At 40.4% G+C, this 40,490-nt stretch carries 32 protein-coding genes and 2 pseudogenes (1 of these 34 cut by a window edge); 21 read left to right on the top strand and 13 right to left on the bottom strand.

Annotation, left to right across the window (positions count from 1 at the left end; translation table 11 throughout):
• Positions 1-242: pseudogene (locus HJP15_RS16745) on the bottom strand (signal recognition particle-docking protein FtsY); the annotation flags it as partial.
• Between the two features lie 212 nt (positions 243-454).
• Between HJP15_RS16745 and rsmD the strand changes: the two are divergent.
• The 13 genes from rsmD to HJP15_RS16680 all read left to right on the top strand — a co-directional run bounded on the left by rsmD (position 455) and on the right by HJP15_RS16680 (position 16,113).
• On the top strand, positions 455-1,054 hold the full coding sequence (gene rsmD, locus HJP15_RS16740) for a 16S rRNA (guanine(966)-N(2))-methyltransferase RsmD (protein ID WP_054203057.1): 600 nt from the start codon (positions 455-457) through the stop codon (positions 1,052-1,054).
• Positions 1,055-1,217: 163 nt separating this feature from the next.
• Positions 1,218-1,433 (top strand): 30S ribosomal protein S21, encoded by a 216-nt coding sequence (gene rpsU / locus HJP15_RS16735; RefSeq protein ID WP_002957797.1) that lies wholly within the window; start codon positions 1,218-1,220, stop codon positions 1,431-1,433.
• 20 nt (positions 1,434-1,453) lie between these two features.
• Positions 1,454-1,900, top strand: a complete 447-nt coding sequence (locus HJP15_RS16730) for a GatB/YqeY domain-containing protein (RefSeq protein ID WP_054203056.1) — start codon at positions 1,454-1,456, stop codon at positions 1,898-1,900.
• A gap of 162 nt (positions 1,901-2,062) precedes the next feature.
• A complete protein-coding gene (gene dnaG / locus HJP15_RS16725) occupies positions 2,063-3,814 on the top strand; it encodes a DNA primase (RefSeq protein WP_054203055.1) in 1,752 nt (583 codons plus the stop codon).
• Positions 3,815-3,938: 124 nt separating this feature from the next.
• Positions 3,939-5,777 carry an RNA polymerase sigma factor RpoD gene (rpoD, locus tag HJP15_RS16720; protein WP_054203054.1) on the top strand — a complete coding sequence of 613 codons (1,839 nt, stop codon included), beginning with the start codon at positions 3,939-3,941 and terminating at the stop codon, positions 5,775-5,777.
• 74 nt (positions 5,778-5,851) lie between these two features.
• Positions 5,852-6,733, top strand: coding sequence for a 50S ribosomal protein L11 methyltransferase (gene prmA, locus HJP15_RS16715; protein ID WP_054203053.1), 882 nt, complete (start codon positions 5,852-5,854; stop codon positions 6,731-6,733).
• Positions 6,734-7,016: 283 nt separating this feature from the next.
• On the top strand, positions 7,017-7,988 hold the full coding sequence (gene dusB, locus HJP15_RS16710; protein WP_170174191.1) for a tRNA dihydrouridine synthase DusB: 972 nt from the start codon (positions 7,017-7,019) through the stop codon (positions 7,986-7,988).
• Positions 7,989-8,008: 20 nt separating this feature from the next.
• Positions 8,009-8,299, top strand: coding sequence for a DNA-binding transcriptional regulator Fis (fis, locus tag HJP15_RS16705; RefSeq protein ID WP_002957804.1), 291 nt, complete (start codon positions 8,009-8,011; stop codon positions 8,297-8,299).
• Positions 8,300-8,490: 191 nt separating this feature from the next.
• On the top strand, positions 8,491-10,077 hold the full coding sequence (purH, locus tag HJP15_RS16700; RefSeq protein ID WP_054203051.1) for a bifunctional phosphoribosylaminoimidazolecarboxamide formyltransferase/IMP cyclohydrolase: 1,587 nt from the start codon (positions 8,491-8,493) through the stop codon (positions 10,075-10,077).
• Between the two features lie 107 nt (positions 10,078-10,184).
• Positions 10,185-11,003 (top strand): class I SAM-dependent methyltransferase, encoded by an 819-nt coding sequence (locus HJP15_RS16695; RefSeq protein WP_054203050.1) that lies wholly within the window; start codon positions 10,185-10,187, stop codon positions 11,001-11,003.
• Positions 11,004-11,017: 14 nt separating this feature from the next.
• Positions 11,018-12,307: a phosphoribosylamine--glycine ligase gene (gene purD, locus HJP15_RS16690; RefSeq protein ID WP_170174186.1), complete on the top strand. Its 1,290-nt coding sequence runs from the start codon at positions 11,018-11,020 to the stop codon at positions 12,305-12,307.
• Between the two features lie 107 nt (positions 12,308-12,414).
• Entirely contained in the window at positions 12,415-14,925 is a 2,511-nt protein-coding gene (locus tag HJP15_RS16685; RefSeq protein ID WP_170174185.1) for an EAL domain-containing protein, read from the top strand.
• 378 nt (positions 14,926-15,303) lie between these two features.
• Positions 15,304-16,113 carry a DUF2797 domain-containing protein gene (locus HJP15_RS16680; RefSeq protein WP_054203047.1) on the top strand — a complete coding sequence of 270 codons (810 nt, stop codon included), beginning with the start codon at positions 15,304-15,306 and terminating at the stop codon, positions 16,111-16,113.
• On the opposite strand, the gene HJP15_RS16675 is transcribed toward HJP15_RS16680, so the two are convergent.
• The gene (locus HJP15_RS16675) at positions 16,100-18,604 is read right to left on the bottom strand and encodes an EAL domain-containing protein (RefSeq protein WP_170174190.1); all 2,505 of its coding nucleotides are present in this window, start codon (positions 18,602-18,604) and stop codon (positions 16,100-16,102) included. The genes HJP15_RS16680 and HJP15_RS16675 overlap by 14 nt on opposite strands.
• An 80-nt stretch (positions 18,605-18,684) precedes the next feature.
• On the opposite strand from HJP15_RS16675, the gene HJP15_RS16670 reads away from it, so the two are divergent.
• On the top strand, positions 18,685-18,975 hold the full coding sequence (locus tag HJP15_RS16670; protein ID WP_054203045.1) for a DUF4144 family protein: 291 nt from the start codon (positions 18,685-18,687) through the stop codon (positions 18,973-18,975).
• Here the strand turns inward: HJP15_RS16670 and HJP15_RS16665 are convergent.
• The 6 genes from HJP15_RS16665 to HJP15_RS16640 form a co-directional block, all read right to left on the bottom strand.
• A complete protein-coding gene (locus HJP15_RS16665) occupies positions 18,958-19,878 on the bottom strand; it encodes a histone deacetylase family protein (RefSeq protein ID WP_170174184.1) in 921 nt (306 codons plus the stop codon). The two genes, HJP15_RS16670 and HJP15_RS16665, sit on opposite strands and share 18 nt — an antisense overlap.
• A gap of 100 nt (positions 19,879-19,978) precedes the next feature.
• Positions 19,979-21,526, bottom strand: coding sequence for a serine hydrolase (locus HJP15_RS16660; protein WP_170174183.1), 1,548 nt, complete (start codon positions 21,524-21,526; stop codon positions 19,979-19,981).
• A 22-nt stretch (positions 21,527-21,548) separates the two neighbouring features.
• Positions 21,549-22,043, bottom strand: coding sequence for a gamma-glutamylcyclotransferase family protein (locus HJP15_RS16655; protein ID WP_170174182.1), 495 nt, complete (start codon positions 22,041-22,043; stop codon positions 21,549-21,551).
• Between the two features lie 39 nt (positions 22,044-22,082).
• Positions 22,083-22,706: a LysE family translocator gene (locus HJP15_RS16650; RefSeq protein WP_054203041.1), complete on the bottom strand. Its 624-nt coding sequence runs from the start codon at positions 22,704-22,706 to the stop codon at positions 22,083-22,085.
• 5 nt (positions 22,707-22,711) lie between these two features.
• Entirely contained in the window at positions 22,712-23,494 is a 783-nt protein-coding gene (locus HJP15_RS16645) for a hypothetical protein (RefSeq protein WP_054203040.1), read from the bottom strand.
• Positions 23,495-23,509: 15 nt separating this feature from the next.
• A complete protein-coding gene (locus tag HJP15_RS16640) occupies positions 23,510-23,980 on the bottom strand; it encodes a CreA family protein (RefSeq protein ID WP_054203039.1) in 471 nt (156 codons plus the stop codon).
• A 464-nt stretch (positions 23,981-24,444) separates the two neighbouring features.
• Between HJP15_RS16640 and HJP15_RS16635 the strand changes: the two genes are divergently transcribed.
• Complete coding sequence (locus HJP15_RS16635) at positions 24,445-24,777, top strand: 5-carboxymethyl-2-hydroxymuconate Delta-isomerase (RefSeq protein WP_054203038.1); 333 nt, start codon at positions 24,445-24,447, stop codon at positions 24,775-24,777.
• Between the two features lie 23 nt (positions 24,778-24,800).
• Here the strand turns inward: HJP15_RS16635 and HJP15_RS16630 are convergent, their stop codons facing one another.
• Together HJP15_RS16630 and zapE are read right to left on the bottom strand one after the other, a co-directional pair.
• Complete coding sequence (locus tag HJP15_RS16630) at positions 24,801-26,921, bottom strand: winged helix-turn-helix domain-containing protein (protein WP_342884239.1); 2,121 nt, start codon at positions 26,919-26,921, stop codon at positions 24,801-24,803.
• Positions 26,922-27,425: 504 nt separating this feature from the next.
• On the bottom strand, positions 27,426-28,547 hold the full coding sequence (gene zapE / locus HJP15_RS16625) for a cell division protein ZapE (RefSeq protein WP_170174180.1): 1,122 nt from the start codon (positions 28,545-28,547) through the stop codon (positions 27,426-27,428).
• Between the two features lie 58 nt (positions 28,548-28,605).
• Here zapE and rsuA point away from each other — a divergent pair, with 58 nt between their 5' ends.
• A complete protein-coding gene (gene rsuA / locus HJP15_RS16620; RefSeq protein ID WP_054203035.1) occupies positions 28,606-29,304 on the top strand; it encodes a 16S rRNA pseudouridine(516) synthase RsuA in 699 nt (232 codons plus the stop codon).
• A 125-nt stretch (positions 29,305-29,429) separates the two neighbouring features.
• Positions 29,430-31,058, top strand: coding sequence for a methyl-accepting chemotaxis protein (locus HJP15_RS16615; protein WP_170174179.1), 1,629 nt, complete (start codon positions 29,430-29,432; stop codon positions 31,056-31,058).
• 74 nt (positions 31,059-31,132) lie between these two features.
• On the opposite strand, the gene HJP15_RS16610 is transcribed toward HJP15_RS16615, so the two are convergent.
• Both HJP15_RS16610 and HJP15_RS16605 read right to left on the bottom strand, forming a co-directional pair.
• Positions 31,133-31,906, bottom strand: a complete 774-nt coding sequence (locus HJP15_RS16610) for a YggN family protein (protein ID WP_054455901.1) — start codon at positions 31,904-31,906, stop codon at positions 31,133-31,135.
• A 134-nt stretch (positions 31,907-32,040) separates the two neighbouring features.
• On the bottom strand, positions 32,041-34,470 hold the full coding sequence (locus tag HJP15_RS16605; RefSeq protein WP_170174178.1) for a zinc-dependent metalloprotease: 2,430 nt from the start codon (positions 34,468-34,470) through the stop codon (positions 32,041-32,043).
• Positions 34,471-34,632: 162 nt separating this feature from the next.
• Between HJP15_RS16605 and HJP15_RS16600 the strand changes: the two genes are divergently transcribed.
• The gene (locus HJP15_RS16600) at positions 34,633-35,601 is read left to right on the top strand and encodes a class 1 fructose-bisphosphatase (RefSeq protein WP_054203031.1); all 969 of its coding nucleotides are present in this window, start codon (positions 34,633-34,635) and stop codon (positions 35,599-35,601) included.
• Between the two features lie 193 nt (positions 35,602-35,794).
• Here the strand turns inward: HJP15_RS16600 and HJP15_RS16595 are convergent, their stop codons facing one another.
• Complete coding sequence (locus tag HJP15_RS16595) at positions 35,795-36,121, bottom strand: hypothetical protein (RefSeq protein ID WP_170174177.1); 327 nt, start codon at positions 36,119-36,121, stop codon at positions 35,795-35,797.
• Positions 36,122-36,177: 56 nt separating this feature from the next.
• Between HJP15_RS16595 and HJP15_RS16590 the strand changes: the two genes are divergently transcribed.
• The 3 genes and pseudogenes from HJP15_RS16590 to HJP15_RS16580 all read left to right on the top strand — a co-directional run.
• Positions 36,178-36,534 (top strand): DUF5522 domain-containing protein, encoded by a 357-nt coding sequence (locus HJP15_RS16590; RefSeq protein WP_054203029.1) that lies wholly within the window; start codon positions 36,178-36,180, stop codon positions 36,532-36,534.
• A 170-nt stretch (positions 36,535-36,704) separates the two neighbouring features.
• Positions 36,705-39,136, top strand: a pseudogene (locus HJP15_RS16585) (TonB-dependent receptor).
• Positions 39,137-39,200: 64 nt separating this feature from the next.
• A protein-coding gene (locus HJP15_RS16580) for a tetratricopeptide repeat-containing sulfotransferase family protein (protein WP_249365885.1) crosses the window boundary here: on the top strand, positions 39,201-40,490 show its 5' portion. 231 nt of this gene lie beyond the right edge of the window; the window shows 1,290 of its 1,521 coding nt (coding positions 1-1,290); the start codon lies at positions 39,201-39,203; its stop codon lies beyond the right edge, outside the window.

Genomic DNA, 40,490 nt, shown 5'->3' with positions numbered 1-40,490 from the left:
TCAAGACGCTCTGCTTCAATACGTTCTTGCTCTACACGTTCGGCTTCTGCCTGCTGCTCTGCTGCAATACGCTCTTGTTCTACACGCTCAGCCTCTAGGCGCTCTGCTGTAATACGTTCTTGCTCTAAACGCTCAGCTTCTGCTTGTTGGTTATTAGCCTCTTCGGCTGCTTGTTCTACTTGCTGGTTTTTATCTGACTTACCAAAACCTAACCAAGACAGGAATTTATTTTTTTTTGCCATACTTGCTAATAACCACTTATAAAAATCTGATAAACTAACGGAAATAATTTGCGTACTGACGGTATTGTATTAATACCAAACTGCCAATAACCACAATATATTGTCTAAGATGCTCATAGTAACACTTTTAGCGCAGTTGAAAAATGACACGCTACTATATGATTACAATATTATCTGAGCTAAGTTCTAGATACCATTTTTTAGTGAGCTAAATGAGAAATAAATCATCACAAAAACAGATAAATAACAAAGTAAATGATGGTGTCATCAGAATCATCAGTGGGCAATTTCGTGGCCGCAAGCTACCAGTAAAAGATGTACAAGGGCTTCGTCCAACCACAGATCGCATAAAAGAAACTGTATTTAACTGGTTAATGCAAGATATTCACGGTGCAAATGTGCTTGATTGTTTTGCCGGTTCTGGTGGGTTAGGGTTCGAAGCATTGTCGCGTTTTGCCAACTCAGCTGTATTTTTAGAGAGGGATAAACTTGCTTCAGCACAATTAAAAGCCAATACTGAGACATTAAAGCTCACAAATGCGCAGATAAATTGTACTGATAGTTTAGTGTATTTGAGCCAAAATACGTTACAACAGCAGTTCGATTTAGTCTTTGTTGACCCGCCGTTTCGTCAGAATCTGGCAAAAAAATGCTGTGATTTACTGAGTGAAAATGAGTGGCTAAGTAAAAATGCACTCATTTATGTTGAAGTCGAAAACGAACTTAGCCCTTTACAAACACCAAGCAATTGGCTGTTATTAAAAGAGAAAGTTGCTGGGCAAGTATTATGTAGGCTCTATCAATTACAGTAAAATTAATAACATAGAAATATTTTCAGTTTCCTGTCGGGACAGTCAATATTTATCCTTTACATGTGGTGTGGCTTCGGATTACAATACCGCACCATTTTTGAACCACTTGATCATTGTCTGATCAACTTGAGCAACGCTCATTATTTAGGTAGGTGAATTTTTAATGCCAGTAATTAAAGTAAGAGAGAACGAACCGTTTGACGTAGCACTTCGTCGCTTCAAGCGTTCATGTGAAAAAGCAGGTATCCTTTCAGAAGTTCGTCGTCGCGAGCACTATGAAAAGCCAACAGCTGAGCGTAAGCGTAAAAAAGCTGCTGCAGTTAAGCGTCACATGAAGAAGCTTTCTCGCGATAACGCACGTCGCGTTAAATTATATTGATCCGTATTGGTCTTGTATAAATGAGCCTTTTAATAAAGCTAAAAGATGCACAAAAAGATGCGATGCGAGCGAAAGACAAACAACGTCTTAACCCAATTCGTATGGTACTTGCTGCTATCAAACAGCGTGAAATTGACGAGCAAATAACACTTGATGATGACGGTATTACCGCAGTCTTAGTGAAGCTTGTTAAACAGCGCCGTGATTCTTATACCCAGTACACTGATGCTGGTCGAGAAGATTTAGCCGAAATTGAAGCCAATGAGATTACGGCACTTGAAGAATTCTTACCTCAACAATTGAGTGAAGATGAAATCATTGCCCTCATTGATGCGGCTATTGCTGATACTAACGCAGCAGGTATGCAAGATATGGGTAAAGTAATGGGTATAATCAAAAGCAAAGCTGAAGGTCGCGCCGATTTAGGTAAGATTTCTGGTTTAATTAAGCAACGATTAACTGCCTAATACACCCACATACAGACGTATGATTTAAGCAAACCGAGCCATGTGCTCGGTTTCTTCGTTTTTAGCTTTTATAAAAATAGCGTTTGTGTTCAAATCTAAATTTGTCGAACGAAAGTTAATTCGTTCACCTTTTTCTATTTATTTCAGGACTACACTTTACTAATGGCCGGAAAGATCCCACGAAATTTTATTGACGATTTACTCGCTAGAACCGATATCGTTGAGCTAATTGACTCTAAAGTAGGTCTTAAAAAAGCCGGTAAAGATTACCAAGCCTGTTGCCCTTTCCATAATGAAAAGTCACCTTCATTTACAGTGTCGCAGGATAAACAGTTTTATCATTGCTTTGGCTGTGGCGCAAATGGCAACGCTATTTCATTTGTAATGGAATACGACAAACTTGAATTTGTTGATGCTATTGAAGAGCTCGCTAGCCTGATGAATCTTGATGTTCCTCGCGAACAAGGCACAAGCAGTGGTCCTGAACGTACGGCGGAACAAAAACGCTCAGACTATGATTTAATGCTTCATGCCGCACGTTTTTATCAACATCAATTAAAACACCATAGTAACTCAGCAACAGTCATTGATTACGTAAAAGGCCGAGGCTTAACTGGCGAAACAGTTAAAAAGTTTATGATTGGCTATGCCCCCAGTGAATGGGAAGGCTTGTGCCAACAACTTGGTCGTAATAAAGAACAAAAAGAGCAACTCGTTGAGCTAAAGCTGGCCTCTGAGAAAACACCAGGTCGTCAATTTGATTTTTTCCGTGACCGCTTAATGTTTCCTATCCGCGATAAACGTGGTCGGGTTATCGCGTTTGGTGGACGTGTCATGCAAGCAGATCAAGGGCCAAAATATTTAAATTCACCAGAGACTCGTATTTTCCATAAAGGCTTTGAACTATATGGTTTATATGAGGCAAAACAAGCCCATAAAAAACTCGACCATGTACTCATTGTTGAAGGTTATATGGATGTAGTGGCATTGAGTGAGCAAGGTATTGAGTATGCAGTCGCAGCCCTAGGTACTGCGACTACAGCTGAGCACATGCATACTTTATTTAGAACTACAGACAAAGTAATTTGTTGTTACGATGGTGACCGTGCAGGGCGTGACGCGGCGTGGCGTGCGTTAGAAAATGCCCTCCCCTACCTAAGTGATGGTAAAGCATTACAGTTTGTATTTTTACCCGATGGCGAAGATCCTGATTCCTTAGTCCAACAAGAGGGCAAAGAAGCCTTTGAAGTTCGCTTAGCTCAAGCTGATGATTTTACTAAAGTACTGTTTAATAAGCTAAGCCTAGAAATTGACTTAACCACTGACGCTGGTAAAGCAAAACTACTCAGTGCAGTGCTGCCATTGGTCGAAAAAATACCCAGTGAGTTTTATCAAGAGAACCTATTAGAGCACTTAGGCCGATTAATTGGCCGCACCAAAGAGCAATTAAATAACCGTTTAAAAACACCAAAGCAACAGCATTCAATTGAACGTAAGTTTAAAATTACGCCTATGCGCCGCGCTATTGGCTTATTAGTCCAGCACCCGCAACTTGCATCAACAGTGCCTTATTTACCTGATTTGGCACAGATGAATATTGCCGGAATTGCGCTACTAATTCGTTTGCAGCATGACGCATTACAAAAGGCCCCCCTTACTACGGCACAATTGCTTGAATCATTTCGTGAAGCTCCAGAGTATGAAGCATTAATCAAGCTCGCAACGTGGCAACATGAGATAAATGAAGATCGTTTAGAAGATGAATTTAAAAATACTTTCAAATTTATTGAAGATCAGTGTTTAAATTATCGTCTCGAAACCCTATTAATAAAGGACAAGACTCAAGGCTTAAATAGCGATGAGCGGCTTGAATGTCACTTATTGACTCAAGCATTAAAAGGGACTAACAACTAGTCAAAAACGATTTTTGCTGTTATACTGTGCTATTCACTGCGTCAAATTATACTTAGCTTGGCTTATTAAATAAGCAAGCTGGCGCCTGTTGTATCAACTTATCAGAGTGGAAGAAAAAATCTCTATGGATCCAACTCCTCAGTCACAATTAAAACTTCTGATTCAAAAAGGTAAAGAGCAAGGTTATTTAACTTTTGCAGAAGTTAATGATCACCTTCCACAAGATATTATCGATTCAGATCAAGTAGAAGATATCATTAGTATGATCAATGATATGGGTATTAAGGTTAGTGAAAACGCACCTGATGCCGATGAATTGATGATGCAAGAAACGACAACAGATGAAGACGCTGCTGAAGCGGCTGCTGCTGCGCTTGCCACTGTAGATAAAGAGATCGGCCGTACAACGGATCCGGTACGTATGTACATGCGTGAAATGGGAACAGTTGAACTGTTAACCCGTGAAGGCGAAATCGTTATTGCCAAGCGTATTGAAGAAGGGATCAACCAGGTTCAAATCTCGGTTGCAGAATACCCTGAAGCAATTACTTATCTTCTTGAACAGTGGGACAAGTTTGAAGCCGAAGAAATGCGCCTAAGCGACATTATCTCTGGTTTCTTTGACCCAAATGAAGATGAAGCGCCTATATCTGCGACTCATATCGGTTCTGAATTAAGCGAAAAAGAGCTTGATGATGAAGACGATGATGATAAAGACGATGATGAAGACGAAGAAGAAGTCGATACCGGCCCAGATCCTGAAGAGGCCCGCGTTCACTTTGAAAATCTTCGCGATCTTTACAATAAAGCACGTGAAACCTTCGATAAGAAAGGCCGTTCACATCCTGATTCTCAGGCTGCTATTTTTGAAATCGGCGAATTATTCCGAACGTTCAAATTAATACCTAAACAGTTTGATCGCATGGTAAATAACATGCGTGAAATGATGGATCGCGTTCGTATTCAAGAACGTATCGTCATGAAGCAAGCTGTACAAATTGCCAAATTACCAAAGAAAACATTCGTTAAGCATTTTGCTAATAACGAAACAGATGCATCGTGGATTGATTTAGAAATCGCTGCCAACGAAAAGCACTCTGCAAAACTTGAAGAAGTGAAGCCTGAGATAATTCGCTGTATCAATAAACTACGTGTGATCGAAGAAAGCACGGGTTTAAATATCGAGCGAATTAAAGACATCAACCGTCGTATGAGTATTGGTGAAGCGAAAGCCCGCCGTGCGAAAAAAGAAATGGTTGAAGCGAATTTACGTCTTGTAATCTCAATTGCAAAAAAATACACCAACCGTGGTTTACAATTCTTGGACTTGATTCAAGAAGGTAACATTGGTTTGATGAAGGCTGTTGATAAGTTTGAATATCGCCGTGGTTATAAGTTCTCAACTTATGCTACGTGGTGGATCCGTCAAGCAATCACCCGCTCTATTGCTGACCAAGCACGTACAATCCGTATTCCTGTGCATATGATCGAAACGATTAATAAACTTAATCGTATTTCACGTCAAATGTTACAAGAAATGGGTCGTGAGCCAAATCCAGAAGAATTAGCTGAACGCATGATGATGCCTGAGGATAAAATCCGTAAGGTACTTAAAATTGCAAAAGAGCCAATTTCAATGGAAACGCCAATTGGTGATGATGAAGATTCGCACTTAGGTGACTTTATCGAAGATACTACTATTGATTCGCCTATCGACTCAGCGACAATGGAAAGCCTTCGTGGTGCAACGAACGATGTACTAGCCGGCCTTACCGCCCGCGAAGCAAAAGTATTACGTATGCGTTTTGGTATTGATATGAACACCGACCATACTCTAGAAGAAGTAGGCAAGCAATTTGACGTTACCCGTGAGCGTATTCGTCAAATCGAAGCGAAGGCACTGCGTAAATTACGCCATCCTTCTCGCTCTGACTTACTGAAAAGCTTCTTAGATGCTAAATAATTAGTAGCTAAAAATACAGATTAAAATTTAAAAGGCCGCTGTAGCGGCCTTTTTTCTATTTACAGGAAAGAATCATGGCTTGGATCCAAATCCGTATCAATGCCAATGCTGCAACAGCTGATGCAGTAAGTGACTTATTAATGGAAGCAGGCAGTGCGTCTGTTACCTTTATTGATGCTAAAGACACCCCTATTTACGAACCAAAAATCGGCACTGTTGTATTCTGGGCCGATACCACTGTAATTGGTTTATTCGAAGCGACTCACGATATGAATGCGGTGATTGCATTATTAAAACGCCATGACGAAATAAACGACTCGTTAGTTTATAAAATTGAGCAGCTTGAAGACAAAGACTGGGAACGTGAATGGATGGATAACTTCCACCCAATCCAATTTGGTGAAAAGCTATGGATCTGCCCAAGCTGGCGTGATATTCCTGATCCAGACGCTGTAAACGTTCTATTAGACCCAGGTCTTGCATTTGGTACTGGAACCCATGCTACAACCGCTTTATGCTTAAAATGGCTTGAAAGCCAAGACTTAACAGGTAAAACCGTCGTCGACTTTGGTTGTGGCTCAGGCATTTTAGGTATTGCAGCGATAAAGCTGGGTGCAGAGCGCATGATTGGTATTGATATCGACCCACAAGCGCTCGAAGCAAGCCTTGATAATGCACAGCGCAATGGCGTTGCTGACAAACTCGAAGTTTACCTACCAGAAAATCAGCCTGAATTTACAGCAGATATAGTAGTAGCAAATATTTTAGCCGCACCACTGCGTGAACTACACAGTGTGATTTTAGGCTTGTTAAAACCAGGTGGTAAAATTGCGATGTCAGGTATCTTAGAAGAACAGGCACAGTCAGTTGCTGATGTTTATGCACCTTTTTTAGCGCTTGATGAAATAGCCGTTGAAGGTGAGTGGACTCGTGTAAGTGGTATTAAAAAAGCTTAATTTGAAGCAATCACTCCATTTAGAGCATTAACCCAAAACCACCATCTAAAGCCTGTAATTAACAGGCTTTACCTATTATTTACACAACCCTGAACAGAATGATTTTCTTGCAGTAAATTAGTTTTGTATGAAATTCAGACAAATAAAGCCATTCGTCAAACTGTTATCAAATGTCAATACACAAAAGTCAAAAAAAAGTCACTTTTGTTCAATTTATAGCCTTTGATTTTTGCTAAAAAAACCGTAAACTTAGCGCCCCTTGAAAAGAGGCCTATTGAATACAGTGCGTATCGGATCATATCAGTTAGAGAACAATGTAATTGTAGCGCCAATGGCGGGAATTACAGACAGACCATTTAGACAACTTTGTCGCCGCTTAGGTGCGGGACTAGCTGTGTCTGAAATGCTATCGTCAAATCCTTTGGTATGGAAAACCGAAAAATCGATGAACCGTATGGATCATAGCGGTGAATCGGGAATACGTGCAGTGCAAATCGCAGGAGCTGATCCTGAGCTAATGGCTCAGGCTGCACAATTCAATGTAAGTAATGGTGCACAGATCATAGATATTAATATGGGGTGCCCAGCTAAGAAAGTGAACAAGAAACTCGCAGGCTCAGCGCTATTACAGTTTCCTGATTTAGTGGAAGAGATTATTGATGCGGTGGTTAGCGCTGTTGATGTACCTGTAACACTGAAAATCCGTACAGGATGGGATCAGAGCAACCGTAACGGTGTAGAGATTGCGAGAATAGCTGAACGTTATGGCATAGCTTCATTGGCCGTACATGGGCGTACACGCGCATGTATGTACAAAGGTGAAGCTGAATACGCTACTATTAGGGATATAAAACGTTCAGTGTCGATACCTGTGGTTGCTAATGGTGATATTACATCACCTGAAAAGGCAAAGCAGGTTTTAGACTATACGGGTGCAGATGCCATTATGATTGGTCGAGCCGCCCAAGGTCGCCCTTGGATATTTAGGGAGATAGACCACTATTTGCGAACTGGTAAACACTTACCAGTACCTCCAATTGAGGAAGTACGCGGTATTTTGATGGAACACTTAGTGAACCTTCATGCGTTTTACGGGGAACCAATGGGAGCGCGTATCGCTCGAAAACATGTATCTTGGTATTTGCAAACCCATGACAGTGATGGTCAGTTTAGGCGAGTATTTAATGTCCTCGAGAATCCACAGGCACAAATCGAGGCTTTAGAGCAATACTTTATAACACTAGCAGCTAACTAAGAAAGAAAGAGATATAAACAATGTTCGAACAAAACGTGACTTCTCCATTTATCACTAACCCTCATGTTCAGTCACACGAGAAACCGCAGCCATTGCGTGATGCAGTGAAAAAAGCTGTTCATCATTATTTAAAACAGCTTAACGGTCAAGATGTGCAAGACGTTTACGACCTTGTTCTTTCAGAGCTAGAAGCGCCATTACTTGAAGAAGTAATGACTTACACACGTGGTAACCAAACACGTGCGGCAATCTTATTAGGTATCAACCGCGGTACTTTACGTAAGAAACTAAAGAAATACGGCATGAACTAATACATATGCTGTGATATATCACAGCATATGTTCAAAAAAGCACCTTAGGGTGCTTTTTTTATATCTTTAAAAATCCTCAAAAAAGCACCTAATTGCATAATCCTCATTCTTTAAACATCGTTTTTTAAGCGGTATTCAGTTAAAATAGTGCCTTTCTAAGCTAGCTCAAACACTGAGGTAATCAAACTACAATGGATACACATCGTCCAATTCGTCGCGCACTACTAAGTGTGTCAGATAAAACCGGTATTGTTGAATTTGCTCGCGCTCTTGAATCACAAGGCGTAGACATCTTATCAACTGGCGGTACTTGTAAATTACTTGCTGATAATGGCATTAAAGTCACTGAAGTATCTGACCACACAGGTCACCCTGAGATCATGGATGGTCGCGTTAAAACTCTTCATCCAAAAATTCATGGCGGCATCTTAGCGCGTCGTGGTCAAGATGAAAGCGTAATGACTGAGAACAATATCTCAGCTATCGATATCGTTGTAGTTAACTTATACCCCTTTGCGAATACTGTCGCTCAAGAAAACTGCAGCCTTGAAGATGCCATTGAGAACATTGATATCGGTGGACCAACAATGGTTCGTGCCGCGGCTAAAAACCATAAAGACGTGACTATCGTAGTAAACGCGAAAGATTACGACCGTGTGATCAATGAAATGCAAAGCAATAATGGTTCAACAACGTATAAAACACGCTTTGATCTTGCCATTGCCGCTTACGAGCACACTGCACAGTACGATGGTATGATCGCTAACTACTTTGGTAAAATGGTTCCTGATTATACTGAGGAAGCAGCAGAGGAAACTAAATTCCCACGCACTATCAATATGCAGTTCACTAAAAAACAAGATATGCGCTACGGTGAAAACTCACACCAAGACGCCGCTTTTTATGTTGAAAACGATGTGCAAGAAGCATCAGTAGCAACGGCGATTCAATTACAAGGTAAAGCGCTTTCGTTCAACAACATCGCCGATACAGACTCTGCGCTTGAATGTGTGAAAGAATTTGATGTACCAGCCTGTGTTATCGTAAAACATGCAAACCCGTGTGGCGTATCAATCGGTGAAAACATCCTTGAAGCTTACGATCGTGCGTTTAAAACAGATCCTACTTCAGCATTTGGTGGCATTATTGCCTTTAACCAAGAGCTTGATGCAGACACCGCAGAAGCGATTGTTTCACGTCAGTTTGTTGAAGTAATTATTGCACCTAAAGTGTCTGAAGCCGCAGCGCAAATTATTTCAGCTAAACAAAATGTACGCTTACTTGAGTGCGGTCAATGGTCGGGTAAAGCAACCGGTCACGATATTAAACGTGTTAACGGCGGCGTACTAATTCAAGACCGTGATTTAGGTATGGTTACGCAAGGCGACTTAAAAGTTGTGTCAAAGCGCCAGCCTACTGAGCAAGAGCTCAAAGACTTATTATTTTGCTGGAAAGTGGCTAAGTTTGTTAAATCAAACGCGATTGTTTATGCCCGCGACGGCATGACTATTGGTGTAGGTGCAGGTCAAATGAGCCGCGTTTACTCAGCTAAAATTGCCGGCATTAAAGCCGCTGATGAAAACCTTGAAGTAAAAGGTTCTGTTATGGCATCAGATGCATTCTTCCCATTTCGTGATGGTATTGATGCTGCAGCAGAGGCTGGTATTACAGCTGTTATCCAACCAGGTGGTTCAATGCGCGATGAAGAAGTTATCGCTGCAGCTGACGAAGCTGGTATGGCAATGGTGTTTACTGGCATGCGTCACTTCCGCCATTAATCACACAAAGAGCTAACTGCATAAGTTAGCTCTTTTTGTTTGCACCAAATTCACGTATTCTGCCTATTCTATAACCTCTATAAAATTATAATATGAAGGAACAGACGATGAAACTTGCACTAAAAACGCTACTTGTTGCCACCCTTACGATCAGCTCAACAATGGCCTTGGCTCATAACCATGCCAGTGAATCAGCATTAAGTCATGCTGTTAAATCAAGTGAGCGCAGCTCTGAGCGTGATCAATATCGCCATCCTGTAGAAACACTGGAGTTTTTTGGTTTCAAACCAACAATGACAGTCGTTGAGATTGCACCTGGCGGCGGCTGGTACAGTGAAATTTTAGCGCCAGCACTGAAAGAGCAAGGTACCTATTACGCTGCACATTTCCCTGCTGATTCATCGGTTGGTTACTACCAACGTTCACTCGCGGGCTTTAAAAAGAAAGTAGCCGAAGATGAGCGATTCAGTAAAGTAAAAATCACTGAGTTTGCCCCTACTACTCACTTAGACATTGCCCCAGCAGATAGTGCCGATATGGTATTAACTTTTCGTAATGTTCATAACTGGTATATGGGTAAAGATAAAGACGGCGCAGTAAGTGCATTTCAATCTTTCTATAAAGCTCTAAAACCAGGTGGTACATTAGGCGTAGTTGAACACCGCTTACCTGAAGATCGCGCTGATGAAATGCAAAAATCATCAGGTTATATGAAGCAAAGTTATGTTATTGAAATCGCTAAAAAAGCCGGTTTTGAACTGGTAGCAGACAGTGATATTAATGCAAACCCTCTTGATACAGCTGATCACCCTAAAGGTGTATGGACACTACCACCAAGCTTACGTCTAGGCGAGCAAGATGCCGCCAAGTATAAAGCCATTGGTGAAAGTGACCGCATGACGCTGAAATTTAAAAAACCGCTTTAAATAGGATATTCGCCATGAATGTATTAGTCATTGGCAGCGGCGGCCGCGAACACGCACTTGCGTTTAAGGCTGCTCAAAACACCAAAGTAAACACTGTATTTGTTGCCCCTGGTAACGCTGGTACTGCTCTTGAGCCAAAGCTTGAGAATGTAGCTATTAAAGTAGAAGATTTAGATGGCCTACTCGCCTTTGCACAACAAAATAACGTTGAGCTTACGATTGTTGGCCCTGAAATTCCTCTAGTACTGGGTGTTGTTGATAAATTTAGAGAGCACGGCTTAGCTATTTTTGGCCCAACGGCAGGCGCTGCACAGCTTGAAGGCTCTAAATCATTCACAAAAGACTTTTTAGCACGTCACAAGATCCCAACGGGTGATTATCAAACCTTCGAACAAATAGACCCTGCTCTTGCATACTTAAGAGAAAAAGGCGCGCCAATTGTAATTAAAGCTGACGGCCTTGCTGCAGGTAAGGGCGTAATTGTTGCCATGACTGAAGTTGAAGCTGAAGATGCAATCCGCGACATGCTTGCGGGGAATGCTTTTGGCGAGGCTGGCAGTCGCGTAGTGATTGAAGAGTTCTTAGACGGCGAAGAAGCGTCATTTATTGTTATGGTTGATGGCAAAAACGTATTACCGTTTGCTACCAGCCAAGATCATAAACGTGCTTACAATGGCGATGCTGGTCCTAATACCGGCGGTATGGGTGCATATTCACCTGCACCTGTCGTTACTGACGAAATCCACCAGCGCATTATGAACGAAGTGATCACTCCAACGGTAGAAGGAATGGCAAGCGAAGGCCATCCGTACACTGGCTTTTTATATGCAGGATTGATGATCGACAGCTCTGGTACGCCTAAAGTTATCGAGTATAACTGTCGCTTTGGTGACCCTGAAACACAACCAATGATGTTACGTTTACAATCAGATCTCGTTGAGTTGATTGAAGCTGCGAACCGTGTTGAGCTTGATAAGACCACCATTGAGTTTGACCCTCGCGCTGCTGTAGGTGTTGTTCTTACTGCCAAAGGTTACCCTGATAACTACCCGAAAGGTGATGTAATCAATGGTCTTAAAGTTAGCTACCCTGCTGATGAAAAAGTATTTCATGCTGGGACTAAACAAGACGGTGACAACGTAGTGACTGCCGGTGGCCGTGTGCTGTGTGCAACGGCACTTGGAAATACAGTTACACAAGCACAACAACGTGCATATCAACTGATTGATGAAATCAGCTGGGAAGGCATGGAATATCGTACTGACATTGCTTATCGTGCAATTGCCCGCGAAACTCAAAGCTAGGGAGATCTAAAATAGGTCTAACCAGTTTGTTTAAAAAAAAAGCGCGGTTTACTGCGCTTTTTTTAATGCTACACTAAAAATACAAAAACCTTCTAAGAACCGAACAATTGAAACATCATTCTCTTAGCTATCACTTTATTGCCATTTTTATATTGTTCGTGCTACTTTTTGTTATAGGTAATTACGCATCCCATCTAGCAACTCCCACTAAATACACAATAGATAAAACCACTGCCATTTATTTAAAATATGCTTACTTCATTGATCCCACTAAAAAACATTCTTTAGAGCAAGTAATAACTCAGCCTGATGCGATGATTTATAAACCTTTTAATGAGATCGATTGGAACTTCGAAAGCCGTAATTACTGGTTAATTATCGAGTTAGATAATCGTAGTACCAGCAAAGAGAAAATTGTTGCTCACTTTGATAACCCCATGGTTGATCAGCTAAACGTTTACCATTTAGATAAACACAATAATATTATTCACCAAACTACATTAGGTGATACCGAGCTTGGACTGAGTTTACTTCAATACAGCGTACCCCATATTCGCCTATCACTACCGGCGCAAAGCAAGCAAAAGCTAGTTTTAAAAATTGATACGACGGGAATAAGTAAAACCCCCGTAAATTTATATGGTGAAGCAGAGTTTCAGGAGTTAACTCGCTCACAAACTGCGATATGGGGAATTTTTGTTGGTGTTTTGATTATGGCGGCACTGTACAACCTTGTTTTATTTTTTGGTATTCGTGATCGCGTTTACCTTGTCTATATTGGTTACATTATTAGCGCAATAATCTTAATGGGTGCCGTACTAGGTTTTGGCTTTTATTTATGGCCACTTTCTTGGCAGTTGTTTTTTCACAAATATATTGTTGTTAGCAACTACGCCATTGCTTTTTTCACACTTTCATTTTGTACCATGTTTTTACGCTACCACAAAGAGCAATGCTGGCGTTATAAGCTAAGTTTACTCCTGCTGGGCTTGATGGCTATTTTAGCTGTAAGCTGCTTTTTTATTATTGAAAGCATTGCAGCCCCTGTGTTCTTTGGTATTTTAGTCTTACTGTATATCGTATGTATTATTTTGATTTATAAAAAGCTACGCAGTGGTTTTCGTTGGGCTAAATTTTATGTTATTTCTTGGATCCCACTAATTATTGGTGCAGCAATCCAACCATTAGAGTTAACAGGTGTATTGCCCTATAGCTTTGCAACGCGCCATGCTTTTTTAGCGGCTATTTTATGTGAAGTAATACTCATGGCAATGGCGTTAGCAGATCGTGTCCGCTATCAACGTGAGCGAGCGCTGTATCATGCAACCCATACTCAACAAACAAAACTACTTAATAGTGCAATGTTAAAGCAAGCTTATATGAACCTTGAGCAAGAACAACGACCAAACACGATCTGTTTAATTAAACTGCGCTATTTTAATTCTCTTAATACTATTTTAAGCCCATCTCAAGCGAACGGGCTAATTATCCACGTTGCAAAAGCACTCGAGCTTCAGTTAAGTAATGAGCGTCAGTTTATTAACCTAGATTTTAATTTAGATAGCAGCTCTAAAATTGTCGATCTTGGCACGGGTATATTTGCGTGTATCTCAACAAAAACACAAAGTGGAGAAAGCCTCTCTCTTTGTTTAAATAAAACCGTAAAAAGCTTACCAAAGCAATATGAGGTTCAAGGATTAAATTTACAACTTAAATACGCTGTAGGGATCAGTTTTTCAAAAACGAACGGCAATTTTGAAGCTAGTTTACAACGCGGCTACCTGACTTTAAAACAAGCTAGAAATAGCACCAGCAATATCAGCAACTCACAACAAAATACACACATCACGATGGATATAGGGCTTGCTGCAAAACTACAACAAGCAATTAAAAGCAATCAATTAGCAATGTACCATCAACCACAAATAAACGTGCGTACCAATCAAGTTATTGGTAGTGAAGTACTGCTGCGCTGGCCAACGCCTGAGCATCAACATATTAATATAGAAGAACTCATTTTATTAGCTGAACGAACCGGACTTATTAATGAGCTTACTTTATGGGTGATAGAACAAGCGTGTCAGGATATTGTAGAACTAAATAAGCATGGCTTTAATGAGCACACTGTTAGTGTAAACTTAAGCGCTAAAAACTTAAGTATTAATAAACTCGCCGAAAAAATTGAAAACGCTTTATTAACGTATAACATACCTGCTAAACAGCTTAAATTTGAGTTAACCGAAACGGCACTCGTTGAGAATCAACAACAAATGAAAAGTTTTATGGAGCAGCTAAAAAAGCTCGGTGTTCACGTCATCCTTGATGATTTTGGTACTGGATACTCTTCACTAAATTATTTAGTTAATTACACCTTTTCAAACTTAAAAATTGATAAATCATTTGTATTGGATCTCACAACGAATCAATCCCATCAAGTGATTGTCAAAACCGCAATTGATATGGCGCACAATCTAGGGCTAAGTGTTACGGTAGAAGGCGTTGAAGATAAAGGAACCCATCAATTACTAATTGAAATGGGTGCTAATAATACCCAAGGTTACTATTATTCCAAAGCCATACCCATCACAGATTATTTGCAGTGGCTTAGGGCATGTTGACCTTTCGTGATTAATTTTGCAGCAGTATGTTTGGTATTTAGGCAAGGCAGCGCCTATGCAGTGTGGTTGTTCCCCATAAATAGGCGATAACGCAGTATAAATGCCAAACATGCGCTGCCCAAAGGGTTCTTCCTAGGGGCGATTAACTCTTTGTTACTCGGTTTTTACTTATTCTCACATGGATGTGAGCCAGTAGAATAACGCAGGAGCAGTTATCGAGCCCACTCTATTCCAAACCTCGCGCCGCGATTAAATCGCCCCTGAATTGAACAAATTTCAATCCACAAAGATCAACACGCCCTTGTCATTCACATTAAATAATCAGTCAGTGCAATTACATGTTAAAATCCCCTTTTTCACATCTTTAGGGGCGTAAAGATGCAAGGCACAATTAAAAAATTAAAATCATCGCTAACTCAGCCGATCCAATATCATCTGCCAATTGGTGATGAGTTAGTTGATCTCAATGCTTATATTGGCAAACAATTAACACTGACTTTTAACGGTTCAATTTTATGTTCGAGTTGTGGTAAAAAAACCAAAAAAAGTTACTCTCAAGGACACTGTTTCGTGTGTATGCGCAAGCTTGCTAGCTGCGATATGTGCATTATGAAACCTGAAACCTGTCATTTTGATCAAGGCACCTGTCGTGAGCCACAGTGGGGTGAAGAAAATTGCATGATCCCCCACTATGTTTACCTCGCGAATACATCGGGTTTAAAAGTCGGCATAACCCGCCACACGCAAATTCCAACCCGCTGGATTGATCAAGGGGCAACCCAAGCACTGCCTATTTTTAAAGTGCAAACACGCTTACAATCTGGTTTAGTCGAAGTCGCGTTAGCACAGTTTATTGCTGATAAAACAAATTGGCGCAACATGCTCAAAGGGCAAAATGATGTACTCGACTTAAAAGCAGCCGCCGCTGAGCTTATTCCGCAAATTGCAGATAAACTCAATGAACTGGCTGAGCTATTTGGCGCAACAGCCATTGAGCAACTCAATGAGGACGTTGTTGATTTACAGTTCCCTGTTACAGAGTACCCAACCAAGATTAGCTCCTTTAATTTCGATAAAGAGCCCGTTGTCAGTGGTATTTTAAATGGCATCAAAGGGCAGTATTTAATCTTTGATACAGGCGTAATAAACATCCGTAAGTTCACCTCTTACGATGTTACGCTGGGGTAAGCTGGGCATAAAACTCAAACCATTGCCGCTGTGCTAAAGGGCGGCAATAATAATAACCTTGTATTACATCACAACCTAAACTTTGCAAATAATTATACTGCGTTTGCTTTTCTACTCCTTCCGCTACAACGCATAGATTTAAGCTCGTAGCCATCGCTATAATAGCAGCCACGACTTCACTGTTGCCATACTCATCAGGTATTTTGGCAATAAAGCTGGCATCTATTTTTAAGGTATCTATTGGAAGTTTAGTTAAGTAACTCAGTGCCGAATACCCTGTACCAAAATCATCAAGCGCAATGTGCACGTCCATTTTTTTTAGCTGCTGCAATTGTTTTTTCGCCTGACTAAAGGAACTTATAAAACTACTTTCAGTTAACTCTATTTCAAGACAGTCCCCAGACAAATTATAACGCTTTAGCATCTGCTCAACACTTTTTGATAACTTGCCTTGGCTCAAATGACACGCAGAAACGTTGACTGCAAGCCGCCCTGCTTTTATACCTTTTTGCTGCCACAATGCCAGTTGCATGCCGGCATTATTTAGCACCCACAAATCAAGTTTTACAATTAAGCCTAACTCTTCCGCTAATGGGATAAATTGTGCGGGAGAAATCATCCCTAATGTAGGATCATACCAACGAAGTAATGCTTCAACGCCTTTTATTGTTTGTGTTTTTAAACATTGCTTAGGTTGAAAGTATAACTCAAATTCGTCATTCTCTAGCGCATGCTGAAAACGACTCATCATGGCTAAACGCTCTAAAGAACGCGCATTCATTGATGACTTAAACAGCTGAAAAGAGTTACGCCCTATTTCTTTAGAGCGATACATTGCGATGTCTGCATGTTTTAAAAGGGTCTCACTATCGAGTCCATCCTCCGGATAAATTGCTGCGCCAATTGAAGCGGTTGCGCCCACCTCCAATCCTTCCAGCTGAAAAGGGATATTCAAATGGTTAAGTATCTGATCAGCCAAACTAATCACCGATGCGATATTATCAACCTCGCATAACACCACAAATTCATCGCCTCCTAATCGTGCTAGCGTATCCCCTTCACATAGCAATGCTTGTAAACGTTTAGCTACCATTTTTAATAATTCATCACCGGCGCTGTGCCCTAAGCTGTCGTTAATTTCTTTAAAACGATCCAAATCAATAAACATTACGGCAAGCATGTCGTTATTTCTATGTGCAGCTGCCAATGCCATGCTTAACCTATCATTAAATAAGCGTCTATTGGGTAAACCCGTTAGCTCATCAAAGTAAGCGAGTTGAACTATCTTCTCCTCTGCATTTTTTCGCTCTGTAATATCACTAAAAATTGCTGCATACACAACCTCACTGCAATTTGGCTCTCTTATTTGAATAATGCTGAGCCATTCAGTATATAAATCACCGTTTTTTTTACGGTTACATATCTCCCCTTGCCAAACACCTTTATCCGCAATAGATTGCCACATTTTTATATAAAAACTTTTACCGTGCTTACCTGAACTGAGGATTTTTGGCTGTTTACCTATTACCTCATATTCTTGGTAACCTGTTAACGTCGTAAAGGCCGGATTAACTTGAATGATTACGCCATCTTGTTGAGTGATCATTATGCCATCAAGCGAAGCGTCGATTATTTTATTAGCAAGGTATAGGTTACGCTGTGAATGCTGTAGAGCGATGTCTCGTTGTGCGAGTACTTTTTCAAGTTCGCTACAATATGCACTTTCGATTTCATTAATTAAGTGCTCAAGCGATAAAACCCCTTTAATTTCTTGAGTGTCAGTCACCACTAAATGACGCACATTGTTATCTGACATTAATCTATAAGCATCAAACAAACTATTTTTTGGGCTAATTTGATAAAGTGGCCAACTCGCAAAATCCCAACAAAAATGCTTACTTTCATGCTCAATAATTAAATGCAGTAAATCACGCTGGGTAATAATGCCATGTTCGTTTTGCTGCTTATTGAATACCAAAATAACTTTTTCGTTGCGCTCATACATTAGCTTTATAGCTTCACTCACACCCATATTTGCAGGCACTATTGATATATTTTTACTGTATTGCTCATTCACAGGGCGAAATTGTAAATAGTGATCCAAACCTTGATTGCGGACAATATCCGTGATGCTAATCACGCCACATGGTAGAGCGCTTTCATCTGTCACTAAAAGGTGTCGTACACTGTATTGATGAAAAATTAAAGCGGCATCGCTAAGCAATCGCTGGCTCGAAATACTAATAACGGGGCTCGACATTACTGATGCTATTTCCACGCTTTTTATTTGTGGATTATTAAAATCAAGCTTCATACAATCAGCTTCTGTCCATATTCCACAAATAGAGCGATGCTCTTGAACAAAAATAGCACTGACATTATGTGCTCGCATTAACCTCACAGCTTCGATAAGATGCGTGTGCTTAAGACACGAAATAACCTTATTTGTAAACACATCACATACTTTTTGGTAACGGCTACTTTTTGGCATCATAGCTTCCTTGTTTGGCACGAACCGAAAAGTATAATAAAGCTTATTACCAACCATTTGATTTAGGACAATAAACCAGCATGTCATACCCAAAAATCATCATTTATAATGAGGAAATAGAAATTGCGCATCAGCAAAGTGACGTAGATTGCTTTTTATATGGGATCAGCGAGCATGAACAAAAAAATGTGAGAGTGCTAGAGGAAAGTGGTACCTACCACACACTTTTAGGAAAAGCATGCCAGCCATTAAGTGCCGATGAGTTAGGTGTATATGTAAAGCATTATTTAGCAAATGAAGGGCAATGTTGCTTGAGTAAAATTCAACAATTAAGCCCACAACAAGCGTTTGATTTACTCGCTATCAACTAACGCTTTTACATGAGCAATTGCACTGCGCCCAAGTGCTGAAAGTGAATACCCTCCTTCTAAATAAGAGATAATTCCTTTACAACCGAGCTCTTTGCTTAACTTTGCCAATTGATCAGTCAGCCATGTGTAGTCATCTTCAACAAATTTTAAGCTTGCCATATCATCTTCAAGATGAGCATCAAAACCGGCGCTAATAAAAATAAGTTCAGGCTTAAACTGCGTTAATTTAGGCAGCCACTGTTGGTTATACAGCGCTTTTAAATCATTGCCATCACTGGCAATCGGTAAAGGCGAATTGATGAGTGTTGCGTTATTTTCTATTGCCGTATTAGGGTAAAACGGATACTGAAATAACGAGCAAAATAATACATTGTCATCATCAATAAAAATATCCTGTGTACCATTTCCATGATGCACATCAAAATCGACTATCGCAATGCGCTTTACGCCTTTGCTTTGTGCGTATTTAACGCCAATGGCTAAATTATTAAACACACAAAAACCAGCTGAGGTGGTTCTATTCGCATGATGCCCTGGCGGACGTACTGAGCAAAAAGCAGCATCGAGCTTATCTGCTAATATTTCATCTACCGCCAATATGCCAGCCCCTACTGCGCGCTCAATCGCCATAAGTGATTCTGGACATAACCAGGTGTCACCATCAAGTGATGCAAGCCCTTGTACTGGAATAGTGCTTTCAACTTGTTTTACCAGTGCTTCATCATGTGCTAACAAATAATGCGTTCTAAGTGCTTTTGGGGCCTGTTTTTGCTGTACTGCAATATCCAACCCGCTGGCTAATAAGCGATCTGATATCGCATCTAAACGCTCAGGGCATTCAGGGTGATCTTCAATCATTTTATGTTTGCGGCAAAAAGGATGTGAAATAATCGCGGTACGCATAAAAGCTCCATCTGTATCAGCAAGTGGCAACTATAACAAAGCCACCGATTGGTGGCTTTGCGACTTTGGTTTACTATTCTAAAATAAAAATTCTAACTAATTATTTTTTTGCTTTTAGTGTTAAGTTTCTAAAGTCAAAACTAAAATCTGTAACAGCCGTTGAAACAGCTTTCATTTTGGCACTTTCAACACGATTTTTAGTCGTCATATCAAACGTAATAAACGCATCAGCCTCAAGTAGTTTTTCATCCCATTTAACAATAAATGTGCTGCCTGTGTAGTGCTCTAGCTGGCCTTTTAAACGCTTGGTGTGAGTAAAGTCAATACGCAGTTTACCGTCTAACTCTTCAATAATAACATCACCATACCAATCGTCTTTCAATGTACCTGTGTAGCTAATATTAGGTAGTTGTGGCTGGTAGTCAGCAGGCGCTTCTGGCTTAGCATTTGCGTACGCTTTTTGCTTGCCTTCAAAGTGCTTTTTAGCGAGCTCTTCAACCCAGTCTTTATCTTCAAGACCAAGTGCATCTTCGAGCACCTCATGAGTAATTGCCGATAACGCACCAAATGCTTGCTGATTGCTTAAAATGACAATACCGAGGTTCTTCTCTGGTACTAATGTCACTTGCGATACCATGCCTAAAATCCCGCCACCGTGTGCAAGCTTTTTAACACCGTGATAGTCCTCAATACTCCAACCTAAGCCGTATCCTCTAAACTGTTGATGATACGCTTCATAAGCCGATTTAGAGGCAACAGAGGTAATATGCGGGTGCCACATTTGTGTTTGTTGTTTATCACTAAATAATTGTTCGCCATTAGGCATTGTGCCACCAGCAAGTTGAGTACGTAACCACTGGCTCATATCACTCACGCTTGATGCTATTGCGCCAGCTCCACGAAAGTCCTCTAAGTAGTTAACAAAGAAAGGGTGTAACTTGCCATCCATTGGGATGTGCCCCGTTGCCCAGTTTTTATTGTTACTTGGGATACGCGAAAACCCCGCACGTGAGTTACCCATTTTAAGTGGCTGTAGAATATTTTTTTCGATGTAATCGTTCCAGCTCATACCTGACACTCGAGCAACCACCTCACCAGCAGTAACAAACATTAAGTTGTTGTAAGCATATTTACTGCGAAAGCTGCTGGCGGGTTTTAAATACTTTAAACCGGCAAAAATTTCTTCAATTGATTTATTCGTATCTGGCCAAATCATTAAATCGCCTTGGCCAAGACCTAAACCACTACGGTGGCTAAGTAAATCTCGAATGGTCATTTCACGGGTTACATATGCATCATAAAGACGAAACTCAGGTAAGTGATCAATCACTTTATCGTCCCAGCTTAGCTTCTCTTCATCAACTAATTTAGCTAATGCCGCAGCCGTAAATGCTTTGGTATTTGATGCGATACCAAATAACGTGTCTTTATTTACCTTGTTGCCAGTTTCCAAATGGCTTACACCAAAGCCTTTGGCAAACACCACGTTATCGTTTTCAACTATCGCCACAGCCATGCCAGGCACATCAAAACGCGCCATAGAGTTTTCGATTACTTGGTTAATATTGTTCGTATCAATATCAGCGTAGCTGTTAAATGCACACCCTGTAAATAACGTGGCGGCAATGGCTAATTTAGTTAGTTTCATAACAGTCCTAGTTTAATTTTTATTATTGTTGATGCACGGCAAACTCAATTGCAGCACGTTCACTATTACTATCTCGACATGTTTGTCGTGATTTTATGGCTTCACTGTACTCATTTGGCACACAAGCTTCAAGCGCCCCGCGATGAACGTGCTGCATATACCAGTCATAAGGTAATATGTCCTCATTAGTAGTATTTGCAATATAACAATGAGCATTGAGAACTTGCCCATCAAGCAGCGTTACTTGAACATCCACACAATCGTAACGCGGGCCTTCAATATCATCTAAAACGCTCTTTTCATCATGGTTAAGTTGATAAACAACACCATATACTTGCGTATTTTGGTCATTGCTTGGACGAACATTACCTTTGCCTGACCCATCAAGACTCACCATATCAAAAGTCAGTTCATAGCCATGTAGGATCGCCGTACCAACACGCTTGGCATTAGGTAAACGCGCGAGTAAACGGTTAGAGGACATATTGGAACCAAAAGAAAAATTATATATAGTCATATTTACCTGCTCTTGTATTGGCGTATTAATTGATGATTTTCACACCACGATTCTTATTGCTAACGCGATAAGAATCACACCAATACCACGGTCAAACCAATGGCCACTTTTTTGAAAGAAACCTCGTACACTTTGCTTTGATAACACCAAGGATAAAAACGAAAACCATACCCACGTTGCTAAAGCCATATAAAGGCCATAACCAGCTTGAACAATTAACGGTGTTGATTGACTGATCACCAAAGTAAATAACGACATAAAAAATAGCGTTGCTTTTGGATTTAATGCATTTGTTAAAAAGCCACGGCGAAACGCAACCCAGTCAGATTCTGTTGAGGCAGATGGTACTAAATTATCCTGCTCTGCTGTGGCCGGTTTGGCACTTCTTAGTGCTTGCACACCAATATAAGCCAAATAAGCCCCGGCTAAATATTTTAATGCCATAAAAATAGTCGGTGATTGAGCGAGTAAAACAGCAACCCCTAACAAGCAATAAGTAACGTGTAATAATATTGCTAAACCAACCCCAAAACTAGTCCACAAAGCATTTCGCCGCCCTTGCTGAATACTCTGCTTGAGCACAATCGCAAAATCAGGACCCGGGCTTGCTACCGCAAAAAAATGTGCCAATGCAATTAGTAAAAATTCATCAAGATAAGCCACGTTAATTACCCTGCCTTTTTCTCATCAAGCGCGAGTAACAGTGGATTAGCAGTGTCATTTACCAATGCTTTAATTTCTTTTTGCGCTTTTTTAAATTGACCACGTAAATGCGATTTTAGATATTTTTTAGACTCTTGATGGCCTTTAAAGTGGCAAATAAGTGCATGCATAAATAACGTTTGCGATTCACTCAAGGCCGCTTGTCTATTAGCATAGGGGTTGTAACATGATCCACATCCGCCCTTAAATTGATACACCGTATTACTCATCATGACACCAAAGCCTAAAAAGCACGCAAGTGCATCACTGGCCTGAGGTAAAAACTCCTTTCCCCCAGGTGGTAACACACCAACATGGTGGATCATGATAGTCGCTAAAGTACCGGCAAAGCTTGCTACTAAATCTTGTGGCTGGTTAATTTGATTTGGATTAAATGACACATTAACACGGTGCGCAGGCGTCACCATTAATTTACTTTGTGCACCTCGAAGCGAGTTAGAAAGCTCAAAATGAGGAAATACTTGAGGTTGTAATTGCGCAGGCCCCACCAATTGAATCGGCCAAACGTGCATTCCCGCATAATTCGTTACACGCTCAAAAACGTTACTCGCCATTTCCTCAATGCTTGATACCGCATCGGGAAAGAACTGATGGTTTGGCAATACTATATCTGTATTATTTATAAAATAATCACTGTCGAAATTTTCAATTGCCCATACAAAAGTATCGATCAGCCACTGCTGTTCTTGCTCATCTAATAATGGTTTTGCTTTAAATAAGGCTAACATAATCTGCTCTTTTAGTTATTGTTGCGCTTGTGCCCACGTCCACGCTTGTGTGTTATACAGCGGCACAGTAGATAATGCGTGATGGTGACTGCCTGTCGACTCTTTTGTTGAGTATGATAAGTACATCAAAGTACGCGTTTGTGCATCATAAACACGGCGGACTTTTAATGATTTAAATAAAATACTCTTTGATGACTTAAAAACCACCTCACCTGATTTACTACGATCTATTGCTTGTAATTGGTCGGCGGTGATTGGTCCCGTCTGACGACATGCAATAGACATATCGGAAGGATCTGCAAAATCTAAATTAGCCTCAATATGGCTGATATGACAAGTAACACCTTTAACAAGAGGATCCTGTTGCGAATTAACTTTAATGTCTTTCGTGGTAAATAAGCCTAAACTGACTGACGCGGCATCATCAGAACACCCCGACACTGTAAAAATAACAGCCAGTAAGCAACCCATTTTTAAGTATTTCATACTGTTCCTTAACGTAATTCAAAGAGTAGGATTTTTATACCCAAACCACCTCAAGATGCCAGTTTCAGTTGGAGTTAAAAGCAATTTAGGCAAGGCATTGATTGCAAGTAATAGTGGCTCTATTATTAAAATCAATCCCTTATAAAAGTAACGCAGTATAAATCGCTTTTAAACCAACCCGTAGGGCGTTTCACAGGCACTAACTCTCATCGTTGACTTCTTAAAAGGGACTGCCATTGTTGCAAAGTAACGCCTTGATATTAAGCCCCTGTGAAACGCTGAATTCAGCTTCTTGAGGTAGTTTGGGTATTTATTTCATTTCAACTATTTTTCAATACTAACACTAAACGTATTTGTAACTATAAAACAAATTTACAACGATATTGCCCACCAGCTAGCTTGTGTGTCTTTATGCATTTGTATTCTGCTAAGATAAACTCAACGATCATTTAAAGGAACCAGTAATGCCACACATTGTTATTGAACACTCTGAAGATTTACCCATTTTACCACAGGTGTTGGTCGAAAAAATTCACCAAGCCGCGTTTGAAAGTAATCTATTCGAACTCGACTCAATAAAGACGCGGGCAATCGCCTATACCCATTATCAATTAGGAGACGGGAAAGAAGGCTTTATCCATGTTGGGGCGCATATTATGCAAGGTCGTACCGTAGCGCAAAAACAACAATTGAGTGAACACTTACTAGCATGCCTAAAAACCTATTGCCGAGAATCAGATAGTTTAAGCGTCAATGTTCATGACATGTCTGACGATATCTACCGCAAATGCACTTAGCGGTACTTTTTAATCGATATAGCTCAAGGTAAATACTGAGCTTTAATGCGCTTTATATCTATTTGTGGTGATTTATAAGCGCTATAAACTAACCAACCAGATTGAGCTATATAAGTCAGCCCTGATGCTCGGCTAAATGCCCGCTCGGGTAAGCGCATAACATCATGATGGCTTTGGTTTGCTAAATCGTAATAACTCAAACGGTAATCAGCCCGATCTACATTAAAATAATAAATCCGCGCAAGGCTTGTTTCATCCGCTTTAACATAATGCCATGCCAAATCATTCGACAAGTTTATATTTGGCACTAGCACTTCTTCCCTACCTGAATCTGCATATTTAACCCAAAGCTGTTTAGCGCTCGGCTTAGCAAAAATTAAATCACCTTGCTGCGTTTCATAAGCATAATAAGCAGGCTGCTCAATCATTTTTCCTAAGTTTTTACCATTAAGGTTAAAACGATGCACATATTTACTATCCGACACTAAAACAGTTTGACTGTCTTTCCCCCATGACACTTTTGCATGGTACTTAAAACCGGTCTTTAACTGCTCACTTACTTGTTTTTCAAAATCATATATATAAAGCTGATTTTTGCCTTTTATGAATAACGTAAAAGCAATGTAACGTCCATCAGGTGACCAAATAGGATTAAAAATACCCGACTTAAAATCAGTTAACTGCCGTCGATTTGTACCATCTTGATCCGCTATCCATAATTCACTTTCATTAGATTCATTAGAGATAAACGTAAACTTATTTTTTAATTCATTAAAATCTGCATAACGCATATTAAAATCAGTGGATAGCACTGGAAATGGAGAGCTGGCAACATTGTCCCCCAACTCAACCCGCATAAGCGTTGAATCTGTATGCCACTGATGAAAATATAAAGTCCCATCGTCTGCATATTCAGGGTAACTTAGCCCTGTAACCTTTGAATCCTGAATAATATTTGTATCTAAATGATAAAAGTAGCCTTGGCGCTGCCCATGTTCTACCGCAGAGAATACCAGCTGACTCTTTTGGGGATGCCAATCTACCCCTCGAAGATCCAAAAAGCCTGATGTGAGTTGTTGTGTATCACCGCTACTAATATCGATTAAAAATAATTCTTCGTGGCCATCGGGTAAATTGCGTGAAACAACCAATTTCGTACCATCTGGAGAAAAAGCCACTGATTCATCCTGAATATTACACGCTTGTTTGCACGGTACTTGGCTAACGGCTTTATCTGATGATAAGTTAATAATATTGAGCTCTGAACTGAGCGTCCCGTCAACTGTTCGCTCGCTGATGTAGACCAACTTATCACCTTGAGCGCTAATATCTAAATCTGTCGTAAAATTTACAGCGCAGCTACCGAGCACCTTTGTAGCTGCACCACTAAGTGTTTGTTCAATAATGTCACATTTACCACCATCTGAACGCCGATAATAATAAATACGTTGCTGATCAGGACTAAAAACGGCACGCCCTTCAATACCATCGCTATTTGTTAAAGCAATAGCAGCTTGCTCGGGAGAAAATAAATCCTGTAAATAAAGGTTGGCAAGTTCACCCGGCTCTCCCCATGAGTACACTAATAAATGGTTGTCGTTTGATACCCCCGGAAACAGCTCTCGCCCTGGGCTTGTAGTTAGTGTTTCAATATGATCAGTTAAGCGTGTTTTGTAATTGCGAGTTTTGCTAGAGTTATCATGTAGGAAATAAAAGGGGCTAGTAACAAACACAATAACTGTAATAACAGCACATATAACTTGCATTGATGAAAAACGAGAAAATATACTTTTTTTAGTGGGTATTGCTACTAATTCATTTTGGGTTAAAGAGCATGGCGTTAGCGTAATTCGGTACCCTGTTTTACGAAGTGTTTCAATATAAATAGTATCGGGGTCAAGCTCTTTAAATGCTTTTCTCAGGTGCCAAATAGCATTCGTAAGTGCTTTTTCACCTACATAGCTATTACCATTCCATACATTTTCAATTAACTCTTCACGAGTAACGGCTTCTGGGTAGCGAGAAACTAAAAAACACAATAGCTCTATGAACTTTGGTTGTAAGACCACTTCAACATTTGCACAACCTAATTTATTCTCAGAGGGTAAAACTCGACAAGGTCCTAACAGAAACGGCTGATTCATATTCATAAACGGCTATTAACACCTCCAATTTAGATACCAGAAAGGATACCCTTTTATAGTGACAAAAAGCAAAGTTACTCAACAAATTAAATAAACGTGTTTTAAGAGCCACAAAAAAATAAACAGGTAACCATTTGTTTTTTAATGAATAGATATAAAATAGATATAAAATAGGGAAATAAACGAGCCATTCTTTATTGAGTTTTTGTCCGCAATTGCATAAAACATTGCCTGTACAAATCTATTCGTTAAAACGTTAACTAAATCTTTGTTCTGCCCGTCCAAAGTAGTGAGCGTACTAACAGTCACAGCCTTAGATAATAAAATAATTCTCATCCTTTTTAGTGGAAGTGAATGTCTAGCATTGTGACTATCGATGGATAGCTAAATATATTAAAAATATAATTAGCTTTATAAATTTATACCTAGCTCGATTTAAATTGAGCTAGATTATATTCCTACTAGGTTGTTACCAAAGGCATGGCTTGAAAAAGCCTGCCTTTTTTAATTTATAAGTGGCCAACTTTGCATCTCAACCAATCGAGATTCAGTTCGTGCATATTCAAAAGCCAATTTTTTACCTTGATAGAGCTGTGCAATAGCAACATCGGCACCAATCACCAATAGCTTACCGCGATCATAAAACTCATCCACTAACGCAATAAAGCGTCTCGCTTCGTCATCGAGTGTATGCTCTTGTAAATCTTGTTTCTCACGTTGATAGCTATCTTCAATACCATGCACTATTTGTTTATTTGTCGCACTTGCTCCCATAACTGGCACGTTTGCAATATAAATACGCGTAAAATGTTGCGCTAAATAAATATAATCTGCGGTGCTACGAGCTCCTGAGCAAAGCGCCATAAAGTCGAACATAATGGCATTTTCACTGCGCACTAAGTACGTCATATTACGACCACAGACGCTAATATTTGAGCCTTGCCTTATATGGTTTTCAGAGCTTTTAAAGTGCGAGATTAATGTACGCTCTAAAGCCCCAACAAAGTAATGCGTCGCTAATTGGCCAAATCTAAAACGGTGATCGACCTCTCCCGCTACATCTATAATATGACAATGCCGCTTAATTAATTCTATCGTAGGTAAAAACCGCGCCCTTTGCAGGCCATTGTAATAAAGCTGTTTTGGTTGACAGTTAGAAGTTGCAACAAGCACGACTTGTCTTGCAAATAATGCTTTAAATAACCCAGCCATGATCATCGCGTCGCCAATGTCAGAAACAAAAAACTCATCAAAACATATTAATTTAAGATTGGCTGACCACTCCTTGGCTATTTGATCTAACGGGTTTTTAATTCCTTGTAATTGCGCTAAACGCTGATGTACTTGCGCGATAAAATGATGGAAGTGTAGACGCGTTTTTTGTGAAATCATCACGCGAGTATAAAATACATCCATCAACATCGATTTGCCTCGCCCGACAGGCCCATGCAAATAAACCCCCTTTACAACAAGCGGTGGCTGCCACCATTTTAGGGGTGTCTGTAAAGCGTTTGCTAACTCATCAAGTGCCGTTACAGCCTTTAACTGCGCAGTATCAAGCTCAAGTTCACCCATGGTGATTTGTGTATTGTAATACTGTAATATTTGTCCGCTTGATACTGTCATGGTATATCACTATCGGCTATAATCGCCGCCATTGTAGCCGACTAAAAATGTGAACCCAATGAAATTCCCTTGCCGCTTAGATAAATTCATTAGCCACCTTGCTGAGATCCCACGTACAAAAGTCAAAGCCGGGCTTAAAAGCAAATTTGCATTAGTTAATGGAGAACTCGCGACCGCACCTGATCTATCAATCAAAGCAACAGATGAAGTAACCTGGCAAGGTAAGCCTCTTGTATTTTTGGGTAAGCGCTATTTCATGCTAAATAAACCGGTGGGTTATATATGTGCCAACAAAGATGACATGCATCCCACCGTATTTGATTTATTTGATGAACCTAACATGAGTGATTTTCATGTTGCCGGTCGCCTTGATATCGATACAACAGGATTAGTCTTGATCACCAACGATGGCGATTGGTCTCATAGAATTACCTCACCAAAACACAATAAGTTTAAAACTTACCTAATTGAAACCATAGAGCCAATAACTGAAGATGCACTAGAACAACTTCGTCAAGGTATACAACTACATAACGAAAAAGAAATCACAAGGCCAGCCATTGCAGAGCAACTTGCTACTTTTAGCTTACGCTTATCAATTAGCGAAGGTAAATACCATCAAGTTAAACGAATGCTTGCAGCCGTAGGCAATAAAGTTGTTGAGTTACATAGAGAGAAAATAGATGGTATTGAACTAGAGCACTCTTTAAAAAGTGGTGAGTATCGACAATTAACATCTGAAGAGGTTAATCTTTAATTCAGCAAGTTTTTTAACTTGAGTAAAAATCACGTAAAACTCCCTAATAATCATTAATTAAATCTGACAACGGGTCGATAAACATGGTAGAAATTTAGGGTCATAATATAAATAAGGGGCTCAATGTGCTGTCAGGTTTAGCATTAAGAACAAAAACTATCCTATTTGCTGGGGCGATGTTTATAGCACTTAATGCTATTGCATTACTTGGCTTACAGTCGCTGCGCCACGCTAGCGAAACCGATAATATTGCGCGTATAAATCAGCTCATGAAAAGTACCAGCAATATTGTCGCACAATTTGAGTTACTCGCTCAAAATGGACAATTAACCCAAGAACAAGCCCGCGAATTTGCAACTAACATGCTTCGTGAAAACAAATACCATGATTCTGAATATGTTTACGTGGTAAATGACGAGCTTGACTTTATTGCCACTCCTCACGATCCCCAACTGCATGGTACGAGCTTTAATGATTTTAAAGATGCCAGCGGTAAAAGTATTGGTCGTATGGTTGAGCAATTAGTTGGTCGTCAAACGAATAAAATTATTACTTACCACTGGGATTCAGTCCGTGATGGCGAAACAGTTGATTTGACCTCAGTAGTACAGAAAACGCCCTACTTTGGTTGGTATGTAGGTACTGGCATTAGTGCTAAAGAAGTCGACGAGCGTTATTGGAATACCGCAAAGTGGTTACTAGGCTTATCCCTTGTTATTGCAATTGTTTTAACTATTGCAATTGCTCGCTTTGGTATTGCTTTGAGCAATGCACTTGGCGGCGAGGTCACTGAAGTTATAGATATAGTAAAACAAGTGTCTCGTGGCAATTTAAACTCACATATTCGTACAGACGCGCCACCTGAGAGCATTATTGCAGCCATGCAATATATGCAGCAAGGTTTACGTGGTGTAGTAGGCAGTATTAAAGACGTCACTGATAGCCTTAAAAGTCAAAGCTTTGATAACGAGTCACGCTCAACTGAACTTGATAAACTAACACTGAGCCTAAATGAAGAAACGCATATGGTCGCATCAGCTATCACTGAGCTTACGGCCTCTGCGCAAACTGTTGTTGAGCATGCAGAACAAGCAGCCTACTCTGTTCAAGAAGCTGAAAATCAAGGGCAAAAAGCCAACGATTTAACAACCGAAGCGGCGGAAACAATTGTACTTCTTGAAAAGCAAATTGACAGCGCTGGTAATAATATCCAGACACTTGATGACGAAGTTAACAACATTGCCAATGTACTGAGTGTCATTCAAAGTATTGCCGAACAAACTAACCTACTTGCACTTAATGCTGCAATTGAAGCGGCCCGAGCCGGTGAGCAAGGCCGTGGTTTTGCCGTTGTGGCCGATGAAGTTCGCCAACTCGCACAACGCACGCAAACCAGCACCGAAGAAATTCGTAATATGATTGGCAAACTACAAACGGCTACGCAAGACGCTAAAACATCTGTAAACCTGAGTATTGCGACTAGCGAACAAACGGTTGCGAAGTCTAAAAATGCCAGTGAAGAACTACAACGCGTTGCATCATCCCTTAGTGCCATTGCACAAATGAGCCACCAAATCGCCACAGCAGCTAAAGAGCAGCTTGACGCAGGAGAAGACACCGCTAGGCGTATCGTGACAATATCTGATACGGCATCAAAGACAGCTGATGTATCGCATCAAGCGCACGCAGCAACTGATTTAATTAAAGGCCTCACCAGCAACCTTGAAGCTGAAGCCGGTAAGTTTAGATCATAAGCACTTATTTACTTCCCATAAAAAAGCCCGCAAAATAAAAGCGGGCTTTTTTTTAGCTATTTAGCATCCCGTGCTTAGGATTTTATTTGCACTAAATCAAAATCAGCTAAGCTTGGTACAATCATTTGCAAACGCGATTCTGTTACATCTAACGAGTTTAAGCATTCACAATATTCAGAGGCCTTTAAGTCAAGTTGGTGCGCTTTTTTCTGGAGTGACTTATCAATTTCTTTCGAAATAATATCCATACGTAAACCCATGTCGTTGATTCGATCTTCAATATTACCTTCACGTGACTTAAACGCATCACCAAGTGAAACCAAAATTGCACCTAATGAGCCATGTACCGCTGAGTGAATTTTTTTACTGATCTCTTCGGTAAAAAAATCATCAATTTTAGATAATGATTGCGGCGCGATGAAAAAGAAGTCATCACCGCGTTTAAATTTATCCATTAATGCACGCTCTACGTACTGCAGTTGTGTTTTTAGTACTTCAGGTTCTTTATCAGACATACCTTCAACAACCTGCTCAATCGCACTTAAACCCAGATTAACACCATCAGTAGCCAGCTCAACTAACTCAGGCACGGTATCGCGAATACCGGCACTAAACTGGGCTAAAACCAAACTTTCCTCATTACTTAAGTCAATCCAATAACCACGGATAAACAATTGATTATCATTATTAATTTGGACGCGTGTTTGGCCTTTATCAACAATACGAATAATATCGTCGGTGATGATTAAACCATGACCTAATTCAACTTCACACTGAGCTTGGGCAGAAAGATGCAGACTTGAAAGTGCTATAGATAACGCCAATATCGACCGAGATAAAAACGCCATAAACACCTCAAAAAGACTAAAAATGGAAGGTGGCTAGGTTAACAAAAAACCAGTTTTATGCAAGAAAAATGGTAGGCGCGATTTTACATCGCGCATGGGTGCCTCAAGTGCGCGGGATAAACCCGCGCCTACATTTAAATAGGTGAACCCGGTGGAATTGGTAATGCTTTAAAGTTTTCAGGCCATTGCCCTGTTTTTAAAAATTGACTTATTTGATCAGCTAAATACTGTTTAAACGCACTATCGCCTACACTGGCACTGCTTAGTAGTGAATCCTGCTGGTAGACTTTATTCAATTTTACTAAGTAATAACGCAGCTGAGCTTGCACTTCTGGCGCTACTTTATCACTGGCCACTAAGTCAGCGAACTGTTTGGCAGTAAGAAGTTGTACTCGCTGGTCAATTTTACCTGCCATGCCTTTTTTACTCTGAATTAAAAACACTTGCTGATACACTTTTGCAAGTAATTCATCCAGACTAAAAAATGCATCACTGCGCACTTGTTGTTGCGCCAAACGGTTTAAACGCTGGCTATTAAGCAATAAAGATAAGCTATGTTGCGCCGCCACTTCAGGAAGTGCCATGGCATCAAGCGTTAACCCCGTGCGACCTACAATGCTTTCTCGATTTTTAGACTCACCATACGCCTTTGGTGGGATCAGCGCTAAAATAGACTCAGGCAACACTAAATTATCTGCATGTAATGTTTCAAAGATAGCTGTTAGAGCAAGCTGCTGAGTTCGTTTTTCAACAACTTGCGCACCTTTTATCGCGGTATCACCCCGTACCTCATAGTCATAATCAACACCTGCAATTAATTTAACCGCAGACTCAACTTGATAACGATGAAATAAATAAAGTGGCACTAACATTTCTTCTAACTGTGAAATCGACACGCCCGTTTTAATATTTTTAATACCAAAATTAGCCAAAGCGAGTTTTCGCACAGCCAGTACACGCGTTAACTCATCACTTGGCGATGCCCCATTATCCCAAAGGTGTGCTGTTGGGTGAGCACCGCCTTTTGCACGCGCATCGGTATCAGAAATAAACTCAAGCCCCTTGGCTTTATTATCAGCCAAAATAGCAGCAAGTTCAGTGTCTTCATCAAGATTAGTGAAATCACTGTAACCATATTTTATAACTTGCGTGTCCCACTGCCCCATACCATGTGCATAACCACGACTAACATCAAGTTCACCTTTATCTGTAAAGCTTAATAATGGGTGTGGGTAATCCATCACTGATGCGCGATCGGCCACTGATGCTGAAAAGTTATGGGCTATACCAAGGGTATGACCAATTTCATGAGCGCTAAGCTGACGAATACGATCTAAAGCCATTGCTTGTAGGGTTTTAGCAACTTCGTTACCCTCTAAGTAAGGCGCAGCTAAGGCTTCTGCTATTAATATATCTTGGCGAACGCGTAACGAGCCAAGCGTTACATGGCCTTTTAAAATTTCCCCGGTGCGAGGATCAATTACGGAGCTTCCATAAGACCATCCGCGTGTAGCACGATGTACCCATTGAATAACGTTGTAGCGAATATCCATCGGATCCGCATCATCTGGTAACACTTTTACAATAAAAGCATTTTTATAACCCGCTTGAGCAAACGCATCATCCCACCACTTAGCACCGTCTAATAAAGCGGTTTTTACTGGCTCAGGAACACCTGGATCTAAATAATAAGTAATCGGCTCAACAGGATCGCTTATCGGTAATGAGGGATCTTTTTTACTAAGACGATGACGCGGTATATACCGTACCAGCATTGACTCGCTCAAAGGCGCTGCATAGTCTTTGTGTTCAATACTCCAATACCCTGATTGAGGGTGAAATTTACGCGGTGTGTAATTATCATCAGGTAATTGAATTAATGAATGATGCATATGCACAGTTAATGCATAAGGGTCGGCACTTACTTGACGTATAAACTCCCCCGGTTGAGAGCCTTTAAAAGTGAGTACAGCCTCAAGCTCAGTGTTTTTAACAAACGCTTTTGAACGTTCAACAAGCACAGCACTGCGATTTTCGTCTAAACTAAAGTTACCTTGTTTACGCGCAGCGAGTGTTCGGCTTACACCATGTACATCACTCAATAAATAAGGAGTGTAATCAATCAATACGGCTTGTGGGTTTTGTGCAACAACTTTAAAACCCGCTAAAATACTTGATGCAAACGCTTCTTTTATACTTTTTTGTTCAGCTTTATTTGTGGTATTTGCACGATAATAAGTATTGATTGCTCTGAGCATCACTTTGTCGCCAAAGCGCTCAAACTGCACTAAATGTGTATTGCCAAGTTGGCCTCGGTCCAGGCCAATATCGTTAGAGCCAACACCGTAAGGTAAACTTTGTTGTAGTAAAAATTGCTGTTTCAGTTTATCTACTTTTAAGTAAATTTTACCGTTTTCATTATCGTAGTAAAAAGAGAAATAGCCCGGAAAATGATTCATTTGTTCAGTAAAATCATTTATAGACTTAATTGCTGCGTGCGCTTGGGTTATCATAGTTAGCAACACAGTAAAGAGTATGTAACGTATCAATGGTATTTTTTGCATAATCTTATCTTTGTTATTCGCGTTTTAAGATTGTATGGGTACTTCCAGTATAGGATGTTACATCTAAAATACAGTTATTTAAGACGAAATTCAGCGCTTGCTGTCATAGTCGCTCTCACATAAAAAGATTATTACAGCCCATAACGTTATCAGGAAAATAGAATGCGTAGACTTCCACCGGTTTTACTTGAAGACGGTTGCCCAAGAGAATTAATTTCTTTGATCCGAACCATTTTAGCTGCATGTAAAGAAATTTCTTTTCGTGTTGGCCAAGGTGCACTTTCAGGCGTACTCGGTTCAACACTTGATGAAAACATTCAAGGCGAAACACAAAAAAAACTTGATGTAGTAACCAACCAGCTCCTCAAAGACATATTACTGGAATCAGGCTACGTAAAAGCGATTGCTTCTGAAGAAGAAGATTACACCGTTGCGGGTAACCCTGACGCTGAATATATCGTCGCATTCGACCCGCTTGACGGCTCATCAAATACCGATATCAACTCATTAGTCGGTACTATCTTCTCTATCATGAAAGCACCTGAAGGTTCAGATGCAGCAGATCAGAGCATCTTTATGCAGCCGGGTAAAAATCAAGTTGCGGCGGGTTATGTTTTATATGGCCCATGCACTACTCTTGCGCTAACAACCGGTAAAGGTACACGTTTTTTCACCCTTGATAAAACGCACGGCACATTTTTACTTACTCAAGATTTTGCACAAGTACCTGAAGACACCAACGAATACGCTATTAACGCATCAAACCAACGCCATTGGCAACCAGCTATGCAAAGTTACATTGATGACTTAATGGCTGGCGAAACAGGCCCACGCGCTCGTAACTTCAACATGCGTTGGATTGCAGCCATGGTAGGTGATGTGCATCGTGTTTTATGTCGTGGTGGATTATTTACTTATCCTACCGACACTAAGGATCCAAACAAACCAAATAAACTACGCTTACTTTATGAAGCAAACCCAATGGCCATGCTTATCGAACAAGCTGGCGGCATTGCATCAACAGGCACTGAGCGCATCATGGATATTCAACCAGACGCCATTCACCAGCGTGTAGCCGTTATTTTAGGTTCTAAAAACGAAGTAGAAACCTGCTTGGGATATCATAAGTAATAGCTGTAAGCTGTAAGCTGTAAGCTGTAAGCTGTAAGCTGTAAGCTGTAAGCTGTAAGCTGTAAGCTGTAAGCTGTAAGCTGTAAGCTGTAAGCTGTAAGCTGTAAGCTGTAAGCTCAAAAATATAAACCATGCTTGTTAAGTCAAGCACGGTTTATATTTTATCTCTAAACTGACGGCTGACGGCTGACGGCTAAATTTTCAACAACTCAACCAGTCTCTCAATTTTACTATTATCGAGCTCACCCATTTGTTCGCTGTTACTTAAGGCATAAATTGCGCCTTCGACAGCGCTGTGGTCTATGTCGGTTCTTGATTCAATAACATTGGCCCACAGCTCAATATCGTCTAAATCTATCTCGCCGGCAAGGCATCGAGTGAGCACATCGAGTACGGCTTCGAGCGTTAATATGTAGGCTGGGCTTTGATCATCTGCTAGTGATGAAACAATAATGCCGATGGCTTCGTCTTTGTGTTTACCAAAGGTGGTAAATTCTGCTAAGGCTTGTGCTCTGTTCATATGTGTTTATCTGTTATTCTATAGATGATAATTATTAAAGCTTAAATGAATATTGAATGACTACTTTAGCCTGTTCGCAATGCCAAGCTACTCTCACCTGCAATGTTGATAATATCAATGCCTGTTGGTGCAATGAGCTGCCTGCTATTTTACCGCTTGATAGCACAACCACCAGCTGTTTATGCCAAGTGTGTACTTTGGAAAAAATTAATACATTTTTAAACACGCTGTATCAGCGCCCCCTTAAAGAACAAGTCGCTTTTGCTAAGCCCTTTCAAAGTAATGCTAATTTAATTGAACGCCTCGATTATGAGATGCAAAACGGCTATATGGTATTCAGTCGTTGGTTTTTTTTAAAGCGCGGCAACTGCTGCAAAAACAACTGTAAAAATTGTCCGTACCGAAAACAGTAAATAGTTATTCAAATAATTTAAATAATATTGCAAATAACGCATGACTATCAGAATAAAAATACATTACAATTGGATATAAATTCACTAAGAATTTACTTAATTGCGCCTTACAAAGTGGTTTAGGCTACTTTTTAAGCATAAATATACTGTAACTTATTCGGAAAATGAACATGACTGCCTTTAGACCTGCGTTACTTGCCTCTGCCGTTTCTGCCATTTTATTTAATAGCCAACCACTATCAGCTGCTGAATCAGCAATTCAAGCAGATAAAGCAATCGAAACTATTCAAGTAACTGCAACTCGTCGTGCGGGTTCAGTGCAAGAAGCCCCCCTTAATATTACCGCTCTTGATGGCGATGTGATCAAAGATCAAAACATTGGTGATCTTGAAGATATAGCGCGTTGGGTGCCCGGTTTAACTATTTCTGATCAAGGCGGGCGTGAAGGCTCACCGATTATTGTCCGCGGCTTAAATACCAATACCTCTGATCGTATTTCTGACGGCGGTACTGTTGCTACTTATGTGGGCGAAATTCCACTTAATATTGATTTACGTTTAACTGATGTTGATCGTGTTGAAGTACTTATTGGCCCGCAAGGCACTTTGTATGGTGCTGGTACATTAGGTGGCGCTATTCGTTACTTATTAAAGCAGCCTGAGCTTGATATTACAGAAGGCCAAGTAACCGGTGATATATTTGCATTAAATGAAAGTGACGGTACGGGCGGTGAGTTTGGCTTGGTATTCAATACGCCTTTAATTGAGGATGTGTTGGCTATTCGCGCCAGTGTAAATCATTACACTAACCCGGTTATATCGATTATAACTACGTGGTGCAAAACCCCGGTGTATCAAACCCAAATCCAGATTTTACCAATCAGCAAGATGTAAACGCCAACTTACGCCGTGTTAGTGACGTAAATGATGAGCAAATCACTACTGGTCGTGTATCACTGCGTTGGCAAGCTAATGAAGCGGTTGAGGCTACGCTTAACTACTTTTATCAAAAGCAAGAAAACGGTGGCAATTCAACATCGCAATATAATTCACTAAGCGATACCAACCCATTACACGGTATGATTGGTCAATATGAAAATGCCGCGCGTATTCTTGAGCCGGGTGAAGAAGAAAACGATTTATTAAGTTTAGAGATCAAAGCTGATTTAGGCTTTGCTGAACTTGTGTCGGCATCAGGCTGGTCAAGCTATGAGCAATCTGGGCAACGTGACCAAACTGATTTGCTTTACGATATTTGGAGTGGTTATGCTGATTTCCCTGCGTTTGTAGCGCAAACTTTGGATACGTCAAAACGTGATAGTTTCACTCAAGAAATTCGTTTAGTGTCTAACTCTGATAGCGCTTTTAACTGGATTGTCGGTGGTTATTACAACAAACTTGAAACTCACTCAGACGATCGCGAATACACACCCGGTTTAACTGAGTTTTGGGGCGATGATATTCCTAATCTGCAACAAGATCTCGAGTATATTTTAGTCAGTGACTCTGAGATCACTGAACAAGCTTTATTTGGTGAGGTAGGGTATGCCTTTACCGAGCAATTTAACGTGACACTTGGCGCGCGTTTTTACGAGTATGATGTATCAACAACATCTGGCTCAGCAACACCGTTGTACTCAGGTGATTTTTCATCATTAGATCAACTTACAATGGTGAATACGAGCGCCAGTGATAACGGTAACTTATTTAAATTTAATGCTAATTACACATTTAATTCTGGTGTACTTGCCTATTTTACCGTAAGTGAAGGCTTTAGAATTGGCGGTGGCAACGGTCTAGCACCTTGCCCTGATATATTACCTGAACAGCAAATAGTTTGTGCTCTTCCAAATGAAATTGGTTATGAACCCGATACCACAGTAAACTATGAGCTAGGTTTTAAATCAAGCTGGTTTAAAAATCGCTTACACTTTAATGCGGCGCTATTTAACGTTGACTGGAAAGACGCACAAGTCGGGACTGCAACCGTAAATGGTCAAGAGCTAATCACCTCAAATGCAGCTACAGCTAACTCAAAGGGCGTGGAAATTTCATCTCGCGCAATGATTGCTGATAACTGGACTGCCTACGCCACTTATGCTTATGCAAAGGCACAGTTAACTGAAGATGCTCCTGGGTTATTAGGTGTACTGGACGATGAATACGCACAGTATCAAACATATTACGATGGCTCTGATGGCGACCGTTTACCAGGCGCGCCTGAGCATCAGTTTTCATTTGGCCTACGTTACGAGCAAGATGTACTCGATGATAAATTGCTAAGCATTAACTACGGTATGACCGCGCAAAGTGATGTGATCACTAAAGTCGGCTTAAAAGCTGATGGCGAAACACTTTCAGGTTATGCACTGAGTAACTTATCAGCCAAGTTAACCGGTAATATGTGGTCAGCCACTCTCTATGTTGATAACTTATTCGATAAGTACGCGTTTACCTCGGTACGCCGTGATAAATCATGGGCTGGCATGACTAAGTACGAAGAGCTAAACAAAGAACTGCCTAAATTACAACGTGTGTATGGTCACTACACCACAACACCTCGTACTATTGGTATGAAGTTTACGTATAACTTTGAACTGTAATAACAGCTCTTTGTAAACTAAAAAAGCCTTGGTGTTTTACGCCAAGGCTTTTATGCTTATTACTATGCAATTAACATCCGTTCAAAAAAACCTACAACAACAAATTGAGCACGCTATTAATCATGGCAAGCTTAACGACGCGCATTTATTACTGGTCAGTAATATTAACAACACACCGAATGATCACTTTAGTTATTTTTTACTCGCGCAAATAAACATTGCTGCAAACGATAATAGCAAGGCACATAAACTACTCCATAAAGCGATTAGCATTGATCCAATGCCATTATACTTTGCTCACTTGGCAAAATTAGCGGTACTCAGTGGCAAGCTGTTAGATGCGCAACAAGCGATTAATAAAGCAGTAAAGCACACACAGTTTAATGCTATTGAGTGCGATTTAATTGCCAATGTACTAACTCGTTTAGGGCACTATCAACTCGCGTTAGAATGGCAACTGCAGGCTCATCAACATGCTCCTACAAATCCACAGATGAGCTATAACTTAGCTGTAGCGTATAAAATAATGGGGCAATTTAATGATGCAGTACAGCTACTGCATTCACTTATAAAACAACACCCGCAGCATTTTCAGGCTCACTATTCACTGGCCGAACTTAACGATAACCAACAGGCTAAGCAGCATTTACAACTGCTTTTAGGTTTAACCGAGTACGCTAAAACCCCGATACAGCAGCAATTTTTGCACCACGCAATTGCACTTAATTATGAACATTGCACTGATTATAAGCAGGCCTTTACTCACTTTAATACAAGTAAAAAACTTATCTATCAAAATGTTAAATATAACGCACAAGCCCATCGTGAATTTTGTAGGCAGCTTATCGCTTTAAGTGATGATTATAGGCCGCAAATAAATCACAACAATTTTGCACCATTGTTTATTGTGGGTATGCCGCGCTCCGGCACTACTTTGATGGAGAAAATAATAAACCAGTCAGCACACGTACAAGGGGTGGGTGAACTCAATGACATTGCCCAGCTTTGCCAAGGCAATAATACTCAGCTGTTAAATAGTAGCGTAATCAATGCCGTGTATAAAAATAGCGAACTAACAACACAATTGGCTCAATATCAACAGCGTATTACGCAACTAGTGGATCCACAGCTGCGTAGCTGCGATAAACAGCCATTCAATTTTTATTATATTGATTTAATTTTAGCAGCCTTTCCTAGTGCTAAAATTATTTGTATGCAACGCGGGGAAAAAGACAGCTGTATTGCTAATTTTCGCCAACTTTATAATCCAGCAAGTCCCTTTCATCACTACAGCTATAACTTAAATAATATAAAGAACTTTTATGAAGACTGCGGTGATTTGATTGAGCACTTT

It is taken from the genome of Pseudoalteromonas sp. NEC-BIFX-2020_002 (assembly GCF_013002825.1).
In the GTDB taxonomy this organism is placed as follows: domain Bacteria; phylum Pseudomonadota; class Gammaproteobacteria; order Enterobacterales; family Alteromonadaceae; genus Pseudoalteromonas; species Pseudoalteromonas neustonica.
The sequence above is the reverse complement of the archived record's forward strand: the minus strand, read 5'-3'. Positions and strand labels throughout refer to the sequence as shown.

What these genes read in the sequence shown, in the direction of transcription:
- rsmD (WP_054203057.1), top strand. Translation starts at nt 455, where the DNA reads ATGAGAAATAAATCATCACAAAAACAGATAAATAACAAAGTAAATGAT.
- rpsU (WP_002957797.1), top strand. Translation starts at nt 1,218, where the DNA reads ATGCCAGTAATTAAAGTAAGAGAGAACGAACCGTTTGACGTAGCACTT.
- HJP15_RS16730 (WP_054203056.1), top strand. Translation starts at nt 1,454, where the DNA reads ATGAGCCTTTTAATAAAGCTAAAAGATGCACAAAAAGATGCGATGCGA.
- dnaG (WP_054203055.1), top strand. Translation starts at nt 2,063, where the DNA reads ATGGCCGGAAAGATCCCACGAAATTTTATTGACGATTTACTCGCTAGA.
- rpoD (WP_054203054.1), top strand. Translation starts at nt 3,939, where the DNA reads ATGGATCCAACTCCTCAGTCACAATTAAAACTTCTGATTCAAAAAGGT.
- prmA (WP_054203053.1), top strand. Translation starts at nt 5,852, where the DNA reads ATGGCTTGGATCCAAATCCGTATCAATGCCAATGCTGCAACAGCTGAT.
- fis (WP_002957804.1), top strand. Translation starts at nt 8,009, where the DNA reads ATGTTCGAACAAAACGTGACTTCTCCATTTATCACTAACCCTCATGTT.
- purH (WP_054203051.1), top strand. Translation starts at nt 8,491, where the DNA reads ATGGATACACATCGTCCAATTCGTCGCGCACTACTAAGTGTGTCAGAT.
- HJP15_RS16695 (WP_054203050.1), top strand. Translation starts at nt 10,185, where the DNA reads ATGAAACTTGCACTAAAAACGCTACTTGTTGCCACCCTTACGATCAGC.
- purD (WP_170174186.1), top strand. Translation starts at nt 11,018, where the DNA reads ATGAATGTATTAGTCATTGGCAGCGGCGGCCGCGAACACGCACTTGCG.
- HJP15_RS16680 (WP_054203047.1), top strand. Translation starts at nt 15,304, where the DNA reads ATGCAAGGCACAATTAAAAAATTAAAATCATCGCTAACTCAGCCGATC.
- HJP15_RS16675 (WP_170174190.1), bottom strand. Translation starts at nt 18,604, where the DNA reads ATGCCAAAAAGTAGCCGTTACCAAAAAGTATGTGATGTGTTTACAAAT.
- HJP15_RS16670 (WP_054203045.1), top strand. Translation starts at nt 18,685, where the DNA reads ATGTCATACCCAAAAATCATCATTTATAATGAGGAAATAGAAATTGCG.
- HJP15_RS16665 (WP_170174184.1), bottom strand. Translation starts at nt 19,878, where the DNA reads ATGCGTACCGCGATTATTTCACATCCTTTTTGCCGCAAACATAAAATG.
- HJP15_RS16660 (WP_170174183.1), bottom strand. Translation starts at nt 21,526, where the DNA reads ATGAAACTAACTAAATTAGCCATTGCCGCCACGTTATTTACAGGGTGT.
- HJP15_RS16655 (WP_170174182.1), bottom strand. Translation starts at nt 22,043, where the DNA reads ATGACTATATATAATTTTTCTTTTGGTTCCAATATGTCCTCTAACCGT.
- HJP15_RS16645 (WP_054203040.1), bottom strand. Translation starts at nt 23,494, where the DNA reads ATGTTAGCCTTATTTAAAGCAAAACCATTATTAGATGAGCAAGAACAG.
- HJP15_RS16640 (WP_054203039.1), bottom strand. Translation starts at nt 23,980, where the DNA reads ATGAAATACTTAAAAATGGGTTGCTTACTGGCTGTTATTTTTACAGTG.
- HJP15_RS16635 (WP_054203038.1), top strand. Translation starts at nt 24,445, where the DNA reads ATGCCACACATTGTTATTGAACACTCTGAAGATTTACCCATTTTACCA.
- HJP15_RS16630 (WP_342884239.1), bottom strand. Translation starts at nt 26,921, where the DNA reads ATGAATCAGCCGTTTCTGTTAGGACCTTGTCGAGTTTTACCCTCTGAG.
- zapE (WP_170174180.1), bottom strand. Translation starts at nt 28,547, where the DNA reads ATGACAGTATCAAGCGGACAAATATTACAGTATTACAATACACAAATC.
- rsuA (WP_054203035.1), top strand. Translation starts at nt 28,606, where the DNA reads ATGAAATTCCCTTGCCGCTTAGATAAATTCATTAGCCACCTTGCTGAG.
- HJP15_RS16610 (WP_054455901.1), bottom strand. Translation starts at nt 31,906, where the DNA reads ATGGCGTTTTTATCTCGGTCGATATTGGCGTTATCTATAGCACTTTCA.
- HJP15_RS16605 (WP_170174178.1), bottom strand. Translation starts at nt 34,470, where the DNA reads ATGCAAAAAATACCATTGATACGTTACATACTCTTTACTGTGTTGCTA.
- HJP15_RS16600 (WP_054203031.1), top strand. Translation starts at nt 34,633, where the DNA reads ATGCGTAGACTTCCACCGGTTTTACTTGAAGACGGTTGCCCAAGAGAA.
- HJP15_RS16595 (WP_170174177.1), bottom strand. Translation starts at nt 36,121, where the DNA reads ATGAACAGAGCACAAGCCTTAGCAGAATTTACCACCTTTGGTAAACAC.
- HJP15_RS16590 (WP_054203029.1), top strand. Translation starts at nt 36,178, where the DNA reads ATGACTACTTTAGCCTGTTCGCAATGCCAAGCTACTCTCACCTGCAAT.